The following is a 44,317-nucleotide window of genomic DNA, read 5'->3' as shown; positions in this document are numbered from 1 at the left end:
CCGCGACCACCCGGCGCTACACCCGGGCCCTGCTGGGCGCCGTGCCCTTCGTGGCGGCGTCCGCGATCCCGGTCGTCGCCGGCGCCCCGCCCTGGCTGCTCACCGGGGCCGTCCTCCCCGCGCTCGTGGCGCTCGCCCTCGCGACCGACCGGTCCCGCGCTCTCGGTCACGGCTTCCTCGAGGGCCACGTCGTGATGCGCTCGGGCTCGATCCTGCGCACCCGCGACGCCGTCGCGTCCGGTCACGTCATCGGCTGGAACCAGCGCGCGACCTGGTTCCAGCGGCGGGCGGGCCTGGTGACGCTGGCCGCGACCACGGCCGGCGGCAAGGGCGCCGTCGGCGTCCTCGACGTACCCACCGAGGCGGCGATCGCCCTGGCCGAGGCCGCCACCCCCGGCCTCGTCGGACAGTTCCTGGAGGCTCGGTGAACCCTCCCGTCAGCGAACAGCCGGACGGCACCTACGCGCCGGTCGCGGACGACCGGCCCGATCCGGGAGAGGTCGTCTGGGCGTGGGTCCCCTACGAGGAGGACCCGACCCGGGGCAAGGACCGGCCGGTCCTGGTGATCGGCACCGCCGCAGACGGCGACGGCCGGACGCTCCTGCACGCGTTGACGATGACGAGCAAGGACCACGACCGCGACGAGGCCCAGGAGGCCGCGGCGGGCCGCTACTGGATCGACATCGGCGCCGGCGCGTGGGATCCGCGCGGCAGGCCCAGCGAGGTCCGCCTCAACCGGCTGCTCGTCCTCGACGCCGCCGACGTACGCCGGATCGGCGCCGTCCTGGCGCCCGACCGCTACGCCGAGGTCGTCGCCGCCCGGCGGCGCTTCAGCGCATGAGGAAGGACGCTCGCCACACCTTGCGATCGCGCTCGGCCACCATGCCGCTCTCCTGCAGCACCGGCATCACCTTCTCCCCCATCCAGGCGATGGTCTCCCGATAGCTCTCGTTGCCGAGCGCCTGGCGGCGCGCCTCGCGGGGGTCGAGCCCGACGACGGCGTAGACGTCGGGGTGGACCAGGGAACGCATCGTCACGAAGGCGACCTGCGCGGTCAGCGCCTGGTGCCAGCGCAGCTTCGTGCGGCCCAGCCCGCGCACCGCCTTGGCCAGCTCCTCGCGCGCGAACGTGACGTGGCGGGCCTCCTCGGTCACGTGGATCCGGGCGACCATGCGGGTGAGCGGCTGGATCCGCTCGTCGCGCATCATCTCCCGCTGCCAGCGGTCGACGGGCTCCTCGCCGATGAGGATGCCGGCGTACGCGCTCGCTCCGCGCAGTGCGAGCGGTCCCAGGCGCGCCAGACGGTGGGGCGTCGGGCGGGGGCCGTACGCCGGCACGCCCATCGACCCGATCGCACGGCCGAACATCACCGTGTGCCGGGTCTCGTCGCCCACCTCGGTGAGCGCGAACTGGGTGCGGGCCGAGGTGGGGTCCTGGCGGTAGGCGTCGCGGAGCAGGATCTGCATCAGGACGATCTCGAACCAGATCCCGACGCTGGCGATGCTGGCGACCTCGTGCATCGACAGGAGGATCCGCTGCTCCTCGCTGAGTCCGCGCCACAGCGGCGTGCCGTAGAGGGACATCCGCTCCGGCTGCATCCACCACAGTCCGGGGACGGGCGGAGCGCTCCAGTCGAGGTCGACCTCGGGGTCGTAGGACTGGCGGGCGGTCGAGCGCAGCAGCCGCTGTGCGAGCGCGTCCGGGGCACTGCCACCGGGGGCGTCACCGACGAGGGTCACGGGGTGCCTCCTGGGAGGGATCTAACTATTACCGCTGGTAACATTAAGAGTACACTCGCGCCCATGGCCCCCAACGTCAAGAGCGACGGACGCACCACCCGGTGGGACCGGCACCGCGCCGAGCGGCGCGAGGAGTTCGTCCTCGCGGCGGTCCGCACGATCGACACCCTCGGGCCCGACGCGTCGGTGGCCGACATCGCCGCGGAGGCGGGCGTCAGCAAGCCGGTCCTCTACCGCTACTTCGCCGACAAGGGCGAGCTCCACGCGGCGGTCGGCGCCTGGGCCGCCGACCTGGTCCTCGCCCGCGTCCTCTCCGCCGTCCTCGCGCCCGCGACCGCCCGCGACCGGGTCACGGCGGGCGTCGCGGCGTACCTCGACACCCTCGCCGAGCATCCCCAGGCCTTCCTCCTGCTCAGCCGCCCGACGTCGGGCCAGGACCCGCTCGGCCCCGGCAAGGACCAGATCGCCGCGAAGCTGACCCGTCTCCTCGGCGACGCACTGCGCCACCTCGGCGGCGACGCCGGCGCCGCCGAGCCGTGGGCCCACGCCGTCGTCGGCCTCGGCACCTCCGTGGGCCAGTGGTGGCTCGAGCGGCACACGGTCTCGCGCGCCGCGGCCGCGCGCTATCTCAGCGACTTCATCTGGCACGCGCTCTCCGGCGCGGCGGCCGAGAGCGGCGTCGACCTCTCCGGACTCGACGCGGGCGACGGCGACGTGACCCCGATCCGCTCGGAGAAGCATCGATGAGCGCGACCCGCGGCCCCGAGCCGCAGGAGCCGCAGGAGGCGTACGACGGTCCGGCGGTCCTCGTCGTCGACGGCACCGACCACCCTGTGTCCGTGACCCTGCGCGGCGCGTTCCAGCCCCTCGACGGCCACTTCCACTGGTACGGCCGGATCGCGGTCTCCCCCGGGCTCGGGTCGGTCCGCAGCGGCTCCGCCGTGGTCCTGCGCACCGCCCACGGCGAGGCCGACGGCACCGTGGCCGACATCGACCCGTGGGGCCGGTTCCGGGTCAGCGGGACGGGGCGGCCGCCGTTCTGAGGCGGGCGGGAGCTTCTTCGTCCAGGCTCAAACGGATGTGACGGGAGTGACGATCACGTTGACCGCCTCGAGGGCGTCGGGGCCGGCGCGGTAGGCGTGCGGCCGGTCGGCGGCGAAGCGGACGTGATCGCCGGGCGCGAGCGGGACCGGGCCGTCGCCGTGCTCGACGAAGCCCGACCCGACCAATACGACCAACTGCTCCTCGACGCCCACCGGGTGGGCCGGCGAGACGCGCTCCGCGCCCGGCGCGAGCCGGAGCAGGTAGACCTCCGTCGTGCGATCCGGCTCGCGAACGACGCGCACCCGGGTCGCGACGACGCCCTCGTCGCCGACCACAGCGCCGTCGTGGTCGTCGAGGAGCGCGGCCAGGGGCACGCCGAGCGGCGTCGCGACGGCGTACAGCGTCTCCAGCGTCGGATTGCGCCGCCCGGTCTCGAGCTCGGACAGGGAGCCCTTCCCGATGCCGGCCTCGGCGGCGAGCGTCGAGAGGGAGAGGCCGCGGGCCTCGCGCAGCGCCCGGATCCGGGCGCCGACGCCGGCCCCCGCCCCGGTCGGCTCCGTCGCTCGCGCCATCGGGCCCTCTCCACCTAGAGTGTTCTGTATACGGAACGCCGCCGGCGTTCCCCGTGCGCGAGGAGGCGGCGTGTCCGAGGAGGGTACCCACGGCCCGGTGCTGGCCGGGATCGTCACGGCGCTGGTCGGGTTCAGCAGCTCCTTCGTCGTCGTGCTCGCGGGGCTGACGGCCGTCGGCGCCACCGCCGACCAGGCCGCCTCCGGCCTCGCGACCCTCCTCGTGACCCAGTCGCTCGGCATGCTCTGGCTCTCGCTGCGGCACCGGATCCCGGTCACCCTCGCCTGGTCGACGCCCGGCGCCGCGCTGTTGGCGACCTCGGCAGGCGTCACCGGTGGCTGGCCGGCCGCGGTCGGGGCCTTCGTCGCCACCGGCGTGCTCATCGTGCTGACAGCCCTCGTCCCGCGTGTCGGCGATCTCGTCGCGGCCATCCCCGTGAGCCTGGCCCGCGCGATGCTCGCCGGCGTGCTGCTGCCGCTGTGCCTGGCGCCGGTGACCGCACTGGTCGACTCCCCCGCCGCCGTCGCTCCGCTCGTCGTCGCGTGGCTGCTCCTGCTGCGCCTGGCGCCGCGGTGGGCGGTGCCCGGCGCGCTGGTCGTCGCGCTCGGAACCGTCGTCGCGACCGCGCGCATCGACGCGGCCGAGCTCGCGCCGCACCTCGCCTGGACGACCCCCACCTGGTCCCTGTCGGCCCTCGTCGGCATCGCCGTGCCGCTGTACGTCGTCACGATGGCCTCGCAGAACGTCCCCGGCGCGGCGGTGATGAGCGGGTTCGGCTACCGCGTCCCGTGGCGCGAGTCGCTCGCGGTCACCGGGATCGGCACCGTGGTCGGCGCACCGACGGGCGGGCACGCCATCAACCTCGCGGCGATCAGCGCCGCGCTGTCCGCGGGACCGGCCGCCGGACCGGACCCCCGCCGCCGGTGGATCGCCGCGGTCAGCGCGTCGGTCGCCTACCTCGTGCTCGCGGTCGGCAGCACCGCACTGGCCGCACTGGTCGCCGCGGCGGCCGACGGGGTGATGCAGGCCGCCGCCGGCCTGGCCCTCCTGGGCACCCTGGGCGCCGCGCTCGGCGACGCCCTCTCCGACCCGACCGAGCGCGAGCCCGCCGCCGCGACGCTGGTCGTCGCGGCGTCCGGCATCAGCGTGCTCGGGATCGGTGCCGCGTTCTGGGCGCTGGTCGCCGGCCTGCTGCTGCGGTGGTTCCTGCGAGCAGGGCGAGACCCCGCGTTACCCGACCGTGAACAAAGTGGACTTGAGGCCCAGCAGTGACCGGAAGTCGTCGCCCTCGTCGGTGACAGTGCCGCTGGTGCCTGCCACCTCGATCTTCACGACGCGACCACCCCAGTCACCGCTGCCGTCGCGGGTCGTCACCTTCAAGCCCGTGAAGTCCCCGATCCCCGGGTACGCCTGCTCAATCGCGGTAGCGGGAACGATCTGCTGCCAACCGGTCTTCGGGTCGTATGGATCAGGACCGGCGGCAAGGTACGGCTGGCTCGCGCCGCCGGCGGCCTTCGCCCCGCCGTTGCTCGAGGAGAACTGTGTGAACGCCGGCGCGCCGCCGTACGTCCGGATCTGGCGTGCCGTCGCCCGGATCGCCGCGTCGGACTCCGCCTTCTCGACGGCGACTCCGCGGTAGACCTGCGACTGAGTGGTGTCCCAGACGTCGAAGACGCCGCGGTCGTTGTTGTCGCGCTCGAAGACGGCGTAGGTGCGGGCGGCGACCGCCTGGGCCTGGACGGCCTGCGGGTGCCAGGTGGCAGGCATCTCGGAGGGGACGACGCCGCGCAGGTACTTCTCGACGCTCAGCACGTTGACCGTGTCGCGGCCCTGGCCGCTCGCGGGGACGACCGAGCGGATCCGGCCGCGGTAGTCGACGGCGCCGCCGGGGACGTGGAGCCGCAGCGTGCCGCCCTTGCCCCGGAACTCGGCCTGGCCCGGGATGATCCGCACCTTGTGCCACCGCCCGGTCTTGACCGAGAGCTTCGTGTCGCCCCCGTGCGCGGTCAGCTTCCAGCGCTTCGCGCCGCGCTTGCCGAGCTTCCAGGTCCGTCCCGTCGCGAGGCTGCGGACCTTCAGCTTCGAGCGGTGCTGCACCACGACGTTGCTGGTCGTGTCGGCGGTGATGAGGACCTTCACCGAGCCGCTCCCGAGGCCGGGTGCCGTGCCCGGGTAGTAGAAGTCGAGGATCTGCGCGGAGCTCAGGCCCTGCTGGGCGGCTCCCTTGGCGCCGTACTGGGACAGGCCCTTGCCGTGGCCCCAGCCGCTCCCGGTCAGCGTCACCGTCTCCGGCCCCGCGGCAGCGGCCGCGTCCGGGGCGGCGTCAGGGGTGGCGGAGGCGGAGGGCAGGGAGCCGGGACCGGCGAGGCCGAGGGCGAGACCGGCGGCGAGAGTGGTGATGGTTCCCGGGAACAGGCGCATCGTCCGAGAGTAACTGCCGGTTGAAAGCCCGCTGCCGGGTCGCAATAGGCTTTGGACATGACCGAGCTCGACAGCACGCAGACCCCGGCACCGACCGCCCCGGCCCCCGACGCGGGCCCCGCCGCGGTCGTCGTACCGGACAAGCCGGCGCTGGAGGGCCTCGAGGAGAAGTGGGCGCAGCGCTGGAAGGACGCCGACACCTACGGCTTCGACCGCACCCAGCCCCGCGAGAACGTCTACGCCATCGACACCCCGCCGCCGACCGTCAGCGGCAGCCTGCACGTCGGGCACGTCTTCTCCTACACCCACACCGACCTGATCGCCCGCTTCCAGCGGATGCAGGGCAAGTCCGTCTTCTACCCGATGGGCTGGGACGACAACGGCCTGCCGACCGAGCGCCGCGTGCAGAACTTCTACGGCGTGCGCTGCGACCCGTCGCTGCCGTACGACCCCGACTTCACGCCGCCCGAGAAGCCCGACCCGAAGCGGCAGATCCCGATCAGCCGGCCCAACTTCATCGCCCTGTGCGAGCAGCTGGTCGAGCAGGACGAGAAGGTCTTCGAGGACCTGTGGCGCACGCTCGGCCTCAGCGTCGACTGGAACACCACCTACACGACCATCGGCGCGAAGGCGCAGACCGTCAGCCAGCGTGCGTTCCTGCGCAACCTGGCCCGCGGCGAGGCCTACCTCCAGGAGGCGCCCACGCTGTGGGACGTCACCTTCCAGACCGCGGTCGCCCAGGCCGAGCTCGAGGCGCGCGACTACGCCGGCGCCTACCACCGGGTGGCCTACCACAAGCCCGACGGCTCGCCGGTCCACGTCGAGACCACGCGCCCCGAGCTGATCGCCAGCGCCGTCGCGCTCATCGCGCACCCCGACGACGAGCGGTACGCCGACCTCTTCGGCACCACGGTCACCTCGCCGGTCTTCGGCGTCGAGATCCCCGTGCTGGCGCACCCGGCGGCCGAGATGGACAAGGGCGCCGGCATCGCCATGTGCTGCACCTTCGGCGACCTCACCGACGTGCAGTGGTGGCGCGAGCTCCAGCTCCCCGTCCGCACCGTGATCGGTCGCGACGGCCGCTTCCTGCGCGAGACCCCGGAGTGGCTCTCCAGCGAGACCGCCTCCGCGGCGTACGACGACCTCCAGGGCAAGACCGTCCACTCCGCGCGCGAGGCCATGGTCGCCAAGCTGCGGGAGTCCGGCGACCTCGACGGCGACCCGACGCCGACCCAGCGGATGGCGAACTTCTACGAGAAGGGCGACAAGCCGCTCGAGATCGTGTCCACCCGCCAGTGGTACGTCCGCAACGGCGGGCGCGATGCCGCGATCCGCAAGCAGATGCTCGAGCGCGGCTCGCAGATCGAGTGGCTGCCGCCGCACATGAAGCACCGCTTCGACAACTGGGTGGGCGGCCTCAACGGCGACTGGCTGGTCTCGCGGCAGCGCTTCTTCGGCATCCCCTTCCCGGTCTGGTACCCGCTCGACGCGGAGGGCGAGCCCGACTACACCCGGCTGCTGCTGCCCACCGAGGCCGAGCTGCCCATCGACCCGTCGACCCAGGCGCCCACCGGCTACGCCGAGGAGCAGCGCGGCAAGCCCGGCGGCTTCATCGGCGACCCGGACGTGATGGACACCTGGGCCACCTCCTCGCTGACCCCGCACATCGCGGGCGGCTGGGAGTCCGACCCCGACCTGTGGTCGCGGGTGTTCCCCATGGACCTGGCCACCCAGGCCCACGACATCATCCGGACCTGGCTGTTCTCGCGGGTCGTGCGGGCCCACTTCGAGAACGGCGTCGCGCCGTGGTCGCACGCGATGATCTCCGGCTTCATCGTCGACCCGGACCGCAAGAAGATGTCGAAGTCCAAGGGCAACGTCGTCGTGCCCAACGAGATCCTCGACAAGTACGGCGCCGACGCGGTCCGCTGGCGTGCCGCCATCGCCCGCCCCGGCCTGGACTCGCCCTTCGACGAGACCCAGATGAAGGTCGGCCGCCGGCTGGCGATGAAGGTCCTCAACGCCTCCAAGTTCGTGCTCGGCAGCGTCGGCGCCACCACGTTCAGCGCGGCCGCCGTGAGCCAGCCGGTCGACACGGCCCTGCTCGGCCGGCTCGCGGGCGTCGTACGCCGCGCCACCGAGGCGTTCGAGGCCTACGACTACACCACCGCCCTCGAGGTCAGCGAGAAGTTCTTCTGGGAGTTCTGCGACGACTACCTCGAGCTGGTCAAGGAGCGCGCGTACGCCGGCGACGGCGACGCCTCGTCCTCGGCCCGGGCCACGCTCGCCCTCGCCCTGCAGGTCCAGCTCCGGCTGCTCGCGCCCTTCCTCCCCTATGTCACCGAGGAGGTCTGGTCGTGGTGGCAGGAGGGCTCGGTGCACCGCGCCTCCTGGCCGAGCGTCACCGAGCTCGGCTCTCCCGCCGCCTCCGACGGCTCCCTGATCGACGCCGTCGCCGCCGCCCTGTCCGGCATCCGCGGGGCCAAGTCGGCCGCCAAGGTCAAGATGCGTGCCCCGCTCGCGCGGGTCGAGGTCACCGGCCCCGCCCGCCTGGTCGAGGCCGCCGAGAAGGCCGCCGACGACCTGCGCCGCAGTGGCAACGTGGTCGGCGACCTGGTCTTCACCGTCGACGAGGACACCACCGAGCTGAGCGTCACCGCGGAGATCGCCGAGGAGTCGGCGGAGGGCTGAGAGGTCTCGGGTGGGTGTCTCGGGTGGGCCTTTCCGGGGCGCTCGGGGGCGGTTTCACCACGGGATGTAGGTGAACCCGCACATCTGTAGCGGAGTTCCGCACGGGATGCGACGGTTCGCCTACATCCCGTGGTGAAACCGCCCAGCGCCCCGCACCCGCCCCGCAACCCGAACGCGCGAGGCGAACGCGCGAGGCGAACGGGCCTCACGAGGCCGAGTGGCGGAACCGCGGCACCCAGCGCTCGAGCCGTCGCGCCATCAGACGCGGGCGGTCGTAGTCCACCCAGATGAAGCGGACGACGACGAACTGCGTCGCCTCCCTGATCGCGTCCTCGCGCTTCTTCTCCTCGAAGACCACGTCGCCCGGCTGCTGGCCCGGCTTGAGCAGGCGGCCGAACTTGAAGGCGCCGTCGAACTCGCCGAAGGTCTTGAACTCCGGCCATGCCCAGTCGCAGATCCCCAGGAGGCGACCGTCGGCGTCCTTGACCTCCCACTGCAGCTCGGGCGCCGGGAAGCCGAGCACCCGGAACCACCACCGACCGCGGCTCTCCCCGACCGAGCCGGACCGACCGTCGGCCATCCGCACGACGATCTGCAGATGCTGCATGTAGGGCCAGCTCTGCATCTGCGTGTGGCGGGCGCGCAGGGTCTGTTCGTCGAACAGCTTCGACCGCAGGCCGGCGTCCAGCACACAAAGCGCAGGCTCGTTCGGGAGACGTGACGCGGCCTCGAGGACACATCGCTCAGGCCGCATCACCTGGCCGAACTCGGTTGCCATCACGTCGTCCTCGACGGCGAGCCCCTCGTGGTGGACGACATCGCCCTCGATCCGTCCCTGCGCACCGTCGAGCCTGGTGACGTGCACTCGGCGCAGGTCCAGGCCCCAGCTGTCGATGCCGTGGGCAATCACCCCCGACCCATGGCTCAGCGCCACCGTGTCGCCCAGCGAACGGAGGACCGCACGACAGCGGACGAGATGGCGCGCGAGGTCGTCCCAGCTCGCCCACTCGTCGGCGAAGGCGTAGAACCCTCGTCGGAACCGGATCCATTGCCCGGCGCGCACCATCCGGGTGAGGTCCTTGTCGGCGTAGCCGGCACTGCGTGCCTCGGCGGTCGTGAAGAACCCGCACTCGGCGGTGAGGATGCGGAGAGGATCCATGCGCGGATCTTCTCCGGAACGTCCGCCTCGCCGCGTCGACGACGGCGCAGCCTGTGGACAGGCTGGTCGTTCGGACGGCCTGTGGAGAGTCGACGTACCCGGGGGCGGTTTCACCACGGGATGTAGGCCAACCCGCGCTTCTGTAGCGGAGTTCCACTACAGCAGTGACGGTTCGCCTACATCCCGTGGTGAACCGTCGCCCAGCCGACCCATCGCGCAGCCGCCCAGCCCAGATCTCCCCACGCGCGCGAGCAAGCCCGCTGCGAGGTCAGGCGGACTTCTTCTTCTTGGTCTCGCGCAGGACCAGGGTCGGGGCGGCGTCCTCGTCGACGGTCTCGCGGGTGACGACGACCTTCTCGACGTCGCCGCGGCTGGGGACGTCGTACATCACGTGGAGGAGGACCTCCTCGATGATCGCGCGCAGTCCGCGGGCGCCGGTGCCGCGCTCGAGGGCCTTGTCGGCGATCGCGGCGATGGCCTCGTCGGTGAACTCCAGCTCCACGCCGTCGAGCTCGAAGAGCTTCTTGTACTGCTTGACCAGGGCGTTGCGCGGCTCGGTGAGGATCTGGACGAGGGCGTCCTGGTCGAGCGGGGTGACGCTCGCGATCAACGGGAGGCGGCCGATGAACTCGGGGATCAGGCCGAACTTGGTGAGGTCCTCGGGGCGGACCAGGGCCAGCAGGTCCTCGGCGGCCCGCTCGGCCTCGCCGCGCGGCTCGGCGGTGAAGCCGAGGGACTTCTTGCCGACCCGCTGCTCGATGATGTGCTCCAGGCCGGCGAACGCGCCGCCCACCACGAACAGGATGTTGGTGGTGTCGATCTGGATGAACTCCTGGTGCGGGTGCTTGCGCCCGCCCTGGGGCGGCACCGAGGCGGTGGTCCCCTCGATGATCTTCAGCAGGGCCTGCTGCACGCCCTCGCCGGAGACGTCGCGCGTGATCGACGGGTTCTCGGCCTTGCGGGCCACCTTGTCGATCTCGTCGATGTAGATGATGCCGGTCTCGGCCTTCTTGACGTCGTAGTCGGCGGCCTGGATCAGCTTGAGCAGGATGTTCTCGACGTCCTCGCCGACGTAACCGGCCTCGGTCAGCGCCGTGGCGTCCGCGATCGCGAACGGGACGTTGAGCATGCGCGCGAGCGTCTGCGCGAGATAGGTCTTGCCGCAGCCGGTCGGGCCGATGACGAGGATGTTGGACTTCGCCACCTCGACGACCTCGTCCTTGCTGTGCTTGCCCGACGCGCCGCCGATGGCCTGCACGCCGGCCTGGACCCGCTTGTAGTGGTTGTAGACCGCGACCGCGAGGGACTTCTTCGCCTGCTCCTGCCCGATGACGTAGGAGTTGAGGAACTCGAAGATCTCCTTGGGCTTCGGCAGGTCAGCGAGCTCGACCTCGGAGCCCTCGGCGAGCTCCTCCTCGATGATCTCGTTGCACAGGTCGATGCACTCGTCGCAGATGTAGACACCCGGACCAGCGATGAGCTTCTTGACCTGCTTCTGGCTCTTTCCGCAGAACGAGCACTTCAACAGGTCGCCACCGTCACCGATGCGTGCCACGGGTCCTCCTCACAGTCGAACTACCCGACGGTACCCCCTGCCACGCTCCGGCGGGAGCGTGACACGAGGGGTACGTCGGGATGCTCATCGGTCTTCTTCGCTCTGGTCTGAGTCCGGCGGGCTCAGACGAGGGCGGGGGTCTTGAGGGACTCGAGCACGGAATCGATCAGGCCGTACTCGATGGCGCCCTGGGCGGTGAGGATCTTGTCGCGCTCGATGTCGCGGCTGACCTCCTCGACCGACTTGCCGGAGTGGTCGCTGATCATCTTCTCGAGCAGCTCGCGCATCCGCAGGATCTCGTTGGCCTGGATCTCGATGTCCGAGGTCTGGCCGAAGGTGCCCTCGGTGTAGGGCTGGTGGATCAGGATCCGGCTGTTGGGCAGCGCGAGCCGCTTGCCCTTGGCGCCGGCCGCGAGCAGGATCGCGGCGGCCGAGGCGGCCTGGCCGATGCACACCGTCTGCACGTCCGGCTTGATGAACTGGATGGTGTCGTAGATCGCGGTCAGCGCGGTGAAGGAGCCACCGGGGCTGTTGATGTAGATGCTGATGTCCTGGTCGGGGTTCATCGACTGCAGGCACAGCAGCTGGGCGATCACCGCGTTGGCGACGTCGTCGGAGATCGGCGTGCCGAGGTAGACGATGCGGTCCTCGAACAGCTTGGCGTAGGGATCGATCCGGCGGAAACCGTAGGAGGTCCGCTCTTCCCACTGCGGGATGTAGTAGTTCATGCCTGCGAACCTCAGTCCTTCTTGTGGGCCGGGCGACCCTCGTCGACGGCTTCCTTGGCGCTCTTGACGACCTTGTCGACCAGGCCGTATTCGAGCGCCTCCTGAGCGGTGAACCAGCGGTCGCGGTCGGCGTCCTCGGTGACCTGCTCGACGCTCTGGCCGGTGTGCTCGGAGATGAGCTCGAGGAGCACCTTCTTGATGTGCAGCGACTGCTGCGCCTGGATCTTGATGTCGGAGGCGGAGCCACCCATGCCCGAGGACGGCTGGTGCATCATGATCCGCGCGTGCGGCAGGGCGTAGCGCTTGCCCTTGGCGCCTGCGCACAGCAGGAACTGCCCCATCGAGGCGGCCAGGCCCATGCCGACCGTCGCGACGTCGTTCGGGATGTAGTTCATGGTGTCGTAGATCGCCATGCCGGCGTCGACCGAGCCGCCCGGGCTGTTGATGTGCAAGAAGATGTCCGCCTCGGGATCCTCGGCCGAGAGCAGGAGGAGCTGGGCGCAGATCGCGTTGGCGTTCTGGTCGCGGACCTCCGAGCCGAGGAACACGATCCGCTCACGCAGCAGCCGGCTGTAGATGTTGTCGTCGAGGAAGTTGATCCCCGCTCCCCCATTCATCTGCGGGTTCATCTCATGACCACGCACGGAGTGGTGAGCGCCACCGGGAAGATTCTGAGTCACGCGAGCGACACTAGCCGGACCGGAAGGCAGAACCACGCGTTCGACACCGCTGTTCGCCGACAGCAGATTCGTCGTACCCGCACCGGTACCCTGCCGAGCACGACCGGCCCGGTCTTCCAGCAGTCCCTCCAGGAGGTTCCATGTCCCCCGCCTCGCCGACCGGCCGGCTCGCCGCTGCCCTGCTCGTGGCCGGGCTCGGCCTCGTCGCCTGCGACGGCGGCCGGCCCGACCCGGACCGACCCGGGGGGTCGGACCCCTCCACCGGCGGGTCGGGGTCCGCCGCGGCGGTGCTCCACGAGCCTGCGTCGACCTGGGAGCTGCGGGCCGACACGGTGGTGCCCGGCGGCAAGTTCGTCCCCCTGGCTCCTGCCGGCGACGACGAGGTGCCCCAGCCCGGCGGCGTGGTGGTCGGCGAGGTGCTCGTCGCCGCGATCACCGACCAGGCCCAGGACGACGCCGACCCCGGCGCCCGCCCCGTGACGCCGCTGCTGGTCGGCGTCTCCGCGGAGGGGAAGGTGCTCTGGAAGCAGGAGGGCTACGGCGGCTGCTGGACGCCCGACCACGCCGCCCTCTACTGCACCCGCGGCGACGCGCTGGTCCGGGTCGACGCGGCCACGGGCGGCTCGGGCGCCGGCGCCGACGTGCGCGTGGCCCCGGGCAGCACGCCGATCCTCGACGACGGCGTCCTCTACCTCGTCGTGACGCCGGAGGGCACCGACGAGTCCGCCTATCCCCCGCCGTTCGCCGTCGCCGCGCTCGACGCGACGAGCCTGAAGGACGTGTGGACCGGGCCCGGCGGGCTCGCCGAGCTGCGCGGGTACGGCGCCGGCTCCCCCGCCCTCGACCTCAGCGGCGACGACGTGTCGGTCGCCGCCTGGAAGGACACCCCGTCCGGCCAGGCCGACGCCACCCAGTTCGAGCTCGACCGGGCGAGCGGCAAGGTCCTCGGCAGCGCCCACCTCGGCAAGAGCAGCTTCTTCGAGCGGCCCTGGACGGTGCACCGCGGATTCGGCGACGACAAGCTCGAGGTGCTCCTCGGCGACGAGGTCCTGCTGAAGCTCTCCGGCCAGGCCTGGGACACCCAGGACAGCCGCCTCACCACCACCGAGGGCCGCCTCGGCGTCGGCTCGACGCTGTACGACGTCACGACCGGCAAGGCCGTCTGGGAGCGCCCGGACCTCGGCGACGAGCTGTCCGGGTGGCGCTGGACGAGCGACCGCACCCAGGTCGCGGTGACCGGCTTCGACGCGAAGAAGGGGACGATGGTGACGACCTACCTCGACGCCGAGACCGGCAAGACCCTCTGGTCGGGCCCGGGGACCGAGATCGCGCCGAGCGAGACGCCCGACGCGTTCCTCCAGGTCGCGACCGACTACGCGAAGTCGTGGGTCGTGCAGGCGCTCGACCGGACCTCCGGCGAGGTCGCGTGGTCCCACGACGTCAGCGCCCTCGGCAAGGAGGGCTACGACGACGGCATCTCGCCCGGCGGCCCCTACGTGTCCGACGAGGCCGTGTGGGTGGTGGGGGCAGGCACGCTCGCCGGGTTCACGGGCTTCCCCGGCTGACCCCGGACGGCTCCCGCTCGAGCACGAGGATCGCCAGCTGGACGCGGTTCTCGAGGCCGAGCTTGGCGAAGAGGCTGCCGAGGTGGGTCTTGACCGTGGCCAGGCTCAGGTGCAGCGCGGCGGAGATCTCGGCGTTCGAGCGGCCCTGAGCGACCAGCCGCGCCACCTCCCACTCCCGCTCGCTGACGCCGGCCGGCACGCCGGCCGGGGTCACGGGCTCGGCCGCGAGCGCGACGAGGCGGCGCAGCACGGGCGCCGACATCATCGCGGCCCCGTCGTCCGCGCCGAGCACGGCCTGCTCGATGAGCTCGGGGTCCTCGGCCTTGAGCAGGAAGCCGTCGGCGCCGGCGCGCAGCGCGCCGAGGACGAACTCGTCGGTGTCGAACGCGGTCAGCATGAGGATCCGGCAGCGCAGTCCGGCGGCGCGGATCCGGGACACCGCCTCGATCCCGTCGCCACCCGGCATCCGCACGTCCATGAGGACCACGTCGGGGTCGAGCTCCCGGGCGGCCCTCAGTCCGGCCACCCCGTCGCCGGCCTCGCCGACGATCTCGATCCCACGCCCGGGGTCGAGCACCAGGCGCAGGCCGGCGCGCACCAGGGGCTCGTCGTCGACGATGAGCACCCTCACCACGGCACGGACACCTCCACCACGAACTCGCCGTCGACGACGCCCGCGCGCTGCTGACCACCGGCCAGGCGGACCCGCTCGGCGATGCCCTCCAGCCCCAGCCCGGCAGCCCCCGGCCCGGCGACCGTGCGCTCGGCGCGCGCCGCCACCCGGTTGCGGCAGCGGATCGCGACACGCTCGCCGCCCGCCACGGTGAGGTCGACGGGCATGCCGGGCGCGTGCCGTGCCGCATTGGCGAGCAGCTCGCGCACCACCCGGTGGACCAGTCGGGACGTCGCCTCCGAGAGGCGTCCCCCGGGGTCGGCGACCACGGCCGGGTCGAGCTCGGCCCGGACCTGCGCCCCGGCCGCCAGGTGCTGCTCGACGAGCTGCGGCAGGAGCGCGGCGCCGGCAGGCGGCACGGCGGAGGGCGGTCCGTCGCGGTGCAGCACGCCGAGCACCTCGCGCAGCTCGGCGTGCGCGGTGCGGGAGAGGTCCGCGACCAGGCGGCTGCTGGAGCGCACGGTGTCCGCCGGGAGGTCGTCGCGGCGCCCGAGGGCGCCCGCGTGCAGGGCGATCAGGCTGAGGTGGTGGCTGAGCGTGTCGTGCATCTCGCCGGCGATCCGGGCGCGCTCCTGGCTGCGGACCTGCTCGACGACGAGCTCCCGCTCGCGGTGGGCCTGCTCGGCGAGCGTGCGCCGCGCCCCGACGACCAGGCCGACGAGGATCATCACCACCACCGCGCCGGCAAGGACGCCGAGCATCTCGGCCCGGTCCCGGCTGAGGACGACGATCGCCGCCGCGCTGGGGACGACGAAGGCGGTGACCGCCGCCGCCCCGACGCGCCACGAGCGGAGGGACACGAGGAGCACCACTGCGACGAACGCGGCGGGCATCGCGGCGCTGAGGGGGGCCAGCAGGGCGAGCACCGTGCCCTTCGCGAGCGAGCGGTCGGCGAGGAAGCCCGCCAGCAGGCACGTCGCGGCGAACCCGGCCGCGAGCTCGGCCAGCAGCCACAGCGCGACCAGGTCGTCCGACGGCGGGTCCGGCCGCTCGAGGACGCCGCCGATGGTGATCGCGGCCCCGAGCAGGCCCAGCACGGAACAGGCCGCGACCAGCAGCACGCGGGAGCGCCGTCTCGCGACGAAGGGTGCGTCGTACCCGCCCCGAGCCTGCCCGATCATGCGGTGAGCCTAGAGGGGCGGCCCGACACGCGGATCAACCGAAGGGATGAGCGCACCCGACCCTTCGGCGCACGGGTCCGGCCCTGTGCCCGATGCGGCCGTGGGGTCCGCGCCGGGAGCGTGGAGCCATGACCATCATCGCTCCCCCTGCCCGACCTCGCCCTCGAGCCGTCTGCGCCGACGACCGGGACTTCCACCGGCTGGCCCGGTCCTCGGGCCGCCACCGCTGGTGGCGGCCGGTCCTCGTCCTGACGGTGGCGGCCGCGCTCTTCGTCCTCGGCACGCTGCTCTCGGTCGTGCCGCTCGTCGTCATCGGCCTCGCGGCGCCGGGGCAGGAGGACGTCATCGACCGCGCCCTCGCGTCGTCGGAGATGTCGGACCCGATGGCCGCCACCTTCATGCTGCTCGCCATCGCCGTGATGCTGCCGGCGGCGCTCCTCGCGGTCCGGCTCGCGGGCGCCCGGCCGATGGGCACCCTGTCGTCGGTGGCGGGCCGGCTGCGCGTGGCACTCCTGGGCCGCTGCCTCGGACTCGCCCTGCTCCTGGTGATCCTGGCGATGCTCGCGTTCGTCACCGTGGACGGGACCTGGCCCGACGCGACACTGACCGCCCGCACGCTCCCGCTCCTGGCGGTCGCCGTGCTCGTCGTACCCGTGCAGGCTGCCGCGGAGGAGTACGTCTTCCGCGGCCTGCTGATGCAGACCGTCGGCGCGTGGCTCCGACACCCGGCGTTCGCGATCGTGCTCCCGGTGCCGCTGTTCACCCTGGGCCACGAGTACGACGGCCTCGGACTCGTCGACGTCACGTCGTTCGCCCTCGTGGCCGGCTGGCTGACCTGGCGCACCGGTGGCCTGGAGGCCGCGATCGGCCTCCACGTCGCCAACAACGCGGCGATCGTCGCCTTCGGCGCCTTCGGGCTGGTCGACCTGGACGCCACCGAGGGCACCCTCGCCGGTCTCGCCTGCACCCTCGCGGTCACCGTCGGCTACGCCTGGCTGGTGCGCGGCTGGGCCGACGAGGCGAGGCGACGGGCTACCTCTCGGCGGCGGCCTTGAGCCCGGCGAGCGTGGTCGCCATGCCGGCCTCGAGCTCGTCGGCGTGCGCATCGTTGCCGCCCAGGAGCAGCGGGGCCACGATCCGGCTGCCGAGGCTCAGCGCGCGCGGGACGGGACGGCGGTGCACGACGCGGGTGCGGGCAGCACTGGCGGGGCCGCCGGGGCCGCCGGGGCCGTCCGGTTCGGTCTCGAGCTCCCAGATCCACCGCGCACCGCTCGACGGCGTGTCCCAGACCAGCCGGCGGCCGGGCACCACCTCGGCCACGACCGAGCGCGTGGGCCACACGACGGCCCTGCGCCGGTTGACGCCGAGATACCACTGGCCGACGCGGAGCCCGCCCGGCTTGAGCGGCACCATCCGCACGGTCTCCGGGCTCCACTGGGCCAGCTGGCCGAAGTCGGTCAGCAGCGCCCACACGTGCGCCGCGGGTGCCTCGATCACAGCCTCGGCGCGCAGCTCGCGCGCGGCGTTGGTCGTCATGACGGCCATCATGGAGCCGCCGGGCGCGCCGGCACCACCTCCCACGGGAGGACGACCTCAGGCGAGCCAGCGGGCCAGCGCGGTGTGCACGTCGGGGTGGTTGAGCAGCCCGAAGTGGTCGGTGCGGCCGAGGTGGAGGACCTCGGCGCCGGGGAACAGGTCGGTGCCGCGCCGGTCGCGGCCGACGGCGGAGCGCGGAGTGACGAGCAGGTCGCCGATCGTCTGCGCCACGGGATGACGCGGGGAGCGGGTCAGCGTGGCCGACACCAGGCGGTAGCGCGCGTGCGGCAGGGGCGGCACGTCGTGGGCGAGGCCCTCGATCAGGTCGTGGATGCCGGGTGCCTGGCGGTCGATGATCCGGCCGAACGCGGCGACCTCGGGGGCACGGGCGAGGGTGCGGCTGGCGTGGTCCGCGCCGACGGCGAACCACGAGCCGAGGTGCGGCGTCCCGAGCGTGACCACGTCGGAGACCAGGCGACTCCACGGGGCCGGGGCGTCGCCGTCGGCGACGACCGCCGACGAGGCGCGCATGATCAGGCCGCCGAGCGAGTGCCCGACCAGGGCGATCCGCGCGACCTCCGTGGGCCAGGCGTCGACCAGGCGCTGCATCAGCGAGGCCAGCACGACGCCGTTCTCCCGCAGCGGCAGACCGGTGTTGGCCCGCAGGTGGACCGGCGTCCAGCCGCGGGCGGCCAGCGTCTCGCCGTACGTCGAGCCGAGCCGGTCCCGGTGCCGCCGCCAGTAGTCCTCGTTCTCGCACAACCCGTGCAGGAACACCACGATCCGGTCGGTGGCCTGCGGGAAGGCCCGGTTCACGCCGGCCGGTGTGAGCGGCACGTCGCGGCCGTCGCGGCGCACGGCCATCTCGATCGCCAGGCGTGGGCGCTCGCGGCGGATCTCGTCGCCGATCAGCCCGTTGACCGCGGCGTTGACGAACCGGCCGCGCGGACCGTCCTCCAGCGCCGGGCCGACGCCGGCGTCCGCGAGGCGCGCGAGCGCGAGGCTGGCTCCGCGGAAGGTCAGGCCGACGGCGCCGTACACCGTCGCGGCGATGCCGCGGTGCAGCGCCTCGGCGGGAACCGCGGCCGGGCCGGCGCCACGCCGGACGAGGCCGTGCGCGCGCCGGGCGATCGCGTGGTGGGTGTCGCGGGCCGTCGCCACGACCAGGTCGTCGGCGACCGCGGTGGCCAGGGCCAGGGCGTCGACGACGGTCGGAGCAGTGGTCATGGGCCGATCCTAGCGGATTGAGTGCACGGTCGTGCACTCAATGGCGGACCCGGACGGTGCGAAGTCGGGCGATTCCACCCACCGCCGGGCACCCGCCCACTACCCTCAGGCTCGATGACCGCCGTCAAGATCGGGGTGGCGGCGCGGAGGATCGCCGCGCTGGGTCCGCTCGAAGTCGACGGCCCCGACGGTCGCACGACACCGGGGTCGGCGCGTCAGCGTCGCCTCCTGACGATCCTCGCCGTCGGCGCGTTCAGCAACCGGGCCCTCGGGACCGACGAGCTCCTCGACGCCCTGTACGGCGACGACGACATGGGCAACACCCGCCGCGCCCTCTCCACGGAGCTGTGGCGCTGCCGTCAACTGCTCGGCGCGGACGCGGTCGTCACCTCGGCCGAGGGCCACCGCCTCGATCCGAGCGCCGTCAGGGTCGACCTCGTGGAGTTCCGGACGGCGATCGCGGCCGGTCGCGAGGCCCTGCGGACCGGCGCCTTCGGCGAGGCCGTGGATCGGTACGACGCCGCCCTCGAGCTGTGGCACGGCGACCCGCTGGCGGACTGGACCGACGGACAACAGGCCCGCGCCGTCCTCGCCAGCCTCGGCGAGCTGCGCCTGGGCTGCGTCGAGGACAAGGCCGAGGCGCTGGCCGGGCTCGGCCGCAACGACGACGCGATCCGCCTGCTGGAGTCGGTCGTGGAGGCCGAGCCGCAACGTGAGCACGCGTGGGCGCTGCTGGCCGAGTGCCTGCTGGCCGTCGGCGATCGCCGCCGGGCCAGCGCCGCCTTCGACACCGCCCGACGCGTCCTGGCCGAGCACGGCGTCGACCCCGGCGCCGAGCTCAGCGCCGTGCGCGACCTCATCGCCAGCAGCACCGTCGTACGACGCCCGGCACCTGCCGTCGCGGACCTCCTCGGTCGCGCCGAGGTCCTGACCGTCCTGTCATCGGCGGTGACCGCCGCGCTGCGAGGTCCGCAGACCACCCTGGCGGTGATCAGCGGAGAGGCCGGCATCGGCAAGTCCGCGGTCGTGGACCGGCTCGCCGAGGGACTCGGCACCGGCGACGACGCGGTCCAGGTCGTCAGCGTCGCGTGCGACCGGCGCCTCACCCGCCCGTACGCCGTCGTCGAGCATCTGCTCACCCGCTTCGGCGAGTCCGCCGGCGCGTCGCCGGCAGCCGTGCTGGCCGCGCGCGACAGCGGGGACGAGGCGGCGCTGACCGCGGCGGTCGCCGGGCTGCTCGAGACGGCGGCCGTCGAGGCGGGCGGCCTCCTGCTCGTCGTCGAGGACGCCCACTGGGCCACCCTCGAGCTGCTGGAGATGTTGCGGGTGCTCGTCGTGCGCCGGGCCCTCGCCCCGCTGGCCGTCCTGCTGACCCTGCGCGAGCCGGCCTCGGTGAGCGACGACGTCGCCCGGGCGGTCGCGGAGCTGACCCGACGCGCCCAGGTCACCCACCACCTCGACGGACTCGACGACCACGAGGTGGCCGAGCTGCTCGGGGTCGGCGCCGACCAGGCCCGCGAGCTGCGCGAGCTGACCGGCGGCAACCCGCTCTACCTGCGCCACCTGAGCGTGCTCCCGGACGGCACGGTCGCCCCCAGCCGGACGCTGGACGACGCCCTCGACGAGCACATCGACGCCCTCCCGGTCGAGGCGCTCGAGGCGATGGAGGTCGCCGCGACGATCGGGAAGGACTTCGACCTCCGGGTGCTGACGAGCGCCCTCGCCCATCGGCCCCTGGGGCTGGACGCCATGGCGGTCGCCGAGGCGGTGGCGACGGCGACCGCGATCGGGCTCCTCGCCCCGACGGACCCGCGCGCCGACTCCCATCGGGCCTCGTTCAGCCATGCCCTGGCCCGGGACCGGCTCTACGCACGCACGCCGAGTCGCCGCCGCACGGTCGCGCACGCGCTGGTCGCCCAGGCCCTCCGCCGCAGGCCCGACGCCGTCGAGACGGACCTCCTCGCCCACCACAGCCGACGGGGGTGGCCGATCTGCGGCACGGCCGACGCGGTCTCGGCGCTGCGCGGGGCCGGGGACGCGGCGTACCGGCAACTGGGGTTCACGGAGGCGCTCAACTACTACGACCAGGCACTCGACCTGATCGCGATGGACCCGGACTTCGACGCCTCCGACGAGACCCGCCCGCTGCTCATGTCGGCGGGCCGGGCGGCGGTGACCGCCGGGGACCTGGACCGGGGACGCGCGCTCTACGACGCCCTGCGCCAGCACGGCCGGGCGGCCGGCGACCCGGTCACCGCCCTCGAGGGCTCCACGGGCATCCTGCAGACCTACTTCGACGAGCGGGTCAGCGCGACGGCGCTCGAGGCGGTCGCCGACGACATCGCCTTGGCCCTGTCCCTCGAGGACCCGCCGGACACCATGCACGACCTGGGGATCGACGCGCTCGCCCTGCTCCACCTCTACCAGCCGGCACGCGCCCACAGCCTGCGGGAGCGGTTCGCGGCCCGGTTCCCGGCCGTCCACGCCCGCGTCCTCGAGCGCACCTGGATCTACGAGCCGGTCGCCGAGGCCGTCGCCCTCACCGCCGAGCTGGCCGCCCTCCCCGACGCCGACCCGCTCGGGACCGCCCTGCGCGCGTGGGCGAGCGAGGTGGCAGCCGGACGCCGCTCGCTCCACGACGCCCGGGACACCTGGACGCTCCGCGGATCGGACCAGGCGCACTGGGAGTCTCGACTGTGGCGCACGATGGCGGTGATGGCACGCGGTGAGTTCGACCGCGCCGATCGCCTCATCGCCGCCACCGAGGCGGACGTCAGCCTCGCCGCCAGCCCGCTCGACCACACGACGCGGGCCGGCCAGCTGATGGGCCAGCGTCAGTTCGTCGCGGTCCAGCGCGGCGACTTCGAACGGCTGGTGCGGCTCGCCGCGGAGCTGCGTCCCTCGATGGCCTCGATGCGGCCCACGATCCGGTTCAACGCCGCGCTGCAGCTGGCCATGTCGGGTGACCGCGACGGCGCCTGGGCGAGGTGCGATCGGCTCTACGACGAGTTCCGGGCGGGCGTGGTGCCGGGCCAGGAGCTCCACGCGACCGTCGCGGGATATCTCCAGGCCTGCTCGACCATCGAGCACGAGGCCGGACTCGAGCTCGCGCGGGAGCTCTTCCGACCCCACGTCGGCGAGCACGTCGTCCTCTCCCTCGCCCAGTACTGGGGCTCTGTCCGCCACCAGATCGGCAAGGTGTCGGCGTTCTTCGAGGATCTCGACGACGCCGAGGAGCAGCTCCGCGGCGCGCTCGAGGAGCACCACGAGGTCGGCGCGCCGGTCTACGTCGTGCACTCCCTGCGAGCCCTCGCCTCCGTGCTGTGGCACCGGGGCAAGCGTGCCGAGGCGGAGCAGACGCACGCGCAGTGCACGGCGCTCGCCACGACGCTCGGGATGGTCGCGGTGGCCGGCCGGTCGTGGCCGCCGCCGCACGCCTACGCCGGCATCTGACGCGCGCGGCGTCGAGTCGGTGCGGAGGGGCTCAGCACTCGCCGTACTCGCCGTCGTCGAGCTCCGCGGCGTGCTGCAGCAGGGCCGCCTGGAGGACGCCGTACGACGGGTCCGGCAGCTCCTGGCGCGCCTCTTCCAGCGTCTGCAGCGCCTCGACCTGGCGGCCGGTGCGGTACAGGGCGATGCTCAGCTGGCGCCGCAGGCGGGGACGGTCCGGGTTGAGGATGACCTCGGCCCGCAGCTGCGCCACGAGCGGGTAGCCGACCGTGCCGCGCAACGCGATGCCGGTGAGCTCCTCCACCGCCACCAGGTGCAGCTCGTGCAGGCGATCGACCAGGCCGATGACCGGGACCGCGCGGTCCAGCTCGGGGAACGGGGCGCCACGCCACAGCTGCAGGGCGGCGGCCAGACAGTGCTCGGCCCGGCCGAGGTCGTGGTCGAGCAGGTGGCGTCCCTCGGCGACCAGGCGTTCGAAGCGGTGGAGGTCGACCGCCTCGCTGTCGACGGCCAGGCGGACCCGCTCGTGGACCTCCAGGACGTCGCCGAGGAGCCGTTGCAGCTGTCGGACCGCTCCGGCCGCCTTCGGCAGGTCGTCGCCGTCGCCCCACACGGCGTCGGCCACACTCGCGAGACTGACCGGCTCCCCCACGTTGGCGGCCAGCCAGGCGAGGACGGCAGGTGCCTTCCCCGCCGGCAGGTGCACGGGCCCCGCCGGGGCGGTCACCTGCAGCGGGCCCAGGACGTCGAACAGCACGCCAGCGAGCCTAGGCCGGGTCGCGGGGTCGCGGTCACGTCGCGCTCACCGCTGCTGTGACATCGGCTCGGGGGGCCGAGGACGGCCCGCGCCCGCGCCGGTGCCCCGAGAGGCACCGGGCGCAGGCGTACGGCCAGGAAGGAGTTGATGGGGCGCGCAAGGTCACACCGGCGTCGTCGGACGCGCCCCGTCACGACGTCCTCTTCGCGGCGGGGGTGCGCGAGCACCCGCCAGGCCGGGCAGGCACGTGTCCCGACGTCGGAGCTGGACGTGGGTGGTGGCGAGCGCGCGGGCCGGCCAGAAGGGCGCCGGCAGGGTGCCGTCGTGCGGACCGCTGCCGGCGAGCTTGAGCAGCCCGACGTAGCCGACCACGGCGGGGACCGCCCGGCGTCGCGGCGCCAGATGGGCGATGCTGCCGGCCACGACCGTCGTCGGAGCACCAGCGGGCGAGACCTCCGTCGCTCGCGCCGTCTTCACCCATCCGCCCTGGCCGCGCACCATGCGGTACAGCGCCCGCCACGTCCCGACGAAGGACAGGTAGTTGGTGACGACGAACGAGTGGCCGAGCACCAGGTTCAACCGGCGGCCGTAGCCCGGGTTGCGCCGGTGGGACAGCCAGGCGGCCACGAGGGCCGGCCAGTAGCCCAGCACGTAGAAGAGGGCCGCCTGCCCGACGAGCAGCCAGCCGTCGCCGGTGAGGACGGACCGGTGGTCCCAGTTGAAGACCAGGTCGAAGACGACCAGGTGGTAGAGGATCGACCAGGGCAGGTCGAAGACCCACGGCAGCAGCAGGTAGATCGTCATCTCGATCGCCCCCGCGTGACTGAGCCGGTTGGACCGCAGCACCTCGGGGATGCGGCGACCGGCCATCATCTGGCCCTGGAACCAGCGGGTGCGCTGCTTGAGCAGCGGTCGCACCTCCTCGAGGCCCTGCTGGTCGACGGCGGCCGTGGTGGCGGTCGTCAGCCGCCACCCTCGGACGGCGAGGCTGATCGCGAGGTCCAGGTCCTCGGTCAGGGCGGCCGGCTTCCACGGCTCCTCCCCCAGCTCGCGCAGGGCCGTGAGCCGCGAGAACTGGCCGTTCCCGCCGAGACTGACCGTGCCCGTCGCCACCCGCCCGTACTGCGCGAGCGCCGCCAGCGCCCAGAACTGGTGGTCCTGGAAGCGCGCGAGCAGGTTGCTGTCCCGGTTGCGGATCCGCACGCCCAGCTGGACACCGCCGACCGTCGGGTCGTCGAAGAGCGGGAGCACCTCGTGCAGGGCCCCGTCGGAGAGCCGACCGTCGGCGTCCATGACCACGACCAGCACCCGCTCGGGATCCAGGCCGCGCCGCCGTACGTCGGCGTCGACGTGGGCGTAGCCCGCGTTGAGGGCGGCGCCCTTGCCCGAGCGCGCGTCGGGCAGGGTGCGTCGCAGGACGTGGACCTGACGATGCCCGGCGAGCACCGCGACGTCGGCGGTGCGGTCGTCCGAGGCGTCGTCGACGACGACGACCGTGCTGCTCCAGCCGGCCGGGGCGCGCAGCGCCGCGACCGTCTGCCCGATCACCTTCTCCTCGTTCAGGCAGGGGACGAGGAAGTAGAGGTGCCAGCTCCCCGGCCGCACGGCACGGGTCGGGTCGAGCGGCTCGAACGGACGCCCGAAGCCGACCTCGGTCATGAAGGTCAGCGACGCCCCGTCCCGCTTCAGCTGCTTGATCCCCTGCCCGACGGTCAGGAGGAAGTAGGCGACGCCCGCCGAGATGATGAGCAGGGCCAGGGCGTTGACGAGACCACCCATCAGGCGTCGGGTTCCCGTTCCACCATCGCGTACCGCAGCAGCAGGATGCCGGTGAGGAGGCAGCATGCCGCGAAGATGATCCAGCCGGCGTGGCTGAACCCGGTCGCCGGCAGCGCGGTCAGTCCCCCGACGGTGCTGACGCCGTAGCTGTTCATCCGCGCTCCCGGCGGAACCCGGCGATCCGTAGATAGGCGACGGCCGCCACGCTGGCGGCGATCATCGTGACGTACGTGCCGCCCCACTCGTGGGCCGCGTCGTAGCCGGGGTCGACGTCCCACCTGATCGTCGCGAGCGCGATGCCGACGACGCGCAGCACGTTGATCAGGGCGAATCCCACGATCACGACGGTCCCCGCCGCGAGGAGACGACCGACGGACAGCCGGCTGAACAGCAGGAGCAGGGCCGTGACGGCCGCGGCACCGGCCGTGACGTACGACGACGTGCAGGCCGCGGTGATCACCAGGCCGAGCGGACCGTCGTCGGGCAGCCGGACGTAGAGCGTCGGCGCGTTCGCGAAGAACGGCAGCGCGTCGTCGGTGAGCCGCGCGAGAAGCCAGTGGGAGGCCTGCGCCTCCCGGACCCGGTAGGCAGTCGTCCCGACGGTCGCCGAGGCGGCCACCGCGGCGAACGGGACCGCGGCGGCGCCGCGGGCCGCCAGCTGACCGACACCCGTGCCCCGGGGAGCGGCCGGAGCCACCTCAGCCATGTCGCCTCCTCGCGTGGTGGCGCCCGGGAGCGGAGTCGATCGCCGGGGGCTGGGAGCCGTCGCCCGCCGGTTGCTCCATGGTGCTGAGCACGCGCCGGCGGGCCGTCACGGCGCGGTCACGTGAGCGGTGCCCCCGCCGTGACATCACGGCTCACCGCTCCGGGAGCGACGCCAGATAGGCGTCGGAGAGGTCCATCAGGTCGATGACGTAGTCGTAGTCGGCGCGGTAGGGCCCGGCGTCGACCGGGCTCATGTCGTCGAGGTCCACGGCCGCGCCGTCCTCGAAGCCACGCCCGGGGACGAACCAGACGTCGTCGTTGAGGAAGGTCCCCTCCGGCTGGTAGCCCCGCTCGCCGAAGGTGTGCGCATCGGTGTTGAGCAGGTCGCTGCCGAAGTAGACGAACCGCTCGTCGTCGAGGCCGATGCCCATCAGGTTGGCGATCGTCGGCATGATGTCGACCTGCCCGCCGACGCGGTCGATCTCCGCGGGCGTCTGCCCCGGCACGTGCACCACCAGGGGCACGTTGAACCGGTCGTTCCAGGTGTAGTCGGCGCCGAGGGCGGTCATCGCCTCGACCGTCCCGGGGGCGGAGAGACCGAAGTGGTCGCCATAGGCCACGAGCATCGTGTCGTCCCGGAGGCCACGCTCCTCGAGGCCGTCGATGAAGGTTCCGAGAGCCCGGTCGGCGTAGTTCTGCGCCTGGAGGTACCTGCCCGTCGGGGACCCCTCGAGGGCGGCGGGCAGCACGAGTCCCACCTCGTCCTCCGGTACGACGAACGGGTGGTGCCCCGAGGCCGTGACGAACTGGGCGTAGAACGGCCGCCCGGCCGCGGCGAGCTCGGTCAGCCGGTCGAGTCCCGTGGCGTAGAGCGACTCGTCGGATCCGCCCCACTGGTTGAAGTGGTCGTTCACGAACTCCTCGCGCTGGTGCCACCGGTCGAAGCCGAGGGCGGGGTAGAGCTGGTCGCGGTCCCAGAACGACGCGGTGTTGACGTGGAACGTCTCGGCCGCGTAGCCGCGGGCCTTCAGCAGCTTCGGGAGGCTCGGCAGGGCGCGGTCGCCGTACGCCTCGGAGGTCGCGACGTCGCCGACGGGGTAGAGCGACGTGTTGCTCATGAACTCCGCGTCGGCGGTGTTGCCCTTGCCGATCTGCTGGAAGTGGCGGCTGAAGTAGTAGCTCTCCTCGATCAGTCGGTCGAGGTTCGGGGTGACCTGCTGGCCGTCGACCGACAGGCCGACGACCACGTTCTGCAGGGCCTCGAGCTGGACGACGACGAGGTTCATGTCCCTCGCCTCGCCGAAGTGCGCCGCGGCGTCGGGCGCCGGGATCGGGCCGTTGTGCCGCTCCTTCAACGCCGTGACCCGGCCGTAGACGGTGTCGAGGTCGACGTGGCGGGACGTCGCCGTGACGCCGCGCGTCAGGGCCCACGCCTCGTAGGACAGCAGCCCGAGCGACTCGGCCACGTAGTCCTGGTTGCGGACCCCGGCCTGACCGTGCACGAGCACCGCCGACACGACCACGCCGACGGCGAGGACCGCCCCGAAGCGCCGCGAGCGGTCCCGCCACCGATCCGCCGGGCGCCGCGCGAAGCCGCGACGCCGGAGCACCATCCGGACCACGGGGGCGAGCAGGAAGTCGGCCACCAGCGCGAGATACCACGGCTGGAAGATCTCGGTGATGCTGCCCGCCACCTCGCCGGCCTGGTCCGCCGCCCCCAGCGCGGACCAGGTCGGAAGGGTCCGGAACCAGCCGGCGTACACGAGCGAGCACACGATGAGCGCCGTCACGGCGAGGTTGACCGCCCAGAACGCCGCGACCCCCGCCCACCGGGAGGGCGCGACGAGTCCGACGAGCCCCACGAGCACCGCGGCGGCGGCCACGTCCGCGACCAGCATCGCGGGTTGCGGAGCGCCCCACACGACCAGGCGGAACACCTCGAGCTTCACCACCAGGAGGACGAGGACGACGACCGCCGGCGTGGGGAGGACCCGCCCGGCGGCGGCTCCGGCGGCTCCGGCGGCGCTCGGACGCCGTCGAGGACCCGGCGCCGGGGATCCGCCGCCCGCCGGCCCCGCCGGGGCACCGACGGCCTCCCGTGCCAGCACGACGGCCGCCTCCTGCGCGGCGCGCTGGGCGGCGGCCCGGTACTGGGCGGCGCGGGTCGCGCGCTGGGCCCGCTGCGCCTGGGACTTCCTGCTGGACATGGTCTCGACGATCCATCCCGGGCCGGCTCCGGCGATCACACCGGCGTCACGCCGCGGTCACGCGGCCGACCCGGGCGCACGTGGTCAGGCGGGTTGCCGGCGCAGGGAGCCGACGAGCTCCCGGGTCGCGGCGACGATCGCCCGGGCGGCCGAGCCGTCGCCGTACGGGGACGGGACGCCGCGCAGCCGGTGCGGCAGGTCGCGGTCGGCGAGCAGCCGGCGTCCCAGCGCGCCGATGGCGGGCCCGGGCCGGACCAGGTGCGCGAACCCGGCCTCGACCGACTCGGGTCGCTCCGTCGAGTTGCGGACCACGATCAGCGGCTTCTTCAGCACCGTGCACTCCTCCTGGACCCCGCCGGAGTCGGAGACCAGCAGGGCCGCGTGGCTCGCGAGGCCGAGGAACTCCTCGTGGCCGATGGGGGCGACGACCTCCAGCGGGTCGAGGAGGTGGCCCATCCCGAAGCGCTCCACGCACGCACGGGTCCGGGGATGCAGCGGCATCACGACCGGGGCCGGGAGGCGTCCGAGCTCGTCGAGGATCGCGGCGAGCCGGACGGGATCGTCGGTGTTCTCGGGGCGATGGATCGTCGCGAGGACGAACGTGCGGTGACGGGGCAGCCCCACCCGGCCCGTCACCGCACGCAGGGACCGCTCGGTCGCCTCGACGATGGTGTTGCCCGTGAGCCGGATCCGCGATGCCGGCACCCCCTCGCGAACCAGGTTGTCCACGTTCGTCGGGGTCGCCGCACAGTGCAGGTCGGCGAGCGCGCCCACCACGAGCCGGTTCAGCTCCTCCGGCATCGCGCGGTCGAAGGAGCGCAGACCGGCCTCGACGTGCACGAGCGGCAGCCCGAGGTAGCTGGCGCACTGCGCCGCGGCGGAGGTCGTGTTGGTGTCGCCCTGGACGACGACCGCGTCGGGTCGCGCCGCCTCGAGCGCCTCCGCGAGGGCGGTGACCATGCCGCCGATCTGGCGGGCCCGGTCCTGGCCGCCGATGCCCCGGAGGGTGACCTCCGGGGCACCGATGCCGGCCTCGTCGAAGAAGGCGCCGCTCAGCTCACGGTCCCAGTGCTGGCCGGAGTGGACCAGCAGCGCCTGGGCGCCGAGCTCGTGGACGACCGGTGCCAGCTTGATGATCTCGGGACGCGTCCCGACCACCACTGCGATCCGCCCCAGCATCACGGGCCTCCGGACCGGGAGCTGCCGACTCAGGCGGTCGCCGAACGGCGTCGGCGCAGCAGCCAGGCGCCGAGGCCGAGAGCGGTCGCGACGACGGCACCGGTCGCGGCCACGGCGGTGTCCATCGCGGGAACCGGGACCTCGGGCGCGGTGGTGTCGGTGACCGCCACGTTGGTGACGACGATGCCGCAGGGGCCCGGAGTCGTGGACCTCAGCGCGATCGTCTCGGCGTTGCCCTGGGCCTGGAACCGGAACTGGTTGTCCGCGGTGTGCTGCCAGGTCAGGCCGCCGCCGTACGACAGGGATCCCAGGTTCTGCTCGTTGCCGAGCGGGCCGGCCAGGACCTCCATGGTGTTCGGGCCGGGGTCGGTCTCGCAGGAGTTCTCCTCGTAGTCGAACGACACCTGGTACCAGCTGCCGGCGGTCGTCGACTGGAGGGCGATCGAGAGCTGGCCCGGGGCGTCGCCGTTGAGGTCGACGGCGTAGCCGGTCGTGTCGCCGCTCGGCAGCGGGTAGGTGGCCGACGTCGCGTAGTCCACGGATCCGGTGACCGACCAGGGCGCGAGGCCGGTGTCACCGGTGTGCAGGATCTGGGGACTTCCGTCCGGCGGCAGAGGCGCCGTGGAGAAGTCGCCCGCCCCGGCCGGCAGGTGGTCGGTGGCGGCGCTGGCCGGGCCGGCGAGCGCGACGAGGGCGAGGGCCGCCGCACCGGCGGCACAGGTCTTCAGCTTCATGAGAGTCCCTTCGGATGGGGAGCAACGGGGAGACTCCATGAGTGTGGGGAGACCTCGCCCCGCCACGGTCACGGTGATGTCACGGGTCCCCGTGACATCGGTGGGCGCGCAGGGCGCAGACGACGGCGGCCCCCCGACTCCGTGAGTCGAGGGGCCGCCGTGGTGCAGCGATGAGGTCAGGCCTCGGCCGGGGCCTCGGTCTCCTCGGCAGCCTCCTCGGGCTCCTCGGCGGGCTCGCCGATGGTGCCGTCGGCCTGCAGGTTCTTCAGCTCGACGACGTTGCCGGAGGCGTCCTTGACGGTCGCACCCTCGACGAGGAGCTGGAGCGCCTTGCCGCGACGGATCTCCTGGATCAGCTCGGGCACGTGGTTGTGCTCGAACATGTGGTTCACGAACTCCTGCGGGTCCTGGCCGGACTGCTGGGCGCGGCGGATCATGTGCTGGGTCATCTCGGCCTGGTCGACGCCCATCTCCTCCTTCTCGGCGATCTCGTCGAGGAGGAACTGCGCGGCGACGGCGTCACGGACCCGGCGCTCGAGGTCGGCCTCGAACTCGTCCTGGGTCTGCTTCTCGTCCTCGAGGTACTTCTCGAGGGTCATGCCGGCGTACTGGAGCTGCTGCTCGAGGTTGGCCCGGCGAGCGTTGAGCTCCTCGGTGACCATCGTCTCGGGGAGCGGGATCTCGACCTTCTCCAGCAGCGCCTCGAGGACGGCGTCGCGGGCGGAGGCGGCCTGCTCGAGGCGCTTGCCTCGGGTGAGGCGCTCGCGCACGTCCGCGCGCAGCTCGTCGAGGGTGTCGAACTCGGAGGCGTCCTGGGCGAACTCGTCGTCGAGCTCGGGGAGCTCCTGCTCCTGGACCTGCAGGATGCTCACCCGGACGTCGACGTCCTGGCCGACGAGGTCGCCGCTGACGAGCTGGGTGGTGAAGGTCTTCTCCTCGCCGACGGACGTGCCGACCAGGGCCTCGTCGAGCCCCTCGATCATGCCGCCGTTGCCGACCTTGTAGGAGAAGCCGGAGATCTCGGCGCCGTCGACGACCTCGCCGTCCTTGGTGGCCACGAGGTCGATCACGACGAAGTCGCCGTCCTGGGCGGCGCGCTCGACGTCGATGAGGGTGCCGAAGCGCTCACGCAGCGCGTCGACCTGCTCGGCGACGTCCTCGTCGGAGACCTCGAGGTCCTCGACGCTGGCCTCGATGCCGTCGTAGGCGGGAACCTCGAACTCGGGCTTGACGTCGACCTCGGCGGTGAACTCGAGGCCGTCGTTGTCCTCGAACTTCGTCACCTCGATCTCGGGCTGGGCGAGCGGGGTGAGGTTGTTCTCCTGGAGCGCCTCGATGTAGGCCTTCGGCAGGACGTCGTTGACGGCCTCGTCGAGGACCACGCCGCGGCCGACCTGGCGGTCGATGACCTGGGGCGGGACCTTGCCGCGGCGGAAGCCGGGGACGTTGATCTGCTTGGCGATCTTCTGGTACGCCGCGTCGAGGCTCGGCTTGAGCTCCTCGAAGGGCACCTCGACGGTCAGCTTGGCCCGGGTCGGGCTCAAGGTCTCGACGGCGCTCTTCACAGGTGTTCTCCTACTGGTCAGGGGATGGTGCACGGGCCGCAGCGGCCCGCCGATCGGGGCGATCTGTCGGGGCGACAGGACTCGAACCTGCGGTCTCCTGCTCCCAAAGCAGGCGCGCTAGCCACTACGCTACGCCCCGCGGCGCGGGCCGACGATCCGGCTGTCGAGCCGCACTTCGAGGGGATGACGGGAATCGAACCCGCGTAATCAGTTTGGAAGACTGAGGCTCTACCATTGAGCTACATCCCCACACACGGAGGCTCCGCCCCCGTGGACCCCCGGAAGGCCCCCCGGGCTTCGCCCACGAGCACGCGCAATCGTGCCACACCCCCGGGCGCCGACCCCAACTCAGGGCCGCCGGTGGACCACCAGCAGCGCACGGTCGTCGTCCGGCGAGCCCACCGCGGCGACCAGACGCCGGGCCAGGCCGTCCCACGAGCCGCGCAGCAGCGACTCGGCCTGACCCATCATGTGGTCGATGCCGATGTCGATGTCGCGGCGCGGCTCCTCGACCATGCCGTCGGTGTAGAGCAGCAGGCTGTCACCGGGCGCGAGGCGCCCCCGGTGGCAGGTGAACTCCGCGTCCTCGACGATGCCCAGGACCGGGCCGTCGGGGCGCAGCGGACGCCACCGTCCCGAGCCCGCCTCGCGCTGCACGGCCGGCGGGTGCCCCGCCGAGCGGAGCTCGAACTCGCCGGTGTCGAGGTCGACCGAGACGTGGACCGCTGTCGCGAAGCCCTCCTCCCAGGCCCGCTGCAGGAGGTAGTCGTTGGCCGCGGGGAAGAACTGCTGCGGAGGCAGGGCCGCGACCAGCCCGCCCATCGCGCCGGAGAGCTGGAGGGCCCGGGTGCCGGCCGCCTCTCCCTTGCCCGAGACGTCGACGACGACCAGCTCGACCCGCCGGCCCCACTCGCGCGCGGTGACGACGATGAAGTCGCCGGCGAACGGCGAGCCGCCGGCCGACGACAGCGCCGACTCCACGAGCCAGCCCTTCGGCAGCGGCGGGATCTCGCCCTGGGCGAGGATGCGGTCGCGCAGGTCGACGAGCATGGACTGTCCGCGCATCGCGCCCACGCCGAGCTGGCCGCGACGCAGTGACAGCACGATCACGAGGACCGAGACCGTCGCCATCACGCCGAGGGCTGTGGCGACGCGCGGCGTGTACTCCTCCTGCAGCATGCCGGCGATGGTGAGTGTCAGCAGGATGTAGCCGGCGAAGACCGGCAGCACGCGACTGCTGAGGAACAGGATCCCGAGCACCAGCGGGAGGAAGATGAGGTTGATCGGCACGTCCGCGGGCTGGAACCAGATGCCGACGAGCACCGCGGCCGCGAAGACGCCCAACGCGACCGCGATCCCGGTGTCGGTCAGCGCCCACCGGCGTCCCGCGGCGATCACCGGCCCGCCCGGGACCGGCTGGCCGTCGTACGAGGGGTGGGCTGGCAGCGCGCGCACCAGAACAGGTTGCGACCGCCCAGGACCTGCGTGCGGACCTTGGCGCCGCAGACATGACAGGCCTGGCCGGTCCGGCGGTAGACGTAGACCTCGCCGCCGTGGTCGTCGACGCGCGGCGGCCGGCCCATGGCCTCCGGGGTGTGCTCGGTCCGGACGGTGTCGATCCGCCCGGTCCGTACGCCCTCCCGCATCAGCACGACCAGATCGTCCCAGATCGCGCGCCATTGCGTGCGGCGAAGCGCGCGACCGGGTCGCAGCGGGTGGATGCGGTGGCGGAACAGGACTTCGGCGCGATAGACGTTGCCGACGCCGGCGAGCACCGACTGGTCCATCAGCAGGGTGCCGATCGGGGCGCTGCTGCGGCTGATCCGCGCCCAGGCCCGCTCCGGGTCGGCATCGTCGCGCAGCGGGTCGGGTCCGATCCGCGCCAGCACCGCGTCGCGCTCGGCAGCGGTGACCAGCGCGCAGCGGGTGGCGCCCCGCAGGTCGGCGTACGCCGGGGCTCGGCTCGGTGTGGCGGGGCGGACCAGGCGCAGCCGCCCCTGCCCCACCGGCTCCGGCACCTCCCCGTCGGGGAGACCGGAGAGGTCGTCGTGGACGACGAAGGTGCCGTAGAGGCCGAGGTGGACGTGCACGAAGCGGTCACTCTCGAACCGGACGAAGAGCTGCTTGCCCCAGGCGTCGGCATCGACGAGCCGGGACCCGTCGAGCCGTGCCGCGGACTCCTCGAATCGGCCCTGGGGGCTGCCGACGCGCACGCGGTCGCCCCCGAAGACGGCGGTGAGCTCACCGGCGAGGCGGTGGAGGGTGTGCCCCTCGGGCATCAGGCCTCGTGGCCGAGCTGCCCGCGATCGACAGCGGAGGCCGGCAGGGACGGCAGCTCCCCCGTCGACTCGTACGACGCCATCTGGCCGATGCGGCGCACGTGGCGCTCGTCGCCGGGGAACGGCGTGGCCAGGAAGACCTCCACGAGACGGGTCATCTCGTCGAGGGTGTGCATCCGGCCGCCCACGGCGACCACCCAGGCGTCGTTGTGCTCGCGAGCGAGCGTGGCGGTCTCCTCCGACCACGCGAGCGCCGCGCGGACGCCCTTGACCTTGTTGGCGGCGATCTGCTCGCCGTTGCCGGATCCGCCGATCACCACGCCGAGGCTGTCGAGGCCCTGCTCGCGGTCGGCGACGACGCCCTCGGCGGCGCGCAGGCAGAAGACCGGGTAGTCGTCGAGCGCGTCGTAGACGAACGGGCCGTGGTCGACCGGCTCGTAGCCGTGCTCGGTGAGCCAGCCGATGAGGTGGGACTTGAGCTCGAGGCCTGCATGGTCGCAGCCGAGGTGAACGCGCATGGCCGCATTCTCTCAGGCGTCACGCACGATGCAGGCGACGGGCCGCCTCCGCGATCGAGCCGCTGATAGAGGGGTAGACCGTGAAGGTCTGCGCGAGCTGATCGGCGGTGATCCGCTCGGTCACGGCGAGCGCCACGGGGTGGATCAGCTCCGAGGCCCGCGGCCCGACGACCACGCCGCCGAGCAGGCTGCGGGAGCCGGGGGCGACGAACAGCTTCACGAAGCCGTCGACGATGCCCTGCATCTTGGCGCGGGCGTTGGTGGCGAGCGGCTGCATCACGACCTCGGCGAGCACCTCGCCGGAGTCGACCTGCTGCTGGGTGACGCCGACGGTCGCGATCTCCGGGGAGGTGAAGACGTTGGAGGCCACGACGCCCAGGTCGAGCGGCTGGACGGCGTCGCCGAGCACGTGGGCCATGGCGATCCGGCCCTGCATGGCGGCGACGGAGGCGAGCATGAACACGCCGGTGCAGTCGCCGGCGGCGTACACGCCGGGAGCCGACGTCCGCGAGACCCGGTCGACCTTGACGAAGCCGCCGTCGTCGAGGGTGACCCCGGCGGACTCCAGGCCGATCCCCGCCGTGTTGGGGACCGAGCCGAGCGCGAGGATGCAGTGTGATCCGGTGACCTCGCGGCCGTCGGCGAGGGTCACCGTGACGACCTCGCCGTCGCGGGAGACCGACTGCATCCGCGAGCGGGAGAGCACGGTCATGCCGCGCCGGGTGAGCACGTCCTCGAGGACCTGCGCCGCGTCCTGGTCCTCGCCGGGCAGCACCCGGTCGCGCGAGGAGACCAGCGTCACCGGGATGCCGAGCGACTGGTAGGCGCTGGCGAACTCCGCGCCGGTGACGCCGGAGCCGACGACGATCACGTGCTCCGGCATCTCCCCGAGGTCGTAGACCTGCTCCCAGGTGAGGATCCGCTCGCCGTCCGGCTGGGCCGTGTCGAGCACCCGCGGCGCGGCGCCGGTCGCGAGGAGCACCGCGTCGGCGTCGTACGTCGTCTCCGTGCCGTCGGTCGCCGTCGCGACCACGCGCGACGGGCCGTCGAGGCGTCCGCGGCCATGGACGACGGTCACACCCTCGCGGGCCAAGCGGCTCTCGATGTCGGCGGACTGCGCGAGGGCGAGCGCCTTGACCCGCGCGTTGACCCGCGCGAGGTCGACCCGCGGCGCCGCGACGTCGATGCCGAGCTCGCCCGCCTCGCCGAAGTCGGTCATGACCTCGGCGGTGGCGATGAGCGTCTTGCTCGGCACGCAGTCGGTCAGCACCGCCGAGCCGCCCAGGCCGTCGGAGTCGACGACCACGACCTCCGCCCCGAGCTGGGCGGCCACCAGGGCCGACTCGTAGCCACCGGGTCCGCCGCCGACGATCACCACGCGCGTCATGGCCGCCATTCTTGCAGCGCGGGCCCGGCCCTACGATTCCCGCATGCGTCCAGCCCTGCGTCCGTCCCGAGTCGCCACTCCCCTCGTCGCCGTCCTCCTCGCCACGGCGGTCGCCGCGTGCGCCCCCGCGGAGGACGAGCCCGAGGAGCAGAGTGGCAAGAGCGCCACCGCCGACGAGTGCGCGATCGCCGACCTCCCGCTGCAGACGGCCGGCAAGCTGACCATCGGCACCGACTCGCCGGCGTACGAGCCCTGGTTCGTCGACGACGAGCCGGCCAACGGCGAGGGCTTCGAGTCCGCGGTCGCCTACGCGGTCGCCGAGGAGCTCGGCTTCGCGAAGGACGACGTCACCTGGGTGACCGTGCCCTTCAACAACTCCTACAAGCCGGGCCCGAAGGACTTCGACTTCGACATCAACCAGATCTCGGTCAACCCCGAGCGCGAGAAGGCCGTCGACTTCTCCGACGGCTACTACTCCGCCGCGCAGGCCGTGATCGTGCTCAAGGACCGCCCCGCCGCCAAGGTGACCTCGCTGGCCGACCTCGCGAAGTTCAAGGTCGGCGCCCAGACCGGCACCACCTCGCTGACCGCCGTGCGCGAGGTGATCAAGCCCGAGCAGGAGCCACTGGTCTTCCAGAACACCAACAACGCCAAGCAGGCCATGCTCAACGGCCAGGTCGACGCGATCGTCGCGGACCTGCCGACCGCGTTCTACATCAGCGCCGCGGAGATCGACAACAGCGTCCTGCTGGGCCAGTTCCAGTACGACGGCGGCGAGCCCGAGGAGTTCGGGCTCCTCTTCGAGCAGGGCAACGAGCTGCTCCCGTGCGTCAACGGCGCGATCGCGTCGCTGAAGGAGGACGGCACGCTGGCCGAGCTCGAGCAGAAGTGGCTCTCTGACGTCGTCAGCGTGCCCGAGCTGAAGTGACGGGGTCGGCCACGGACTGGCAGCCCAGCGAGCGCGAGCTCGCCCGGCGCCGGACCCGCTCCCGTCAGCACCGGCACCGCGTGGTGGTGGCCACCGTCGCGACCGTGGTCGTGCTCGGCGTGCTCGGCGCGGCGCTCGTCCTGTCGCCCGGCTGGCCCCGGGTGCGCGCGACCTTCCTGGACCTGCACCACGCGAAGGAGTCGCTGCCCACCATCCTGGACGGCTTCTGGCTCAACGTGCGGATGTTCCTCATCGCCGAGCCGCTCATCCTGATCGCCGGGCTGGCGCTGGCGCTGACCCGGCAGGCGCGGTCCGCGTGGCTGGCGCCGCTGCGCGGGCTCGCGGTGCTCTACACCGACGTGGTGCGCGGGATCCCGACCCTGCTGCTGGTGTTCCTGTTCGTCTTCGGGATGCCGGCGCTGGGCCTGCAGGGGATCCCCTCGAGCATCTTCTTCTGGGCGACCGTCGCGCTCGTCGTGTCCTACTCGGCCTATGTCGCTGAGGTGTTCCGCTCAGGCATCGAGTCGGTGCACCCCTCGCAGCTCGCCAGCGCCGAGGCCCTGGCGCTGTCGCGGGGCCAGACCATGCGGCACGTCGTGGTCCCCCAGGCGGTGCGGCGCGTCGTACCTCCTCTGCTCAACGACTTCGTCTCGCTGCAGAAGGACACCGCCCTGGTCGCCTCGGTCGGCCTGTTCGACGCGCTGTTCGCGGCCGCGGACTACGGCAACTTCAACTTCAACTTCACGCCGTACGTCGTCGCGGCGCTGTTCTTCATCGCGATGACCGTGCCCCTGGCGCGGCTGTGCGACGTGCTCGCGCGACGGCTGGCCCGGCGCGAGCGGGCAGGAGCACTCTGATGACCTCACCGCTGACCCCGCTGCTGACCCCGCTGCTGGAGGTCCGCAACGTCCGCAAGACCTATCCGCGCCATGACGAGCCGGGCCGGCGGGTGGTCCTCGACGACGTCTCCCTCACCGTCTCCCCCGGCGACGTGGTCTGCCTGATCGGCTCCTCCGGCTCCGGGAAGTCGACGCTGCTGCGCTGTCTGGACCTGCTCGAGCCGATCGACGACGGCGTGATCGAGTTCCAGGGACGCGAGATCTCCGACCCGCTGGTCGATCCGCGCGTCGTGCGCCGCGACATCGGGATGGTCTTCCAGGCCTACAACCTGTTCCCGCACCTGAGCGTCCTCGACAACTGCACTCTCGCGCCGCGCAAGGTCCACGGCCTGAGCCCCGCCGCGGCCCGGGACAGGGCACACGAGCTGCTCGGACGCTTCGGGCTCGCCGAGCACGTGCACAAGCATCCCGACCGTCTCTCCGGTGGGCAGCAGCAGCGGGTCGCGCTGGTCCGCGCCCTGTGCACCGACCCCGCGCTGCTGCTGCTGGACGAGATCACCGCCGCGCTCGACCCCGAGCTCGTGGGCGAGGTCCTCGACATCGTGCGCGATCTCGCCGCGGCCGGTACGACGATGGTGCTGGCCACCCACGAGATGAGCTTCGCCCGCGAGGTCGCCACGCACGTGTGCTTCCTCGACGGCGGCCGGATCGTCGAGGAGGGTCCACCCGCGCAGGTGCTCGGCGCCCCGGAGCAGGAGCGGACCCGGGCGTTCCTGCGGCGGGTGCTGCCGGACTGACCGCCGAGTGATACGAACGATCCACCGTTCGCGCCGTGAGGCCCCGAAGGGGGCCCTTTCCGGGCGAACGGTGGATCGTTCGTGCGCTTGCTAGAGGTTGATCATGTGGCCGGCGATCCCGTGGATCGCCTCCTTGACGGCCTCGGACAGCGTCGGGTGGGCGAACACGTTGCGGCCGACCTCGTCGGCGGTGAGGTCCCACTTCTGGGCGAGGGTCAGCGCCGGGAGGAGCTCGGTGACGTCGGGGCCGATCATGTGGGCGCCGAGGATCTCGTTGAACTCCGCGTCGGCCACGATCTTGACGAAGCCGACGGCCTCGCCGAGGCCCTGCGCCTTGCCGTTGGCCGAGAACGGGAACGAGGCCGTCTTGACGTCGTACCCCTTCTCCTTGGCCTGCTGCTCGCTGTAGCCGAAGGAGCCGATCTGCGGCTGGCAGTAGGTCGCGCGCGGGATGAAGTCGTACTCGACCGGCATGGTCTCGGCGCCGGACATGTGCTCGGCGGCGACGATGCCCATCGCCTCGGCGACGTGGGCGAGCATCATCTTGCCGGTGACGTCGCCGATGGCGTAGACGCCGTCGACGTTGGTGCGGCAGTACTCGTCGATCTGGATCGCGCCGCGGTCGGTGAGGGCGACGCCGGCGGCGTCGAGGCCGTAGCCCTCCACGCGCGGGGCGAAGCCGAAGGCCGCGAGGAACTTGTCGGCCTCGAGCACCTCCTCCTCGCCGCCGGCGGCCGGAGCGACCCGGACCTTGACGCCGGAGCCGCCCGAATCAGCAAGGTCCTCCACGCCCTTGACGGCGGTGGAGGTCATCACCTTCACGCCGAGCTTCTTGTAGTGCTTGGCGAGCTCCTTGGACACGTCGGCGTCCTCGGTGGGCACCATCCGGTCGAGGAACTCCACGATGGTGACGTCGACGCCGAAGTTCTTCATGACATAGGCGAACTCGACGCCGATCGCGCCGGAGCCGCCGATGATCATCGAGGACGGCAGGCTCTCGTCGAGGATCTGCTCCTCGTAGGTGACGATGTTCTTGCCGTTGGGCTCGACGCCGGGGACCGAGCGGACGGTCGCGCCGGTGGCGATGATCAGGTTGTCGCAGGTGTAGGACGTGGTGGCGCCGTCCTCGGCCGCGACCGAGACCGTCTTCGGGCCGGTGAGGGTGCCCCAGCCGTCGATCTCGGTGATCTTGTTCTTCTTCATCAGGAAGTGGACGCCCTTGACGATGCCCGCGCTCACCTGGCGGGAGCGCTTGTGCGTCGGGCCGAAGGACATCGTGGCGTCGCCCTCGATGCCGAACTTGGCCTTCTCGTGGGTCAGCGTGTGCGCGAGCTCGGCGTTCTTGAGCAGTGCCTTGGACGGGATGCAGCCGACGTTGAGGCACACACCGCCCCAGTACTTCTTCTCGATCACGGCAACGGACTTGCCGAGCTGGGCGGCGCGGATCGCGGCGACGTACCCACCGGGGCCGGCACCGAGGACGAGGACATCGAAGTGGGTCACGGAGCCAGCGTAGTGGGGCAGCTCCTTGTGCCCGACATCACGCTCAGGGCAGAGTTCACCTACTCATGAGTACGGCGGCATCGGGTCGCCGTCCGCGAAGAGGAAGCTGCTCCCTCCATGTCTCGGATTCTCGGATTCATCGCGTCCTGCACGCTCGCGGTCGCCGGACTCGCGGCCGTGCCGCTCCCCCACGCACAGGCCGCCCCCACGGGCCTCGTCGACGTCATCGTCACCCTCGCGCCGGGCGCCGACGCGGCCGCGACGGCCCGCTCGGTCGCGGGCGGCCAGGGCCGGGTCACCCACGTCTACGAGCACGCGCTCAACGGCTTCGCCGCCAGCCTCCCCGACGCCGCGGTCAAGGCGCTGCGCAGCAACAGCCGGGTCCGGTCGGTCGAGCTCGACACCCCGGTCCACGCCAGCGACACCCAGCCCTTGCCGCCCAGCTGGGGCCAGGACCGCGTCGACCAGCGCAACCTGCCGCTCGACAACGCCTACTCCTGGACGAGCACCGGCTCCGGCGTCGACGCGTACGTCGTCGACACCGGCATCCAGCTCAACCACGGCGACTTCGGCGGCCGCGCCGTGTCCGGCACCGACACCGTCGACGGCGACGCCGACGCGACGGACTGCAACGGCCACGGCACTCACGTCGCCGGCACGATCGGCGGCACCACCAAGGGACTGGCGAAGGCCACTCGACTGGTCGCCGTCCGCGTTCTCGACTGCAACGGCTCGGGTGCGACCTCCGGCGTCATCGCCGGCCTCGACTGGGTCATCTCCGACCACCAGACCGGCCGAGCGGCCGTCGCCAACATGAGTCTCGGCGGCGGCGCGTCCAGCACGCTCGACGCCGCCGTCAAGCGGGTGATCGCCGACGGCGTCACGATGGCCGTCGCAGCGGGCAACGAGAACACCGACGCGTGCACGAAGTCCCCCGCACGGGTCCCCGAGGCGCTGACCGTCGCGGCGAGCGACCGCAACGACGCCCGTGCCGGCTTCTCCAATCGGGGGACCTGCGTCGACCTCTTCGCGCCCGGCGTCGGCATCACCTCGGACTGGCTGGCCGGAGGCACGAACACCATCAGCGGAACGTCGATGGCGGCCCCGCACGTGGCCGGCGCCGCCGCGCTCTACCTGTCCGCGCACCCGAGCGCCACCCCCGCCCAGGTCGGCACCGCGATCCTCGGCGCCACCACGAAGAACAAGATCACCGGCACCGAGAGGAGCTGCGTGCTGCTGATCGTCTGCTCCCCTGCCACGCCGAACAACCACCTGCTGTACACCGGCGCCTGACGAGGGGGCGGCGTACGACGGTCTAGCCTGAGCCCGTGACGTCGTACGCCGCCTACGGCACCAACCTGGACCCCCAGCGGATGGGCGAGCGGTGCCCCCATTCGCCGTTGCAGACCACCGGCTGGCTGACCGGTTGGCGGCTGACCTTCGGCGGCGAGGAGCACGGCTGGGACGGCGCCCTCGCGACGATCGTCCAGGACCCGCTCGAGCAGGTCTTCGTCGCCGTCTACGACGTCAGCCCGCTCGACGAGCCGAACCTCGACCAGTGGGAGTCGGCCGACTCCGGTCTCTACCGCCGCACCAAGGTCCGGATCGCCACCATGGCCGGCGAGGTCGTCGCGTGGACCTATGTGCTCGACGCGTACGAGGGCGGGCTGCCCTCCGCGTCCTACCTCGGCGTGCTGGCCGACGCTGCCGAGGCGGCGGACGCGCCGGCCGACTACGTCACGGGGCTGCGGGCCCGGGCCTGTCGTTCGACCGGCTTGTGACCCTGCGCCCGGTCGCCCTGCTGGCGACCCTGGTCGTGCTCGGCGCTTGCAGCCCGGATCGCACCGACCCCGGCCGCGGGGGTGGCGAGGAGGAGCGGATCGCGGCCCTGTCGGGAGTCCGTGCGGCGCAGGTCGTCGAGGAGTCGATCGTGGACGAGCGCCCGCCGGTCACCGTGGCGACCGTCGACACCGAGCCCGACATCACCGTGGAGGAGCTGACCACGCTCGTCGCGGAGCTCGATGAGCTCGCCCCGGCCAGGTACACCGTGTTCCGGGATGCCGGACGGATCGTGGAGGGCACGGACACCGTCAAGTACGACCGCCTCACCAACGAGCCAGGACCTCCCCGGGCGAGCGCCGGTGAGCGCGCGTCGACCTGGCTCGAGGCGATCGACGCCCTTCCCGCGGCGCGGGTGTCCCTGGACGATCGGATGGTGATGCTCGCGGACGTCGATGGCGAGACGCTGACTCCCACCGCGCAGGCGGCCCTCACGCGAGCGTGGATGGCCCGGGTCACCGCGTTCTGGCTCACGGCCCATGGCGACGGGACCGAGCGCGCTCTGCACGTCGGCGGCCCGCTCCGGCCCGAGCATGTCCGGGAGTGGACGGAGTTCGCCGCGACCGCAACGCTCGTTCCGCCGCCGGCCTCCGTCACCGAGCTGCGGCTCAGCGTCGGCATCGACGACCCGACTGTGTACGGCGACCTCGAGCGCGACACGGTCGTGCGCATCCCGGGCGCTCACGACTCCGCCGCGCTTCGCCGCGTCTGCGGCGGGCTGTTCGGGCCACTCCTCGAGACCCAGCTCGCCGGCTTCGCCGACGAGCCTGCGGGCGCGGTCTATTCACTCACGGTCCTGCACGACGTGCCCGCCGCGTCCTCCAGCCCGACGACGGAGAACGTCGTCTTCCTGGAGCTTGGCAGGCCGCTGGACGACATGACGTCCCCCTCCCCCTGCAACGTGGAGGCCGCCCGTCGGCTGGCGTCGATGTCCTAGGCTCACGTCCCGTGACCGAGTCCCCCACGCCGTACTCCCTGGCCGAAGAGGCCGCCGCCCGCCTCGCCGAGCTCACCGGAGTCGCACGCCACGACGTCGCGCTCGTGCTCGGCTCCGGCTGGCTGCCGGCCGCCGACGCGCTCGACGGCGCCGGCGGCGCGAACACGACCGAGATCGACGTGACCTCGCTGCCGGGCTTCGCCGCCTCGGCCGTCCAAGGGCACTCCGGCAAGATCCGCTCGATCCGGATCCCCGGCACCGACGGCGCCCCGGACCGCCATCTGCTGGTGTTCCTCAGCCGCACCCACTACTACGAGGGTCGCGGAGTGGCGGCGGTCGTCCACGGCGTGCGTACGGCGGCCGCGGCGGGTTGTCGCGCGATCGTGCTGACCAACGGCTGCGGCGGGCTCAAGGAGACCTGGACGCCCGGCACTCCCGTGCTGATCAGCGACCACATCAACCTCACCGGCCAGTCCCCCATCGTCGGGGCCAACTTCGTCGACCTCACCGACCTCTACTCCGCGCGCCTGCGAGAGCTGTGCCGTGAGGTGGAGCCGAGCCTCGACGAGGGCGTCTACGTCCAGTTCACCGGACCCCACTACGAGACGCCGGCCGAGGTGCGGATGGCCGGGATCCTCGGCGGTCACCTGGTGGGCATGAGCACGACGCTCGAGGCGATCGCCGCACGCGAGGCGGGCATGGAGATCCTCGGCATCAGCCTGGTCACCAACCTGGCCGCCGGTCTGAGCGGCGAGCCGCTCAACCATGCCGAGGTGCTCGAGGCCGGTCGCCAGGCCGCCACCCGGATGGGCGCGCTCCTGGGCGACATCGTCCCGCGCATCTGAGGTCCGGCCCCGTCCGGGCCGGATGAGTGCCCGACGCCCCGGCGACTACCCTCTTGAGCCATGGTCACGTTCGGGGGGACCGGGGTCATGCTGCTCGGGGTCGCGGTCGCGGGCGTCGTCTGCCTCGCGCTCGCCCTCGGCCTCCTCCGCCCCCTCGGCTGGGTCTCCGCGGTCGCGATCGCCGGCTTCGCCTGGTCGCTCGCGGTGATCGCGCTCGTCACCCTGGTCCCGGCGTCTCCCGGCACCGGGTTCGTCCCCGCCGAGACCCGGATGACCACGTGCTCCTGGGACATCGGTGGCCCCGCCCCGGACGGGTTCTGGATCTTCGAGTCCGGTCAGCGCACCCTCAACACCGCGCTGTTCGTGCCGTCCGGCCTGCTCCTGGTGCTGGCGGTCGCGCGATGGCGTGCCGGCTGGATCCTCGCCCCCGCAGGCCTGGTCGGCCTCGCCGCCTACTCCGCGCTCATCGAGAAGACGCAGCTCGAGCTCGCCCGGATCGACCGCGCGTGCGACGTCACCGACGTCATCGACAACGCCACCGGCGCCGTGTTCGGCGCGATGCTCGGCATCGTGCTGGTGGTCGTCCTGCGACCGTGGCGCCATCGTCACCGGAAGGCGAGCCTCCGCCGGTCCTCCTGAGGCTCCTGTCCACAGGCCCGAAGGTCCCAGGTGTGGCGGCCACGCCGCGAGGAGAGGCGACCCCGGCATGGACGCCCTCGCCGATCTCCTCGACCGCCAGGACGGCGTGATCGCCCGCCGCCAGGTCCTTGCGTGCGGTCTCTCGCCGACCTTCGTCGCGCGCCGGCTGCGGCGCCGCGACTGGGTGGCCGTGCACCCCGGGCGCCGGGACCGTGCGCCTCGGGTACGGGCAGGTGCTCGGCCGACCGTGCTCGACCGCCGCCAAGATCGGCCGCATCCTCCAGCGGCAGGGCTGGACCGGAGAGGTGACGGTCTGCCCGGCCTGCGCGACCGGTGATCGACATCGGTCCGATCAAGCAGGTTGATCGGACCCCTGTCGATCAGCCCTTCTCGGCGACGAGCGCCGCCAGCCCGTCCCGGCAGCCCGCCATCATCCGCCGGTGGTTCCACTCGAGCAGCCACCGCCCGCCGTACGACGCGAGGGCGAGCAGCCCGCGCACGCCGACCACCTGAGCGAAGTCCAGCCGGGTGCCGACGCCCTCGGTCGTCAGCGTGAACCGGGCGTAGCCCTCGAGGTCGCCGCCGATCGCGACCTCGATCACCGGCGGTGTGCGGGAGACGGCGTCGAGGACCAGGTCGAGGGTGTAGGGCAGCGTCGAGCGGCACCGGACCCACGCGGTGTCGGGGCCGAGCTTGGCGACGGCGCGCACCTGCGGCCACC

42 protein-coding genes and 2 tRNA genes are annotated in these 44,317 nt (G+C 72.6%); 17 read left to right on the top strand and 27 right to left on the bottom strand.

Annotated elements, in window-relative coordinates:
* Positions 1-428: PH domain-containing protein (locus FHP29_RS22200; protein WP_158296542.1), on the top strand; the 428-nt coding region annotated here is incomplete at its 5' end.
* On the top strand, positions 425-841 hold the full coding sequence (locus tag FHP29_RS10860; RefSeq protein ID WP_205014019.1) for a type II toxin-antitoxin system PemK/MazF family toxin: 417 nt from the start codon (positions 425-427) through the stop codon (positions 839-841). The genes FHP29_RS22200 and FHP29_RS10860, both read left to right, overlap by 4 nt.
* Here the strand turns inward: FHP29_RS10860 and FHP29_RS10855 are convergent.
* A complete protein-coding gene (locus tag FHP29_RS10855; protein WP_139622880.1) occupies positions 831-1,739 on the bottom strand; it encodes an AurF N-oxygenase family protein in 909 nt (302 codons plus the stop codon). The genes FHP29_RS10860 and FHP29_RS10855 overlap by 11 nt on opposite strands.
* A 63-nt stretch (positions 1,740-1,802) precedes the next feature.
* Between FHP29_RS10855 and FHP29_RS10850 the strand changes: the two genes are divergently transcribed.
* Together FHP29_RS10850 and FHP29_RS10845 are read left to right on the top strand one after the other, a co-directional pair.
* Positions 1,803-2,486 (top strand): TetR/AcrR family transcriptional regulator, encoded by a 684-nt coding sequence (locus FHP29_RS10850; RefSeq protein WP_139622879.1) that lies wholly within the window; start codon positions 1,803-1,805, stop codon positions 2,484-2,486.
* Complete coding sequence (locus FHP29_RS10845; protein ID WP_139622878.1) at positions 2,483-2,782, top strand: DUF4873 domain-containing protein; 300 nt, start codon at positions 2,483-2,485, stop codon at positions 2,780-2,782. Before FHP29_RS10850 ends, FHP29_RS10845 begins: the two co-directional genes overlap by 4 nt.
* A 27-nt stretch (positions 2,783-2,809) precedes the next feature.
* Here the strand turns inward: FHP29_RS10845 and FHP29_RS10840 are convergent, their stop codons facing one another.
* Positions 2,810-3,355 carry a helix-turn-helix domain-containing protein gene (locus tag FHP29_RS10840; RefSeq protein ID WP_139622877.1) on the bottom strand — a complete coding sequence of 182 codons (546 nt, stop codon included), beginning with the start codon at positions 3,353-3,355 and terminating at the stop codon, positions 2,810-2,812.
* Positions 3,356-3,425: 70 nt separating this feature from the next.
* Between FHP29_RS10840 and FHP29_RS10835 the strand changes: the two genes are divergently transcribed.
* Complete coding sequence (locus tag FHP29_RS10835; protein ID WP_240044436.1) at positions 3,426-4,625, top strand: benzoate/H(+) symporter BenE family transporter; 1,200 nt, start codon at positions 3,426-3,428, stop codon at positions 4,623-4,625.
* On the opposite strand, the gene FHP29_RS10830 is transcribed toward FHP29_RS10835, so the two are convergent.
* Positions 4,584-5,774, bottom strand: coding sequence for a SpoIID/LytB domain-containing protein (locus FHP29_RS10830; protein WP_139622875.1), 1,191 nt, complete (start codon positions 5,772-5,774; stop codon positions 4,584-4,586). The two genes, FHP29_RS10835 and FHP29_RS10830, sit on opposite strands and share 42 nt — an antisense overlap.
* A gap of 57 nt (positions 5,775-5,831) precedes the next feature.
* Here FHP29_RS10830 and valS point away from each other — a divergent pair, with 57 nt between their 5' ends.
* On the top strand, positions 5,832-8,465 hold the full coding sequence (gene valS / locus FHP29_RS10825) for a valine--tRNA ligase (RefSeq protein WP_139622874.1): 2,634 nt from the start codon (positions 5,832-5,834) through the stop codon (positions 8,463-8,465).
* Positions 8,466-8,670: 205 nt separating this feature from the next.
* Here valS and FHP29_RS10820 read toward each other — a convergent pair whose 3' ends face one another.
* The 4 genes from FHP29_RS10820 to FHP29_RS10805 form a co-directional block, all read right to left on the bottom strand.
* Positions 8,671-9,624, bottom strand: a complete 954-nt coding sequence (locus tag FHP29_RS10820) for a type IV toxin-antitoxin system AbiEi family antitoxin domain-containing protein (protein WP_139622873.1) — start codon at positions 9,622-9,624, stop codon at positions 8,671-8,673.
* 268 nt (positions 9,625-9,892) lie between these two features.
* The gene (clpX, locus tag FHP29_RS10815; protein ID WP_139622872.1) at positions 9,893-11,179 is read right to left on the bottom strand and encodes an ATP-dependent Clp protease ATP-binding subunit ClpX; all 1,287 of its coding nucleotides are present in this window, start codon (positions 11,177-11,179) and stop codon (positions 9,893-9,895) included.
* A gap of 122 nt (positions 11,180-11,301) precedes the next feature.
* Positions 11,302-11,907 carry an ATP-dependent Clp protease proteolytic subunit gene (locus FHP29_RS10810; protein WP_139622871.1) on the bottom strand — a complete coding sequence of 202 codons (606 nt, stop codon included), beginning with the start codon at positions 11,905-11,907 and terminating at the stop codon, positions 11,302-11,304.
* 11 nt (positions 11,908-11,918) lie between these two features.
* Positions 11,919-12,524, bottom strand: a complete 606-nt coding sequence (locus tag FHP29_RS10805; RefSeq protein WP_420813408.1) for an ATP-dependent Clp protease proteolytic subunit — start codon at positions 12,522-12,524, stop codon at positions 11,919-11,921.
* A 203-nt stretch (positions 12,525-12,727) separates the two neighbouring features.
* Here FHP29_RS10805 and FHP29_RS10800 point away from each other — a divergent pair, with 203 nt between their 5' ends.
* The gene (locus FHP29_RS10800; RefSeq protein WP_139622870.1) at positions 12,728-14,152 is read left to right on the top strand and encodes an outer membrane protein assembly factor BamB family protein; all 1,425 of its coding nucleotides are present in this window, start codon (positions 12,728-12,730) and stop codon (positions 14,150-14,152) included.
* Here FHP29_RS10800 and FHP29_RS10795 read toward each other — a convergent pair.
* Positions 14,133-14,786: a response regulator gene (locus FHP29_RS10795; RefSeq protein ID WP_139622869.1), complete on the bottom strand. Its 654-nt coding sequence runs from the start codon at positions 14,784-14,786 to the stop codon at positions 14,133-14,135. The genes FHP29_RS10800 and FHP29_RS10795 overlap by 20 nt on opposite strands.
* Complete coding sequence (locus FHP29_RS10790; RefSeq protein WP_139622868.1) at positions 14,780-15,946, bottom strand: sensor histidine kinase; 1,167 nt, start codon at positions 15,944-15,946, stop codon at positions 14,780-14,782. Before FHP29_RS10790 ends, FHP29_RS10795 begins: the two co-directional genes overlap by 7 nt.
* Positions 15,947-16,074: 128 nt before the next feature.
* On the opposite strand from FHP29_RS10790, the gene FHP29_RS10785 reads away from it, so the two are divergent.
* Complete coding sequence (locus tag FHP29_RS10785) at positions 16,075-17,001, top strand: CPBP family intramembrane glutamic endopeptidase (protein WP_158296541.1); 927 nt, start codon at positions 16,075-16,077, stop codon at positions 16,999-17,001.
* On the opposite strand, the gene FHP29_RS10780 is transcribed toward FHP29_RS10785, so the two are convergent.
* Positions 16,979-17,482: an SRPBCC family protein gene (locus tag FHP29_RS10780; RefSeq protein WP_158296540.1), complete on the bottom strand. Its 504-nt coding sequence runs from the start codon at positions 17,480-17,482 to the stop codon at positions 16,979-16,981. The two genes, FHP29_RS10785 and FHP29_RS10780, sit on opposite strands and share 23 nt — an antisense overlap.
* Before the next feature lie 57 nt (positions 17,483-17,539).
* Positions 17,540-18,709: an esterase/lipase family protein gene (locus tag FHP29_RS10775; RefSeq protein ID WP_139622865.1), complete on the bottom strand. Its 1,170-nt coding sequence runs from the start codon at positions 18,707-18,709 to the stop codon at positions 17,540-17,542.
* A 114-nt stretch (positions 18,710-18,823) separates the two neighbouring features.
* Between FHP29_RS10775 and FHP29_RS10770 the strand changes: the two genes are divergently transcribed.
* The gene (locus FHP29_RS10770; RefSeq protein ID WP_139622864.1) at positions 18,824-22,162 is read left to right on the top strand and encodes an ATP-binding protein; all 3,339 of its coding nucleotides are present in this window, start codon (positions 18,824-18,826) and stop codon (positions 22,160-22,162) included.
* A 31-nt stretch (positions 22,163-22,193) separates the two neighbouring features.
* Here FHP29_RS10770 and FHP29_RS10765 read toward each other — a convergent pair whose 3' ends face one another.
* The 14 genes from FHP29_RS10765 to FHP29_RS10705 form a co-directional block, all read right to left on the bottom strand.
* Positions 22,194-22,916, bottom strand: coding sequence for an AfsR/SARP family transcriptional regulator (locus FHP29_RS10765; protein ID WP_139622863.1), 723 nt, complete (start codon positions 22,914-22,916; stop codon positions 22,194-22,196).
* Between the two features lie 162 nt (positions 22,917-23,078).
* A complete protein-coding gene (locus FHP29_RS10760; RefSeq protein WP_205014017.1) occupies positions 23,079-24,695 on the bottom strand; it encodes a glycosyltransferase in 1,617 nt (538 codons plus the stop codon).
* Positions 24,695-24,850, bottom strand: a complete 156-nt coding sequence (locus FHP29_RS21670; RefSeq protein WP_158296539.1) for a hypothetical protein — start codon at positions 24,848-24,850, stop codon at positions 24,695-24,697. The genes FHP29_RS10760 and FHP29_RS21670 overlap by 1 nt, the downstream gene beginning before the upstream one ends.
* A complete protein-coding gene (locus FHP29_RS10755; RefSeq protein WP_139622861.1) occupies positions 24,847-25,401 on the bottom strand; it encodes an exosortase/archaeosortase family protein in 555 nt (184 codons plus the stop codon). The genes FHP29_RS21670 and FHP29_RS10755 overlap by 4 nt, the downstream gene beginning before the upstream one ends.
* Positions 25,402-25,552: 151 nt before the next feature.
* Positions 25,553-27,607, bottom strand: a complete 2,055-nt coding sequence (locus FHP29_RS10750; RefSeq protein ID WP_139622860.1) for an LTA synthase family protein — start codon at positions 27,605-27,607, stop codon at positions 25,553-25,555.
* A gap of 84 nt (positions 27,608-27,691) precedes the next feature.
* A complete protein-coding gene (wecB, locus tag FHP29_RS10745) occupies positions 27,692-28,786 on the bottom strand; it encodes a non-hydrolyzing UDP-N-acetylglucosamine 2-epimerase (protein WP_139622859.1) in 1,095 nt (364 codons plus the stop codon).
* Between the two features lie 29 nt (positions 28,787-28,815).
* Complete coding sequence (locus FHP29_RS10740; protein WP_158296538.1) at positions 28,816-29,520, bottom strand: DUF642 domain-containing protein; 705 nt, start codon at positions 29,518-29,520, stop codon at positions 28,816-28,818.
* 176 nt (positions 29,521-29,696) lie between these two features.
* Positions 29,697-31,085: a trigger factor gene (gene tig / locus FHP29_RS10735; protein ID WP_139622857.1), complete on the bottom strand. Its 1,389-nt coding sequence runs from the start codon at positions 31,083-31,085 to the stop codon at positions 29,697-29,699.
* A gap of 66 nt (positions 31,086-31,151) precedes the next feature.
* Positions 31,152-31,224: transfer RNA gene (locus FHP29_RS10730), tRNA-Pro, on the bottom strand.
* Positions 31,225-31,263: 39 nt separating this feature from the next.
* A tRNA-Gly gene (locus tag FHP29_RS10725) sits at positions 31,264-31,334 on the bottom strand.
* Between the two features lie 99 nt (positions 31,335-31,433).
* On the bottom strand, positions 31,434-32,540 hold the full coding sequence (locus FHP29_RS10720) for a PP2C family protein-serine/threonine phosphatase (RefSeq protein ID WP_139622856.1): 1,107 nt from the start codon (positions 32,538-32,540) through the stop codon (positions 31,434-31,436).
* Positions 32,480-33,364 (bottom strand): Fpg/Nei family DNA glycosylase, encoded by an 885-nt coding sequence (locus FHP29_RS10715; RefSeq protein ID WP_139622855.1) that lies wholly within the window; start codon positions 33,362-33,364, stop codon positions 32,480-32,482. Before FHP29_RS10715 ends, FHP29_RS10720 begins: the two co-directional genes overlap by 61 nt.
* A complete protein-coding gene (locus FHP29_RS10710; protein WP_139622854.1) occupies positions 33,364-33,882 on the bottom strand; it encodes a ribose-5-phosphate isomerase in 519 nt (172 codons plus the stop codon). Before FHP29_RS10710 ends, FHP29_RS10715 begins: the two co-directional genes overlap by 1 nt.
* Positions 33,883-33,901: 19 nt before the next feature.
* Positions 33,902-35,269, bottom strand: a complete 1,368-nt coding sequence (locus FHP29_RS10705) for an NAD(P)H-quinone dehydrogenase (RefSeq protein WP_139622853.1) — start codon at positions 35,267-35,269, stop codon at positions 33,902-33,904.
* Positions 35,270-35,312: 43 nt separating this feature from the next.
* Here FHP29_RS10705 and FHP29_RS10700 point away from each other — a divergent pair, with 43 nt between their 5' ends.
* Genes FHP29_RS10700 through FHP29_RS10690 form a run of 3 tightly spaced genes read left to right on the top strand, consistent with a single transcriptional unit; the run spans position 35,313 to position 37,833 of the window.
* Entirely contained in the window at positions 35,313-36,197 is an 885-nt protein-coding gene (locus FHP29_RS10700) for an ABC transporter substrate-binding protein (RefSeq protein WP_139622852.1), read from the top strand.
* Positions 36,194-37,054, top strand: coding sequence for an amino acid ABC transporter permease (locus tag FHP29_RS10695; RefSeq protein WP_139622851.1), 861 nt, complete (start codon positions 36,194-36,196; stop codon positions 37,052-37,054). Before FHP29_RS10700 ends, FHP29_RS10695 begins: the two co-directional genes overlap by 4 nt.
* Positions 37,054-37,833 carry an amino acid ABC transporter ATP-binding protein gene (locus FHP29_RS10690; protein WP_139622850.1) on the top strand — a complete coding sequence of 260 codons (780 nt, stop codon included), beginning with the start codon at positions 37,054-37,056 and terminating at the stop codon, positions 37,831-37,833. The genes FHP29_RS10695 and FHP29_RS10690 overlap by 1 nt, the downstream gene beginning before the upstream one ends.
* Positions 37,834-37,923: 90 nt before the next feature.
* Here the strand turns inward: FHP29_RS10690 and lpdA are convergent, their stop codons facing one another.
* Complete coding sequence (lpdA, locus tag FHP29_RS10685) at positions 37,924-39,336, bottom strand: dihydrolipoyl dehydrogenase (protein WP_139622849.1); 1,413 nt, start codon at positions 39,334-39,336, stop codon at positions 37,924-37,926.
* Positions 39,337-39,453: 117 nt separating this feature from the next.
* Between lpdA and FHP29_RS10680 the strand changes: the two genes are divergently transcribed.
* Genes FHP29_RS10680 through FHP29_RS10660 form a run of 5 tightly spaced genes read left to right on the top strand, consistent with a single transcriptional unit; the run spans position 39,454 to position 43,596 of the window.
* The gene (locus FHP29_RS10680) at positions 39,454-40,629 is read left to right on the top strand and encodes a S8 family peptidase (RefSeq protein WP_139622848.1); all 1,176 of its coding nucleotides are present in this window, start codon (positions 39,454-39,456) and stop codon (positions 40,627-40,629) included.
* A gap of 35 nt (positions 40,630-40,664) precedes the next feature.
* Positions 40,665-41,117 (top strand): gamma-glutamylcyclotransferase family protein, encoded by a 453-nt coding sequence (locus FHP29_RS10675; RefSeq protein ID WP_139622847.1) that lies wholly within the window; start codon positions 40,665-40,667, stop codon positions 41,115-41,117.
* Entirely contained in the window at positions 41,114-42,112 is a 999-nt protein-coding gene (locus FHP29_RS10670; RefSeq protein ID WP_139622846.1) for a hypothetical protein, read from the top strand. The genes FHP29_RS10675 and FHP29_RS10670 overlap by 4 nt, the downstream gene beginning before the upstream one ends.
* A gap of 11 nt (positions 42,113-42,123) precedes the next feature.
* Positions 42,124-42,957: a purine-nucleoside phosphorylase gene (locus FHP29_RS10665; RefSeq protein WP_139622845.1), complete on the top strand. Its 834-nt coding sequence runs from the start codon at positions 42,124-42,126 to the stop codon at positions 42,955-42,957.
* A 60-nt stretch (positions 42,958-43,017) separates the two neighbouring features.
* On the top strand, positions 43,018-43,596 hold the full coding sequence (locus FHP29_RS10660) for a VanZ family protein (protein ID WP_139622844.1): 579 nt from the start codon (positions 43,018-43,020) through the stop codon (positions 43,594-43,596).
* Positions 43,597-43,976: 380 nt separating this feature from the next.
* On the opposite strand, the gene FHP29_RS10650 is transcribed toward FHP29_RS10660, so the two are convergent.
* The coding region (locus FHP29_RS10650) for an SRPBCC family protein (RefSeq protein ID WP_158296537.1) at positions 43,977-44,317 on the bottom strand (341 nt) is incomplete at its 5' end.

Origin of the sequence: Nocardioides albidus, from assembly GCF_006335005.1 — a bacterium.
In the GTDB taxonomy this organism is placed as follows: Bacteria; Actinomycetota; Actinomycetes; order Propionibacteriales; family Nocardioidaceae; genus Nocardioides; species Nocardioides albidus.
This window is presented reverse-complemented; position numbering and strand designations above follow the sequence as displayed.

Excerpts from the sequence above, each read along its gene's own strand:
- FHP29_RS10850 (WP_139622879.1), top strand. The coding sequence starts at position 1,803 with ATGGCCCCCAACGTCAAGAGCGACGGACGCACCACCCGGTGGGACCGG.
- FHP29_RS10845 (WP_139622878.1), top strand. The coding sequence starts at position 2,483 with ATGAGCGCGACCCGCGGCCCCGAGCCGCAGGAGCCGCAGGAGGCGTAC.
- FHP29_RS10840 (WP_139622877.1), bottom strand. The coding sequence starts at position 3,355 with ATGGCGCGAGCGACGGAGCCGACCGGGGCGGGGGCCGGCGTCGGCGCC.
- FHP29_RS10830 (WP_139622875.1), bottom strand. The coding sequence starts at position 5,774 with ATGCGCCTGTTCCCGGGAACCATCACCACTCTCGCCGCCGGTCTCGCC.
- valS (WP_139622874.1), top strand. The coding sequence starts at position 5,832 with ATGACCGAGCTCGACAGCACGCAGACCCCGGCACCGACCGCCCCGGCC.
- FHP29_RS10820 (WP_139622873.1), bottom strand. The coding sequence starts at position 9,624 with ATGGATCCTCTCCGCATCCTCACCGCCGAGTGCGGGTTCTTCACGACC.
- FHP29_RS10810 (WP_139622871.1), bottom strand. The coding sequence starts at position 11,907 with ATGAACTACTACATCCCGCAGTGGGAAGAGCGGACCTCCTACGGTTTC.
- FHP29_RS10805 (WP_420813408.1), bottom strand. The coding sequence starts at position 12,524 with ATGAATGGGGGAGCGGGGATCAACTTCCTCGACGACAACATCTACAGC.
- FHP29_RS10800 (WP_139622870.1), top strand. The coding sequence starts at position 12,728 with ATGTCCCCCGCCTCGCCGACCGGCCGGCTCGCCGCTGCCCTGCTCGTG.
- FHP29_RS10790 (WP_139622868.1), bottom strand. The coding sequence starts at position 15,946 with ATGATCGGGCAGGCTCGGGGCGGGTACGACGCACCCTTCGTCGCGAGA.
- FHP29_RS10785 (WP_158296541.1), top strand. The coding sequence starts at position 16,075 with ATGACCATCATCGCTCCCCCTGCCCGACCTCGCCCTCGAGCCGTCTGC.
- FHP29_RS10780 (WP_158296540.1), bottom strand. The coding sequence starts at position 17,482 with ATGACGACCAACGCCGCGCGCGAGCTGCGCGCCGAGGCTGTGATCGAG.
- FHP29_RS10775 (WP_139622865.1), bottom strand. The coding sequence starts at position 18,709 with ATGACCACTGCTCCGACCGTCGTCGACGCCCTGGCCCTGGCCACCGCG.
- FHP29_RS10770 (WP_139622864.1), top strand. The coding sequence starts at position 18,824 with ATGACCGCCGTCAAGATCGGGGTGGCGGCGCGGAGGATCGCCGCGCTG.
- FHP29_RS10760 (WP_205014017.1), bottom strand. The coding sequence starts at position 24,695 with ATGGGTGGTCTCGTCAACGCCCTGGCCCTGCTCATCATCTCGGCGGGC.
- FHP29_RS21670 (WP_158296539.1), bottom strand. The coding sequence starts at position 24,850 with ATGAACAGCTACGGCGTCAGCACCGTCGGGGGACTGACCGCGCTGCCG.
- FHP29_RS10755 (WP_139622861.1), bottom strand. The coding sequence starts at position 25,401 with ATGGCTGAGGTGGCTCCGGCCGCTCCCCGGGGCACGGGTGTCGGTCAG.
- FHP29_RS10750 (WP_139622860.1), bottom strand. The coding sequence starts at position 27,607 with ATGTCCAGCAGGAAGTCCCAGGCGCAGCGGGCCCAGCGCGCGACCCGC.
- wecB (WP_139622859.1), bottom strand. The coding sequence starts at position 28,786 with ATGCTGGGGCGGATCGCAGTGGTGGTCGGGACGCGTCCCGAGATCATC.
- FHP29_RS10740 (WP_158296538.1), bottom strand. The coding sequence starts at position 29,520 with ATGAAGCTGAAGACCTGTGCCGCCGGTGCGGCGGCCCTCGCCCTCGTC.
- FHP29_RS10715 (WP_139622855.1), bottom strand. The coding sequence starts at position 33,364 with ATGCCCGAGGGGCACACCCTCCACCGCCTCGCCGGTGAGCTCACCGCC.
- FHP29_RS10710 (WP_139622854.1), bottom strand. The coding sequence starts at position 33,882 with ATGCGCGTTCACCTCGGCTGCGACCATGCAGGCCTCGAGCTCAAGTCC.
- FHP29_RS10705 (WP_139622853.1), bottom strand. The coding sequence starts at position 35,269 with ATGACGCGCGTGGTGATCGTCGGCGGCGGACCCGGTGGCTACGAGTCG.
- FHP29_RS10700 (WP_139622852.1), top strand. The coding sequence starts at position 35,313 with ATGCGTCCAGCCCTGCGTCCGTCCCGAGTCGCCACTCCCCTCGTCGCC.
- FHP29_RS10690 (WP_139622850.1), top strand. The coding sequence starts at position 37,054 with ATGACCTCACCGCTGACCCCGCTGCTGACCCCGCTGCTGGAGGTCCGC.
- FHP29_RS10680 (WP_139622848.1), top strand. The coding sequence starts at position 39,454 with ATGTCTCGGATTCTCGGATTCATCGCGTCCTGCACGCTCGCGGTCGCC.
- FHP29_RS10660 (WP_139622844.1), top strand. The coding sequence starts at position 43,018 with ATGGTCACGTTCGGGGGGACCGGGGTCATGCTGCTCGGGGTCGCGGTC.